The sequence below is a fragment of the Ectopseudomonas oleovorans genome, from assembly GCF_003052605.1.
GTDB lineage: Bacteria > Pseudomonadota > Gammaproteobacteria > Pseudomonadales > Pseudomonadaceae > Aquipseudomonas > Aquipseudomonas oleovorans_A.
The window spans coordinates 1-56642 of the sequence record NZ_QASO01000030.1; the positions used below are offsets into that span (position 1 = coordinate 1).

At 62.1% G+C, this 56642-nt stretch carries 54 protein-coding genes, 1 tRNA gene and 2 pseudogenes; 26 read left to right on the forward strand and 31 right to left on the reverse strand.

Features of this window, described 5'->3' with window-relative positions:
- On the forward strand, positions 1 to 126 hold a 126-nt coding region (locus tag DBO86_RS04635; protein WP_146173184.1), incomplete at its 5' end, for a transposase domain-containing protein.
- A gap of 59 nt (positions 127 to 185) precedes the next feature.
- Here the strand turns inward: DBO86_RS04635 and DBO86_RS25795 are convergent.
- From DBO86_RS25795 to DBO86_RS04650, 4 genes and pseudogenes are all read right to left on the reverse strand, one after another.
- Positions 186 to 791 (reverse strand): hypothetical protein, encoded by a 606-nt coding sequence (locus DBO86_RS25795; protein WP_146173185.1) that lies wholly within the window; start codon positions 789 to 791, stop codon positions 186 to 188.
- A 93-nt stretch (positions 792 to 884) separates the two neighbouring features.
- Positions 885 to 977: pseudogene (locus DBO86_RS27210) on the reverse strand (DUF6538 domain-containing protein); the annotation flags it as partial.
- 178 nt (positions 978 to 1155) lie between these two features.
- A tRNA-Ser gene (locus DBO86_RS04645) sits at positions 1156 to 1245 on the reverse strand.
- Between the two features lie 93 nt (positions 1246 to 1338).
- A complete protein-coding gene (locus DBO86_RS04650; protein ID WP_003460096.1) occupies positions 1339 to 1557 on the reverse strand; it encodes a hypothetical protein in 219 nt (72 codons plus the stop codon).
- Between the two features lie 187 nt (positions 1558 to 1744).
- Between DBO86_RS04650 and DBO86_RS04655 the strand changes: the two genes are divergently transcribed.
- Positions 1745 to 2434 (forward strand): crotonase/enoyl-CoA hydratase family protein, encoded by a 690-nt coding sequence (locus DBO86_RS04655; protein ID WP_003460095.1) that lies wholly within the window; start codon positions 1745 to 1747, stop codon positions 2432 to 2434.
- A gap of 119 nt (positions 2435 to 2553) precedes the next feature.
- Here DBO86_RS04655 and DBO86_RS04660 read toward each other — a convergent pair whose 3' ends face one another.
- Entirely contained in the window at positions 2554 to 2946 is a 393-nt protein-coding gene (locus DBO86_RS04660; protein WP_003460092.1) for a hypothetical protein, read from the reverse strand.
- 155 nt (positions 2947 to 3101) lie between these two features.
- Here DBO86_RS04660 and DBO86_RS04665 point away from each other — a divergent pair, with 155 nt between their 5' ends.
- The 12 genes from DBO86_RS04665 to cobA all read left to right on the forward strand — a co-directional run bounded on the left by DBO86_RS04665 (position 3102) and on the right by cobA (position 18659).
- A complete protein-coding gene (locus DBO86_RS04665; RefSeq protein WP_003460090.1) occupies positions 3102 to 3416 on the forward strand; it encodes a hypothetical protein in 315 nt (104 codons plus the stop codon).
- A gap of 386 nt (positions 3417 to 3802) precedes the next feature.
- Entirely contained in the window at positions 3803 to 5086 is a 1284-nt protein-coding gene (locus tag DBO86_RS04670) for a CmpA/NrtA family ABC transporter substrate-binding protein (RefSeq protein ID WP_108233098.1), read from the forward strand.
- Between the two features lie 12 nt (positions 5087 to 5098).
- Positions 5099 to 5950, forward strand: a complete 852-nt coding sequence (gene ntrB / locus DBO86_RS04675; protein WP_003460086.1) for a nitrate ABC transporter permease — start codon at positions 5099 to 5101, stop codon at positions 5948 to 5950.
- Positions 5951 to 6135: 185 nt separating this feature from the next.
- Positions 6136 to 6927 (forward strand): ABC transporter ATP-binding protein, encoded by a 792-nt coding sequence (locus DBO86_RS04680; RefSeq protein ID WP_074858265.1) that lies wholly within the window; start codon positions 6136 to 6138, stop codon positions 6925 to 6927.
- A 97-nt stretch (positions 6928 to 7024) separates the two neighbouring features.
- Positions 7025 to 7714 carry a polysaccharide lyase family 7 protein gene (locus DBO86_RS04685; RefSeq protein WP_108233099.1) on the forward strand — a complete coding sequence of 230 codons (690 nt, stop codon included), beginning with the start codon at positions 7025 to 7027 and terminating at the stop codon, positions 7712 to 7714.
- A 38-nt stretch (positions 7715 to 7752) separates the two neighbouring features.
- Positions 7753 to 8196 carry a thioesterase family protein gene (locus DBO86_RS04690; RefSeq protein ID WP_104729778.1) on the forward strand — a complete coding sequence of 148 codons (444 nt, stop codon included), beginning with the start codon at positions 7753 to 7755 and terminating at the stop codon, positions 8194 to 8196.
- Positions 8197 to 8895: 699 nt separating this feature from the next.
- Complete coding sequence (locus DBO86_RS04700; RefSeq protein WP_108233101.1) at positions 8896 to 10107, forward strand: nitrate/nitrite transporter; 1212 nt, start codon at positions 8896 to 8898, stop codon at positions 10105 to 10107.
- A gap of 116 nt (positions 10108 to 10223) precedes the next feature.
- Positions 10224 to 11891, forward strand: a complete 1668-nt coding sequence (locus DBO86_RS04705; RefSeq protein WP_108233102.1) for a bifunctional protein-serine/threonine kinase/phosphatase — start codon at positions 10224 to 10226, stop codon at positions 11889 to 11891.
- A gap of 356 nt (positions 11892 to 12247) precedes the next feature.
- Positions 12248 to 14704 (forward strand): nitrite reductase large subunit NirB, encoded by a 2457-nt coding sequence (gene nirB, locus DBO86_RS04710; protein ID WP_003460075.1) that lies wholly within the window; start codon positions 12248 to 12250, stop codon positions 14702 to 14704.
- Positions 14701 to 15018, forward strand: a complete 318-nt coding sequence (gene nirD, locus DBO86_RS04715) for a nitrite reductase small subunit NirD (RefSeq protein ID WP_003460074.1) — start codon at positions 14701 to 14703, stop codon at positions 15016 to 15018. The genes nirB and nirD overlap by 4 nt, the downstream gene beginning before the upstream one ends.
- A gap of 87 nt (positions 15019 to 15105) precedes the next feature.
- A complete protein-coding gene (locus tag DBO86_RS04720) occupies positions 15106 to 17823 on the forward strand; it encodes a nitrate reductase (RefSeq protein WP_108233103.1) in 2718 nt (905 codons plus the stop codon).
- A 92-nt stretch (positions 17824 to 17915) separates the two neighbouring features.
- Positions 17916 to 18659: a uroporphyrinogen-III C-methyltransferase gene (cobA, locus tag DBO86_RS04725; RefSeq protein ID WP_003460072.1), complete on the forward strand. Its 744-nt coding sequence runs from the start codon at positions 17916 to 17918 to the stop codon at positions 18657 to 18659.
- 154 nt (positions 18660 to 18813) lie between these two features.
- Here the strand turns inward: cobA and DBO86_RS04730 are convergent, their stop codons facing one another.
- The 8 genes from DBO86_RS04730 to ppsA all read right to left on the reverse strand — a co-directional run bounded on the left by DBO86_RS04730 (position 18814) and on the right by ppsA (position 26912).
- Positions 18814 to 19794 carry an OmpA family protein gene (locus DBO86_RS04730; protein WP_108233104.1) on the reverse strand — a complete coding sequence of 327 codons (981 nt, stop codon included), beginning with the start codon at positions 19792 to 19794 and terminating at the stop codon, positions 18814 to 18816.
- A 108-nt stretch (positions 19795 to 19902) separates the two neighbouring features.
- Positions 19903 to 20493: an RNA polymerase sigma factor SigX gene (gene sigX, locus DBO86_RS04735; protein WP_104728919.1), complete on the reverse strand. Its 591-nt coding sequence runs from the start codon at positions 20491 to 20493 to the stop codon at positions 19903 to 19905.
- Between the two features lie 82 nt (positions 20494 to 20575).
- Positions 20576 to 21400 carry a mechanosensitive ion channel family protein gene (locus DBO86_RS04740; RefSeq protein ID WP_104728917.1) on the reverse strand — a complete coding sequence of 275 codons (825 nt, stop codon included), beginning with the start codon at positions 21398 to 21400 and terminating at the stop codon, positions 20576 to 20578.
- A gap of 1 nt (position 21401) precedes the next feature.
- Positions 21402 to 21647, reverse strand: coding sequence for a hypothetical protein (locus DBO86_RS04745; protein WP_017676816.1), 246 nt, complete (start codon positions 21645 to 21647; stop codon positions 21402 to 21404).
- A gap of 55 nt (positions 21648 to 21702) precedes the next feature.
- Positions 21703 to 22689, reverse strand: a complete 987-nt coding sequence (locus DBO86_RS04750) for a zinc transporter ZntB (protein ID WP_108233105.1) — start codon at positions 22687 to 22689, stop codon at positions 21703 to 21705.
- Positions 22690 to 22693: 4 nt separating this feature from the next.
- Positions 22694 to 23182, reverse strand: a complete 489-nt coding sequence (gene rraA / locus DBO86_RS04755) for a ribonuclease E activity regulator RraA (protein WP_104728913.1) — start codon at positions 23180 to 23182, stop codon at positions 22694 to 22696.
- A 197-nt stretch (positions 23183 to 23379) separates the two neighbouring features.
- Complete coding sequence (locus DBO86_RS04760; protein WP_108233106.1) at positions 23380 to 24369, reverse strand: alpha/beta fold hydrolase; 990 nt, start codon at positions 24367 to 24369, stop codon at positions 23380 to 23382.
- A gap of 170 nt (positions 24370 to 24539) precedes the next feature.
- Positions 24540 to 26912 carry a phosphoenolpyruvate synthase gene (gene ppsA, locus DBO86_RS04765; RefSeq protein ID WP_108233107.1) on the reverse strand — a complete coding sequence of 791 codons (2373 nt, stop codon included), beginning with the start codon at positions 26910 to 26912 and terminating at the stop codon, positions 24540 to 24542.
- Between the two features lie 181 nt (positions 26913 to 27093).
- Here ppsA and ppsR point away from each other — a divergent pair, with 181 nt between their 5' ends.
- Positions 27094 to 27912: a posphoenolpyruvate synthetase regulatory kinase/phosphorylase PpsR gene (gene ppsR, locus DBO86_RS04775; protein WP_003460051.1), complete on the forward strand. Its 819-nt coding sequence runs from the start codon at positions 27094 to 27096 to the stop codon at positions 27910 to 27912.
- Between the two features lie 66 nt (positions 27913 to 27978).
- On the opposite strand, the gene prpF is transcribed toward ppsR, so the two are convergent.
- The 5 genes from prpF to DBO86_RS04800 form a co-directional block, all read right to left on the reverse strand.
- Entirely contained in the window at positions 27979 to 29166 is a 1188-nt protein-coding gene (gene prpF, locus DBO86_RS04780) for a 2-methylaconitate cis-trans isomerase PrpF (RefSeq protein ID WP_108233108.1), read from the reverse strand.
- Positions 29167 to 29366: 200 nt separating this feature from the next.
- Positions 29367 to 31976 carry a Fe/S-dependent 2-methylisocitrate dehydratase AcnD gene (acnD, locus tag DBO86_RS04785; protein ID WP_167399095.1) on the reverse strand — a complete coding sequence of 870 codons (2610 nt, stop codon included), beginning with the start codon at positions 31974 to 31976 and terminating at the stop codon, positions 29367 to 29369.
- Positions 31977 to 31990: 14 nt separating this feature from the next.
- Positions 31991 to 33148, reverse strand: coding sequence for a bifunctional 2-methylcitrate synthase/citrate synthase (gene prpC, locus DBO86_RS04790; RefSeq protein ID WP_108233110.1), 1158 nt, complete (start codon positions 33146 to 33148; stop codon positions 31991 to 31993).
- A gap of 137 nt (positions 33149 to 33285) precedes the next feature.
- Positions 33286 to 34173 carry a methylisocitrate lyase gene (gene prpB / locus DBO86_RS04795; RefSeq protein WP_003460043.1) on the reverse strand — a complete coding sequence of 296 codons (888 nt, stop codon included), beginning with the start codon at positions 34171 to 34173 and terminating at the stop codon, positions 33286 to 33288.
- The gene (locus tag DBO86_RS04800) at positions 34170 to 34907 is read right to left on the reverse strand and encodes a GntR family transcriptional regulator (RefSeq protein ID WP_003460041.1); all 738 of its coding nucleotides are present in this window, start codon (positions 34905 to 34907) and stop codon (positions 34170 to 34172) included. The genes prpB and DBO86_RS04800 overlap by 4 nt, the downstream gene beginning before the upstream one ends.
- Positions 34908 to 35212: 305 nt before the next feature.
- Between DBO86_RS04800 and rloA the strand changes: the two genes are divergently transcribed.
- The 3 genes from rloA to DBO86_RS04815 are packed head-to-tail and all read left to right on the forward strand — an operon-like array spanning position 35213 to position 38272.
- A complete protein-coding gene (gene rloA, locus DBO86_RS04805; RefSeq protein WP_039964566.1) occupies positions 35213 to 35749 on the forward strand; it encodes a retropepsin-like aspartic peptidase RloA in 537 nt (178 codons plus the stop codon).
- A gap of 5 nt (positions 35750 to 35754) precedes the next feature.
- The gene (gene rloB, locus DBO86_RS04810) at positions 35755 to 37281 is read left to right on the forward strand and encodes an osmotic stress tolerance membrane protein RloB (RefSeq protein ID WP_074858220.1); all 1527 of its coding nucleotides are present in this window, start codon (positions 35755 to 35757) and stop codon (positions 37279 to 37281) included.
- A 4-nt stretch (positions 37282 to 37285) separates the two neighbouring features.
- The gene (locus DBO86_RS04815) at positions 37286 to 38272 is read left to right on the forward strand and encodes an alpha-L-glutamate ligase-like protein (RefSeq protein ID WP_003460034.1); all 987 of its coding nucleotides are present in this window, start codon (positions 37286 to 37288) and stop codon (positions 38270 to 38272) included.
- An 83-nt stretch (positions 38273 to 38355) separates the two neighbouring features.
- Here DBO86_RS04815 and DBO86_RS04820 read toward each other — a convergent pair.
- A pseudogene (locus tag DBO86_RS04820) lies at positions 38356 to 38754 on the reverse strand (LuxR C-terminal-related transcriptional regulator); the annotation flags it as partial.
- 533 nt (positions 38755 to 39287) lie between these two features.
- Here DBO86_RS04820 and pabB point away from each other — a divergent pair.
- Complete coding sequence (pabB, locus tag DBO86_RS04825) at positions 39288 to 40631, forward strand: aminodeoxychorismate synthase component I (RefSeq protein WP_039964565.1); 1344 nt, start codon at positions 39288 to 39290, stop codon at positions 40629 to 40631.
- A 61-nt stretch (positions 40632 to 40692) separates the two neighbouring features.
- Here the strand turns inward: pabB and thrH are convergent, their stop codons facing one another.
- Positions 40693 to 41310, reverse strand: coding sequence for a bifunctional phosphoserine phosphatase/homoserine phosphotransferase ThrH (thrH, locus tag DBO86_RS04830; protein ID WP_003460030.1), 618 nt, complete (start codon positions 41308 to 41310; stop codon positions 40693 to 40695).
- Between the two features lie 170 nt (positions 41311 to 41480).
- Here thrH and DBO86_RS04835 point away from each other — a divergent pair, with 170 nt between their 5' ends.
- Positions 41481 to 42101 carry a phosphoadenosine phosphosulfate reductase domain-containing protein gene (locus DBO86_RS04835; protein WP_108233111.1) on the forward strand — a complete coding sequence of 207 codons (621 nt, stop codon included), beginning with the start codon at positions 41481 to 41483 and terminating at the stop codon, positions 42099 to 42101.
- 64 nt (positions 42102 to 42165) lie between these two features.
- Here the strand turns inward: DBO86_RS04835 and cysB are convergent, their stop codons facing one another.
- The 5 genes from cysB to DBO86_RS04860 form a co-directional block, all read right to left on the reverse strand.
- Positions 42166 to 43140 (reverse strand): HTH-type transcriptional regulator CysB, encoded by a 975-nt coding sequence (cysB, locus tag DBO86_RS04840; RefSeq protein WP_108233112.1) that lies wholly within the window; start codon positions 43138 to 43140, stop codon positions 42166 to 42168.
- A gap of 101 nt (positions 43141 to 43241) precedes the next feature.
- On the reverse strand, positions 43242 to 43742 hold the full coding sequence (locus DBO86_RS04845) for a universal stress protein (RefSeq protein WP_108233113.1): 501 nt from the start codon (positions 43740 to 43742) through the stop codon (positions 43242 to 43244).
- Positions 43743 to 43861: 119 nt separating this feature from the next.
- Complete coding sequence (locus tag DBO86_RS04850; protein WP_108233114.1) at positions 43862 to 44767, reverse strand: 5'-nucleotidase; 906 nt, start codon at positions 44765 to 44767, stop codon at positions 43862 to 43864.
- 2 nt (positions 44768 to 44769) lie between these two features.
- The gene (locus DBO86_RS04855) at positions 44770 to 45726 is read right to left on the reverse strand and encodes a putative 2-dehydropantoate 2-reductase (protein WP_108233115.1); all 957 of its coding nucleotides are present in this window, start codon (positions 45724 to 45726) and stop codon (positions 44770 to 44772) included.
- Entirely contained in the window at positions 45726 to 46112 is a 387-nt protein-coding gene (locus DBO86_RS04860; protein ID WP_108233116.1) for a YbbN family protein, read from the reverse strand. Before DBO86_RS04860 ends, DBO86_RS04855 begins: the two co-directional genes overlap by 1 nt.
- Between DBO86_RS04860 and DBO86_RS04865 the strand changes: the two genes are divergently transcribed.
- Complete coding sequence (locus DBO86_RS04865) at positions 46111 to 46524, forward strand: PilZ domain-containing protein (RefSeq protein WP_108233117.1); 414 nt, start codon at positions 46111 to 46113, stop codon at positions 46522 to 46524. The two genes, DBO86_RS04860 and DBO86_RS04865, sit on opposite strands and share 2 nt — an antisense overlap.
- 195 nt (positions 46525 to 46719) lie before the next feature.
- Positions 46720 to 47796 carry a 3-deoxy-7-phosphoheptulonate synthase gene (locus DBO86_RS04870; RefSeq protein ID WP_039964564.1) on the forward strand — a complete coding sequence of 359 codons (1077 nt, stop codon included), beginning with the start codon at positions 46720 to 46722 and terminating at the stop codon, positions 47794 to 47796.
- A 97-nt stretch (positions 47797 to 47893) separates the two neighbouring features.
- Here DBO86_RS04870 and DBO86_RS04875 read toward each other — a convergent pair whose 3' ends face one another.
- On the reverse strand, positions 47894 to 48166 hold the full coding sequence (locus DBO86_RS04875; protein ID WP_003460019.1) for a GNAT family N-acetyltransferase: 273 nt from the start codon (positions 48164 to 48166) through the stop codon (positions 47894 to 47896).
- Positions 48167 to 48304: 138 nt separating this feature from the next.
- Positions 48305 to 49678 (reverse strand): GntP family permease, encoded by a 1374-nt coding sequence (locus DBO86_RS04880; protein ID WP_108233118.1) that lies wholly within the window; start codon positions 49676 to 49678, stop codon positions 48305 to 48307.
- A gap of 258 nt (positions 49679 to 49936) precedes the next feature.
- On the opposite strand from DBO86_RS04880, the gene oprI reads away from it, so the two are divergent.
- Positions 49937 to 50188, forward strand: coding sequence for an outer membrane lipoprotei OprI (oprI, locus tag DBO86_RS04885; RefSeq protein ID WP_003239826.1), 252 nt, complete (start codon positions 49937 to 49939; stop codon positions 50186 to 50188).
- A 124-nt stretch (positions 50189 to 50312) separates the two neighbouring features.
- On the opposite strand, the gene DBO86_RS04890 is transcribed toward oprI, so the two are convergent.
- The 3 genes from DBO86_RS04890 to DBO86_RS04900 form a co-directional block, all read right to left on the reverse strand.
- Positions 50313 to 51269: a L,D-transpeptidase family protein gene (locus tag DBO86_RS04890; RefSeq protein ID WP_003460016.1), complete on the reverse strand. Its 957-nt coding sequence runs from the start codon at positions 51267 to 51269 to the stop codon at positions 50313 to 50315.
- A 70-nt stretch (positions 51270 to 51339) separates the two neighbouring features.
- On the reverse strand, positions 51340 to 51621 hold the full coding sequence (locus DBO86_RS04895; protein WP_003460014.1) for a hypothetical protein: 282 nt from the start codon (positions 51619 to 51621) through the stop codon (positions 51340 to 51342).
- 90 nt (positions 51622 to 51711) lie between these two features.
- The gene (locus DBO86_RS04900; RefSeq protein WP_108233119.1) at positions 51712 to 52317 is read right to left on the reverse strand and encodes an arylesterase; all 606 of its coding nucleotides are present in this window, start codon (positions 52315 to 52317) and stop codon (positions 51712 to 51714) included.
- An 11-nt stretch (positions 52318 to 52328) separates the two neighbouring features.
- On the opposite strand from DBO86_RS04900, the gene DBO86_RS04905 reads away from it, so the two are divergent.
- Genes DBO86_RS04905 through greB form a run of 3 tightly spaced genes read left to right on the forward strand, consistent with a single transcriptional unit; the run spans position 52329 to position 56068 of the window.
- Positions 52329 to 53012: an ABC transporter ATP-binding protein gene (locus DBO86_RS04905; protein ID WP_108233120.1), complete on the forward strand. Its 684-nt coding sequence runs from the start codon at positions 52329 to 52331 to the stop codon at positions 53010 to 53012.
- Entirely contained in the window at positions 53012 to 55516 is a 2505-nt protein-coding gene (locus DBO86_RS04910; protein WP_108233121.1) for an ABC transporter permease, read from the forward strand. Before DBO86_RS04905 ends, DBO86_RS04910 begins: the two co-directional genes overlap by 1 nt.
- Positions 55517 to 55570: 54 nt before the next feature.
- The gene (gene greB / locus DBO86_RS04915; protein ID WP_003460007.1) at positions 55571 to 56068 is read left to right on the forward strand and encodes a transcription elongation factor GreB; all 498 of its coding nucleotides are present in this window, start codon (positions 55571 to 55573) and stop codon (positions 56066 to 56068) included.
- Positions 56069 to 56163: 95 nt separating this feature from the next.
- Here the strand turns inward: greB and DBO86_RS04920 are convergent, their stop codons facing one another.
- Positions 56164 to 56472: a hypothetical protein gene (locus DBO86_RS04920; RefSeq protein WP_074858191.1), complete on the reverse strand. Its 309-nt coding sequence runs from the start codon at positions 56470 to 56472 to the stop codon at positions 56164 to 56166.
- Positions 56473 to 56642: the final 170 nt, after the last annotated feature.

A 56642-nucleotide genomic window follows, 5' to 3' on the forward strand; every position in this document is an offset into this window, starting at 1 on the left:
AACGGGCAAGAGCCTTACGCCTGGTTGCGCCACATCCTTGAACGCCTGCCGACCGCCAGTAGCATCGAGGATTACGAAGCGCTGCTGCCGTGGAACTGCTCGCCAGCTTCTGCCTCTGCTTCCTGAAAAAACCCGTCCGCCAGGACGGGGTTTATGGAGCGGTTACTCCGCCTCAGCCTTGGCAATCAATTCCGGAGCAGCCAGCCCGCGAATGCCTCGCCCTTTGTCGGCAGCTTGCTCAGTGCCGTCTTGACCTCCTGGCAAAGCGCACGGGTGATCCGGGGTACATGAAGGTCGCCGTATAGCTCAACGAAGCGCGTGACCGTTGCGCCAAACTCGGAGATGGTCTTGTTGGTGCTGCGGGTATCGCCATCGGTCAGGCGCTTGTCATCCGCCCATTTACGGAAGACTTCTGAAAGCCTGGGGCCGCTCAGCTTGTTCTCTGCAACCTTCTGCTCCACCGCGAGTGACTTCTCAACGAACGGAAGCTCCATGGCTTCTCGCCAGTCACCTGCAAAGCGCGCCAGTGCCATCCTGCAGAGGTCACACCAGCGGCTGTAGAACGCATCCACCAGAGACCTGTAGGCGGGCTCAGAGGCATCAGGAACAGGCAAATGGTGCTCAGCCAGCACCGACTTCATGAACCCTTCTACAGCGTTCTGGCGAGCCTTGTAGCTGCTGCTATCGACAACATCACAGGCAAGCTGGACACCGGTGGCGTCATCGCCATCAAGAGGCTGGATCAGAAAATCGGTGAGATCCTCCGGCTTGCCTTCCCATGACTCAAGCACAGCTTGCGCCCACCTATCGGCGAGCTTGGGGGCATCAGAGGCTAGAACTCGTGGACGGCCAGCGAGTTGCTCTCTGGCTGGGAAGAAGATGTCCTCACAACGGATCAGCTCCGATGCGAAACGAGGACGGGCAGTGGCGAAGTCTCGGGTTCTGAGTGAGACCTTCCATTCGCGCTTACCGATGATCTGTCAGATGTCTTCGGGGACTTCACGGCAGAGGTAAAAAATCCCCGAACGAGGATGCTTCCACGGCTTGGTCATGACGTGCATCTGTACCACCCTTCTGTACCTATGGGATCAGAAAGGCGTCTAGCTGAAACAAAAAACCCCTGATTCTCTAAGAAAATCAAGGGCTTATTGAAAGTGGCGGTGAAGAAGAGATTCGAACTCTTGATACGGTTTCCCGTATACACACTTTCCAGGCGTGCTCCTTCAACCACTCGGACACTTCACCGGATCTCGACGTTTTAGCGTTTACCCCGTCGAGGCGCGATAATGTAGTCGAATGTTTTCCCGATGGCAAATTTTTTTTAAAGGATTCATGCGCTTAAGAGCGAAGCGGGTTTTCCTCGCGCTTCTCGCAGGGCTGCTCGTCGAAGCGAATGTGGCCGAACAGCAGAAAACCCAGGGACATGAGCAGACCCAAGCCGAATAGCAGCAGCACGCCGGATGGGCTGCGCAGGTAGAGGGTTTCGCTGAGCACGACCGATGCCAGCAGCAGGCCGGTCACAGTGACCATATAAAGGATGGAGTAGAGAGTGTTCATGGGGCAGCTCCTTCGGTTCGCTGCTCACCTTAAAGGCCTGGCTTTGCGTTCGACCAATTGCCATCCGGCATCGCCGCGATAGGCAAAAACACTGACCAGCCAGTCAGCCGCGGCGCTTTACCAGAGCGCTTCGGCTGAGTACCTTCTGCCAACATTCGCCCCCAAGGCTCCAACAAGGAAAACCGCCATGAGCGACCTGATCAGCTATCAACTCGAAGACGGCATCGCCACCCTCACCCTGAGCAATGGTAAGGTCAATGCCATCTCGCCTGACGTGATCGCTGCGTTCAATGCCGCCCTCGACCGCGCCGAGCAGGATCGCGCCATCGTCGTCATCACTGGCCAGCCGGGGATTCTTTCCGGCGGCTATGACCTGAAGGTGATGACATCCGGCCCGCAGAATGCAATCAACCTGGTGGCTGCTGGCTCCACGCTTGCGCGACGCATGCTCGCCCACCCCTACCCGATCATCGTCGCCTGCCCGGGTCATGCCGTGGCCAAGGGTGCTTTCATCCTGCTGTCGGCCGATTACCGTATCGGTGTGGAAGGTCCGTTCAATATCGGCCTGAATGAAGTACAGATCGGCATGACCATGCACCACGTCGGTATCGAGCTGGCCCGTGATCGTCTGCGCAAGTCGGCGTTCCACCGTTCGGTGATCAATGGCGAGATGTTCGACCCGGCTGGCGCGGTAGAGGCCGGCTTCCTGGACAAGGTGGTGCCGGCCGAACAATTGCTGGCTACCACTCAGGCGGTTGCGCAGCAGATGAAGAAGATCAACATGACCGCGCACAAGAACACCAAGCTGAAGGTGCGCAAGGCGCTGCTGGAAACACTCGATGCCGCTATCGAGATGGACAAGCAACACCTGCTGTAAGCATTCGGTAACCCATAAATGAAAAGCGCCGCTTCCGTTGAGGTCGCGGCGCTTTTTCTTTGCGCGTCTCGCCAATTAACCCGCCGGCGAATGTCGGTGCGCGCGGCGCACCCTACGGGTCAGCCGGAATAATCCAGGGCCGTCCAGGCTCGGCTCAGGCCTTGCGCGAGCACGCAGCCGGGCTTGCTCAGTTGCTCGTTGAAGGCGGCCGGCAACAGCGTGGTTTCCCCCTCTGCTGCGCCATGGCGTTCGGTCAGCCACTGCAACTTGCCGCAGTTGGGCGTTTCAATCACGTAACTGGCGGCAATGTTGGAGTGATGGCTGGGCAGTCGAATCACGTCGAGCACTATGCCCGTCTCCTCGACGCGCTGGCCATCGGAGACCAGCACGGCCCAGGCCTGTTCGCCCTCGATCACCAGATAGGCACCGTTGGCCTGTGGCCGATCAATCTGCGGTTGCGCGCAGCCGCTCAGCAGGGCCAATAGCACAATCGTCATCAGCATCTGTTGCATTGCCAATACCCCCCTCGCAAGGCGCCCACCTTCAGGTGGTGGACGGGTTGTTGTCGCCTAAGTGAGGCCAATATCACTCAATACTGTTTATTTGTACAGTATTTTTCGATTAGGCTATATCGCAGGTAAATGATCGATTGCACAGGAGCGCCATCATGCTGGACGTACTGCAGCTAAAACACCGAGTGAACCGCATGCCGCTGGAGCGGGTACACGAGATGGTCGAGGATCTGCAGCTCGAGGGCATCGTCACCGAGAGCCGCACCCCTTTCAATCGTCAGCACTTCAACACCTGCTTCGCCGAGATCGAGGCGCTGCTGCAGCGCGCCGGCTACCATCGGCAACTGGATGTGGTCGGCTATCAGGGGCTGGCCTATGCGCTGTTCGATCCAGCTCGCTGGGAAGCCGTCGAAGTGCTGCGCTGGCTGCGCGACTTCGTCGAGGAGGCGCGCGTTCAACCGGCATCCTGAGCCTACGATACGAACCAAAAAGGCTCAGCGGCGCCCACTCATGCACGGCATTGGCTCAGAAGCATGTGGGGTGAGCCAAGCCTGCGCTCGCTCCACACACTTCAAAATCCTCTCAGAATTCAGCTGCAACTTATTGATCCTAAACAGCTAGCCTCTGGAAAGCCGGCATCCGGCCCCTACCTGCCAGGTGCCACATGCCGCTACTCGGCCGCTGTGCACGAAAGCTGGCAAGCCCCTTGCTAAGTCCCTGTCAACCATCCTGCGTAGCACGCCAACGGCGGCGGGCCGAGGATCACGGACAACGGCGTCCGTCAGGTCACCTTCCTCTCATCGAGGCGGCCTGGCGTACGCCGTTTTTGTTTATGCGCCTGACAAGGATTAGACTCATGACCGATCGTGATTCGAACAAGCCCCTGGCCACCAGCCGCCGCAATTTCCTCAAGCAATCCATCGCTCTGGCCGGCGCCGTAAGCGGCATCGCCGCACTCGGCCTGTCGGCGCCAGCTTCGCTACGCAGCGCAGCCTGGGCGGCCGGCTCCGATGCGCCGGAGAAAGCCGCGCTGAACGTCGGCTTCATCCCCCTGACTGACTGCGCTTCAGTAGTGGTCGCCGCCACCCAGGGTTTTGGCGAGAAATACGGCCTGACCATCAACCCGAGCAAGGAGGCCTCCTGGGCCGGCGTGCGCGACAAGCTCAACACCGGCGAACTGGATGCTGCCCATGTGCTCTACGGCATGATGTACGGCGCCCAGCTCGGCCTGGCCGGGCCGCAGCGGGACATGGCAGTGCTGATGGGGCTGAACCAGAATGGCCAGGCCATCACCCTCTCCAAGCAACTGCGTGAGGCCGGTGTGACCAACGGCGCGCAACTGGCCGAACACGTGAAAAAAGGCGGTAATCCGCTGACCTTCGCCCAAACATTCCCCACCGGTACCCACGCCATGTGGCTGTATTACTGGCTGGCCAGTGTCGGCATCAACCCCATGAGCGATGTGAAGACCATCGTCGTGCCGCCGCCGCAGATGGTCGCCAATATGCGCGTCGGCAATATGGACGGTTTCTGCGTCGGCGAGCCCTGGGGCGCGCGGGCGATCTTCGATAAGATCGGCTTCACCGCCACCACCACCCAGCAGATCTGGCCGGACCACCCGGAGAAGGTGCTCGGCACCACCCGCGCCTTTATCGAGCAGTATCCCAACGCAGCGCGCGCACTGATCATGGCGATTCTCGATGCCAGCCGCTTTATCGAGGCCAGCGAGGAGAACCGCAAGAGCACCGCCAAACTGATTTCCGGCAAGGCCTACGTCAACGCGCCGGTGCAGGTGATCGAGCCGCGCTTTCTCGCCCAGTACGAGGACGGCCTCGGCAACAGCTGGAAGGACGAACACGCCATGGCCTTCTGCAAGGACGGCAGCGTCAACTTTCCCTATCACTCCGACGGCATGTGGTTCCTCACCCAGTTCAAGCGCTGGGGCCTGCTCAAGGAGGCGCCGGATTACGCCGCCGTGGCCGCCCAGGTCAACCAGACCGTGCTCTACGCCGAGGCGGCCGGCGCCCTCAAGCTGGCCGTGCCGAGCAGCCCGCTGCGCAGCAGCACATTGATCGACGGTGTGGTCTGGGACGGCAGCAATCCAGCCGCCTACGCCGACTCCTTTACCATCAAAGCCTGATCGGAGGTCGATATGAATGCGCCCCTGAAAACGCCTCTGCCGGACAGCGTCAAACCGCGCTTTTCGCCCACGGCCCTGCTACCGAGTGTCGAAACCCTGGGCAACCTGTGCAAGACCAGCATCGCGCCGCTCCTCGGCATTCTCGCCTTTATCGGCTTCTGGTCGTTGCTGGCGCAGTACAGCGAGGGCCTGCCCGGCCCCTTGAGCACCTGGCAAGCCGCGCTGGTGCTGTTCGCTGATCCTTTCTACGACAACGGCCCCAACGACATGGGGATTGGCTGGAACATCCTCAACTCGCTCGGCCGCGTCGGCGTCGGCTTCGGCCTGGCGGCGCTGGTGGGCATTCCCCTGGGGTTCGCCATCGGCCGCTTCGCCTTCCTCGCCGGCATGCTCGCGCCGATCATCAGCTTGCTGCGCCCGGTCTCGCCGCTGGCCTGGCTGCCTATTGGCCTGCTGGTGTTCGAGGCGGCCGGCCCGGCGTCGATCTGGGTGATCTTCATCAGCTCGATCTGGCCGATCATCCTCAACACCGCCGCCGGCGTGGCCAGCGTGCCGCAGGACTACCTGAACGTGGCCCGCGTGCTGAAGCTGTCGGAGTTCAAGGTGCTGACGCGCATCCTGTTTCCCGCCGTGCTGCCGCACCTGATGACCGGCATCCGCCTGGCCATCGGCGTGGCCTGGCTGGTGATCGTCGCCGCGGAGATGCTCACCGGCGGCATCGGCCTGGGCTTCTGGGTGTGGGACGAATGGAACAACCTCAACGTCGAGCACATTCTCATCGCCATCATCATCGTCGGCCTGGTTGGCCTGGCGCTGGAGCAGATGCTGCTGTTGATCGCCAAACGCTTTGACTACGCAAGCTGAAGAGGCGCGTTCGGCCAACTCGTAGCCCAATGAGATGCAATCAGGGAACGCGATCTCCGTTTCCCCGAATTGCATTGGGCTACGCGAGCTTGCAAATCAGTTTAACAGTAGACGCCAAGTATTTGTTTTAAATGAAAGTGTCTCTGATTAAATCCGGGGCACGGCGCCAGAACGGGAGAACTCCGATGGACAAATTCGTGGAGCTGACCGCTGTCAGCAAGCACTTCGACACCAAGAAAGGCCGCTTCCAGGCACTGGCAGACGTCAACCTGAGCATCGCCCGCGGCGAGTTCGTCGCGCTGATCGGCCACTCCGGCTGTGGCAAGTCGACGGTGCTCAACCTGATCGCCGGCCTGCTCGATGCCAACGAGGGCGGCCTGATCTGCAACGGTCGCGAAATCGACGGCCCCGGCCCGGAGCGCGCCGTGGTGTTCCAGAACCACAGCCTGCTGCCGTGGATGACCTGCTTCGGCAATGTGCACCTGGCAGTGGAACGCGTGTTCGGCGAACACGAGAACAAGGAGCAGCTCAAGGCTCGTACCGAACAGGCGCTGAACATGGTTGGCCTGGCGCACGCCATGCACAAGCATCCCAACGAAATTTCCGGGGGCATGAAGCAGCGGGTCGGCATCGCCCGCGCCTTGGCCATGGAGCCCAAGGTGCTGTTGATGGACGAGCCGTTCGGTGCCCTCGACGCCCTGACCCGCGCGCACCTGCAGGACGAGCTGCTGCGTATCGTCGGCGAAACCCAGAGCACGGTGGTGATGGTCACCCATGACGTGGACGAGGCCGTATTGCTGTCCGATCGCATCGTGATGATGACCAACGGCCCGGCCGCCACTGTCGGTGAAATCCTCACCGTCGAGTTGCCTCGTCCGCGTGATCGACTGGCTCTCGCCAACGACCCGCAGTACCACGCCTATCGCACCTCCGTGCTCGAGTTCCTCTACCAGCGTCAGCAGCGGCCTGCCGCCTGAGTACCGGCAACCGCTCTGGCTCAAGGGCTGGAGCGGTTGAACCTCTGGCTCATCGCAGGGACGAACGAATGTCCTCAACTGACAAGCAGAGAATCCCGTGCTCGACCTCAGCACCTGGAATCTGTCGATTCCCACCGAACCGACGCCCATCACCATCACCACCCAGCGCCTGAACAACGGCTACGAGAGCCGTTACTTTCGCCGCAATGCCGACGGCAGCGTGACCTTCTGGGTACCGGTCACCGGTTCGACCACGCCCGATGCCCGCTATCCGCGTAGCGAACTGCGCGAAACCCAGCACGACGGCACACTCGATAACTGGCTGCATGCCAGTTCGGACAGCTATCTCAGTGCCGTGCTGCAGGTCGACCAGGTGCCCAGCCGCAACAAGGTGGTGATCGGTCAGATCCACAGCACTGACGCGTCAGGCAGCCAGAACGACCCGTTGCTCAAGCTGCAATATCACTATCGACGAGGTGTTGGCCGGGTGGAGGCACTGCTGCGCGCCCGCCCAGGCGACAGCGAGGTGCAGAACATCCTGCTGGCCGAGAACATCCAGCTTGGCGAGCGCTTCGGCTACGACCTGCGGGTTACGCCCAGCGGACGCATCGGTATCAGCGTGGCCAGCGCGGATGGCGACGACGGCTCGCTCTACCGCCAGTTGAGCATCAGTTGGAGCAAGCAATACCTGTATTTCAAGGCCGGCGCCTACATTCAGGACAATTACGGGCCAGACACCGAAGGCGGCCGCGTCACCTTCCATCACCTCAACAGCCTGCATCGCTGAGGTTACAATCGCCGCCCCCCCTCGACCAAGGCTCGACCATGGCACGCCTGACCCTCGATTTTCCCGAAGACCAGTACTGCTACAGCACTCACCTGACCGTACGCGTCACCGACATCAACGGCGCCAACCACTTGGGCAACGACTCGATGATCTCGATGATTTCCGAGGCGCGTGCGCGTTTCCTCTTCGAGTTCGGCATTCGCGAAACCGACGGCAAAGGCACCAGTATCATTGTCACCGACCTGGCCACCACTTACCGCGCAGAGGCTCATGCACGCGACCAGTTACTGTTCGAGGTCGGGGTGATGGACTTCAACCGCTATGGCGGCGATATCACCTTCCGCATCACCCGTCCGGCCGATGGTGCGCTGGTGGCCATGGCCAAGTCCGGCTTCGTGTTCTTCGATTATCTGCAGTCGAAGGTGGTGCCGATGCCGGAATCCTTCAGCGCCAAGTTCCCCAAGGTCAATCGGCTCGACTGACTCAGCGATACCAATGCTTCAGGGCTACGGGCGAACAGGCGTCTGCAAACTTGCACAGTTATTGCTGCTAATAACGTGACACATTGTCATTCGTCTGCTACGCCTAGGTCAGAACAGAAAAAAGGGGGGATCGAGGATGACCGACACCTACCGCCGTGCCCGTCAGGCGGGGCTGCTCAGCAATCTGCTGGCACTCGCCCTGCTGACCGCGCCGCTACCCACTCACGCAACCAGCGTTGCCCAACTTTCCAGCGTCCAGTCTCAAGCCACTCTCAGTACGCAGCGATCGCCCCATTCGGGGGCATAGACGGCGCAAACGCCTCGTTTTACGGCAGTACTGCGCGTATTGAAGGTGCGTAGCGCCTGATCCCAGGGCCTCTGCTCGGTTGGCTCGGCTCTTGCTTATTCCCTCGCACCAGGTAGCCAACGGCGGCCACCTCCCTCACGACAAAGACGTCGCCTCACCTCGCCTTCATGGCCTGTGGTGAAGCGGCGTTTTTTTTCGTGTTCGCCCCAGTGACCGGGGCCGGCGCAGGCATCGCGATCCGAGCCTGCACCGCAATCGCGCAAACCTGCTGTGGCTTCGGCCGCAGGGCTCTGCACCACAAGTGCACGGCCTTCCCGGCAGACGCGGCCGCCGTGTCCACGACCACGGTTCGCCGCGCCTGGCCGGGCTCCTTCTCGCTGATGAGGTGATCGATGAATACAAGTTTCTGGAAAGCCGGCCACGCCCCCACCCTGTTTGCTGCCTTCCTCTATTTCGACCTGAGCTTCATGGTCTGGTACCTGCTCGGCCCACTGGCGGTGCAGATCGCTACCGACCTCGACCTCAACGCCCAGCAACGCGGCCTGATGGTGGCCACGCCGATTCTCGCCGGCGCCGTGCTGCGTCTGCTGATGGGCTTTCTCGCCGACCGCCTGTCGCCAAAGACCGCCGGCCTGCTCGGCCAGGTGGTGGTGATAGTCGCGCTGTTTTGCGCCTGGCAGATCGGCATCGGCAGCTACGAGCAGGCGCTGCTGCTCGGCCTGTTCCTCGGCTTCGCCGGCGCGGCGTTCGCCGTGGCCCTGCCGCTGGCCTCGCAGTGGTACCCGCCGGAGCACCAGGGCAAGGCCATGGGCATCGCCGGCGCCGGTAACTCCGGCACCGTGCTGGCGGCGTTGTTCGCCCCCGGCCTGGCCGCGCTGTCCGGCTGGCAGAACGTGTTCGGCTGGGCGCTGATCCCGCTGCTGGCGACCCTGGTGATCTTCGCCCTGGTGGCCAAGAATGCGCCGGAACGACCCAAGCCCAAGGCCTTCGGCGACTACCTCAAGGCCCTCGGCGATCGCGACAGCTGGTGGTTCATGTTCTTCTACAGCGTCACCTTCGGCGGCTTCATCGGCCTGGCCAGCGCCCTGCCCGGCTACTTCAGCGACCAGTACGGGCTGAACCCGGTGACCGCCGGCTACTACACCGCCGCCTGCGTCTGCGCCGGCAGCCTGCTGCGCCCGCTGGGCGGCGCTCTGGCCGACCGCATCGGCGGCATTCGCACGCTGCTGATGATGTACACCATCGCCTCGCTGTGCATTGCCGTGGTGGGTTTCAACCTGCCCAGCGCGACCGCTGCCCTGGCCTTTTTCGTCGCCGCCATGCTCGGCCTTGGTGCTGGCAATGGCGCGGTGTTCCAGCTGGTACCGCAGCGTTTTCGCAGGGAAATCGGCGTGATGACCGGGTTGATCGGCATGGCCGGCGGCATCGGTGGTTTCTTCCTCGCTGCAGGCCTGGGCACCATCAAGCAGCACACCGGTGACTACCAGCTGGGCCTCTGGCTGTTCGCCAGCCTCGGCGTGCTGGCCTGGGTCGGCCTGCATGGGGTCAAGCAGCGCTGGCGCACCACCTGGGGTAGCGCCGCGGTGACCGCCGCACGGGTGTGAGCGAGCCCTCAACGACCGGCCACACTGCGTAGGGTGCGCCGCGTGCACCAGCGATTTGCGTCGAGCCTGGTACGCACGGCGCACCCTACGGTCCAAAGATCTACGGAAACCGCATCATGGCCCTGCAACTGAGCATCGGCGAAACCAGCGCCATCGGCCCGCGCAGCGAGAACCAGGACGCGCTGCGTGTGGTTACCCCGGCGCCGGCCCTGGCCGCCAGCAAGGGCTACCTGCTCGGTCTGGCCGATGGCGTCAGCCAGTGCGCCGACGGCGGCCTGGCCGCACGCGCGACCCTGCAGGCGCTGGCACTGGATTACTACTCCACCCCGGAAACCTGGCCGGTGCAGCACAGTCTGGACCGCCTGCTCATTGCGCATAACCGCTGGCTACAGGCCAACGGCGGCGGCCAGCCGCTGCTGACCACTCTCACCGCCCTGGTGCTGCGCGGGCGGCGCTACACCCTGGCGCACATCGGCGACAGCCGCGCCTACCTGTGGCGCAACGGCCAGTTGCTGCGCCTGACCGAGGACCATGTGTGGGAACAGCCGGGCATGCAGCACGTGCTCAAGCGCGCCATGGGTCTGGATCAACACCTGGCGGTGGACTACCGCGACGGCGAGCTGCAGGCCGGCGACCGTTTCCTGCTGGTCAGCGACGGCGTCTGGGCGTGCCTTAACGACAAGCGCATCGGCGAGTTGCTGCAACGAGACGATGACGCCGAAGCGATCTGCCAGGCACTGGTCGACGAGGCGCATCACGCCGGCAGCCAGGACAACGCCAGCGCCCTGCTGGTGCACGTCGAGCAGCTCCCAGAAGCCGCGCTGGCCGACACCCTGGCCCAGCTCGAACATTGGCCTCTGCCGCCGCGCCTGCGTGAAGGCCAGGAGTTCGAAGGCTTGCAGGTCGAAGGCCTGCTCGGCGAATCGCGCCAGTCGCTGATCTACCGGGTGCGCGACGCGGACCACCAGCCCTGGCTGCTCAAGACCCTGCCGCCCAGCCGCGCCGGCGAGGAGCAGGCCGGCCCGGCGCTGCTGCAGGAGGAATGGTTCCTGCGCCGCGTCGCCGGTCGTCACTTTCCCGAGCTGCATGCCCTACCGCAGCGCCAGCATCTGTATTACGTGCAGCGCGAATATGCCGGCCAGACCCTGGCCGCGCGCCTGCAGCAGCATGGCCCACTGAGCCTGGCCGACTGGCAGGACCTGGCGCCGCGCCTGATCAAGGCACTCGGCCTGTTGCACAGGCGCAATATCATCCACCGCGACATCAAGCCCGAGAATCTGCTGCTCGGCGACGACGGCGAACTGCGCGTGCTCGACTTCGGCCTGGCCTACTGCCCGGGCCTGACCCGCGACGAGGCCCACAGCCTGCCCGGCACGCCCAGCTATATTGCCCCCGAAGCCTTTGCCGGCAGCCCGCCCAGTGCGCAGCAGGACCTCTACGCCGCGGGCGTGACGCTCTATCACCTGCTTACCGGACACTATCCATATGGCGAAGTCGAAGCCTTCCAGCACCCGCGCTTCGGCCAACCGACACCGGCCAGCCGCTACCGCCCGGACTTGCCTGCCTGGCTCGATGAGGTCTTGAACCGCGCGGTAGCCGCCGCCCCAGCGCAGCGCTTCGAGACCGCCGAGGAGTGGCTGCTGGCACTGGAAAGTGGCGAGCGCCAGTCCCTGAACAACCACCCACGACCGCTGCTGGAGCGCGAGCCACTGCTGGTGTGGCGCAGCGTGGCGCTGGTGTCGCTGCTGCTCAACCTGCTGCTGGCGTTCCTCCTGCTCAAATAGCCCATCCCGCACTAAAGCAGCGCAAAGCGCCTCTCAACGGTGCACAAACCCACTCACCAGCTTCACCCAAGTGACTGAAAAGCCTGAAAAACCGTGATTTGATCGAGTTGGCACAAGGGCTGCATTCACAACTACCACAAACCACATAAAGTGCGACCTTCAACGACGAAGGCTGCACTTCCCGATAGAACGGGACCTGGACAAAGGCGTCCTCGCTAGGTGACTAGCGGGACGCCTTTTTTGTTTTTTATGGCCTGCCATCCCTGGCGGCCACTCTTCGAGCCGTCGCGGAGCGACGTTAAAAATTGCTCCCGACAATTTTTTCGACCGTGATTTTTCTTCAGGAGATGGCCGGCATGCAAAAACTCAAGCTGGTGATGATCGGCAACGGCATGGCGGGTGTACGCACCCTCGAGGAGCTGCTCAAGCTCGCCCCCGATCTCTACGACATCACCGTGTTCGGCGCCGAGCCGCACCCCAACTACAACCGCATCCTGCTCTCGCCGGTGCTGGCTGGCGAACAGACCTTCGAGGAGATCGTGCTCAACGATCTCAACTGGTACGCGGAAAACGACATCAAGCTGCTGCTGGGGCGCAAGGTGGTCAAGATCGACCGCAAGAAGCGCCTGGTGATCGCCGACGATGGCAGCGAGGCCGAGTACGACCGCCTGCTTATCGCCACCGGCTCCAACCCCTTCATCCTGCCGATTCCGGGCAAGGACCTGCAGGGCGTGATCGGCTATCGCGACATTGCCGACACCCAGATGATGATGGACACCGCCAAGACTCATAAGCACGCGGTGGTCATCGGCGGCGGCCTGCTCGGCCTGGAAGCGGCCAACGGCCTCAAGCTGCGCGGCATGGACGTCACCGTGGTGCATATCGGCGACTGGCTACTGGAGCGCCAGCTCGATAGCACCGCAGGCCGTTTGCTGCAGAAATCCCTGGAAGACCGCGGCCTGAAGTTCCTCCTGCCCAAGCACACCGCTGAACTGCTGGACAACGGCGAAGGCCGCGTCTGCGCGGTGAAATTCAAGGACGGCGAAGTGATTCCCGCCGACCTGGTGGTGATGGCCGCCGGCATCCGCCCCAACAGCGAACTGGCCGAGAGCGCCGGCATCGCCTGCAACCGCGGCATCCTGGTCAACGACACCATGCAGACCTATGACCCGCGCATCTATGCCATCGGCGAGTGCGCCAGTCACCGCGGCATCGCCTATGGTCTGGTGGCGCCGCTGTTCGAGCAGGCCAAGGTCTGCGCCAATCACCTGGCCCAGCTCGGTTTCTCCCGCTATCAGGGCTCGGTGACCTCGACCAAACTCAAGGTCACCGGTATCGACCTGTTCTCCGCCGGCGAATTTATGGGCGGCGAGGGAACGGAAACGATAACGCTGTCGGACCCCATCGGCGGCGTGTACAAGAAGCTGGTGATCAAGGACGACGTGCTGGTCGGCGCCTGCCTGTACGGCGACACCGCCGACGGCGGCTGGTACTTCCGCCAGATCCGTGAGAATCACAACGTCAGCGAGATCCGCGACCACCTGATGTTTGGTGAAGGTGCCATCGGCGACGTCGGCCATCAGGGCGCCGACAAGACCGCCAACATGCCCGACAGCATGGAAATCTGCGGCTGCAACGGCGTGTGCAAGGGCACCATCGTCAAGGCCATCCAGGAAAATGGCCTGTTCTCGGTCGACGAGGTCAAGAAGCACACCAAGGCCGCCAGTTCCTGCGGCTCCTGCGCCGGCCTGGTCGAGCAGATCCTGATCAGCACCGTCGGCGGCGCCGCCGACGTCAAGCCCAAGAGCGAGAAGGCCATCTGCGGCTGCAGCGACCTCAACCACGGGCAGATTCGCAAGGCCATCCGCGAGCAGCACCTGACGTCGATGGCGCAGACCATGGCCTTTCTCAACTGGAGCACGCCCAACGGCTGCGCCACCTGCCGCCCGGCGCTCAACTACTACCTGATCTCCACCTGGCCGGGCGAGGCCAAGGACGACCCGCAGTCGCGCCTGATCAACGAACGCGCCCACGCCAATATCCAGAAGGACGGGACGTATTCCGTTGTTCCGCGTATGTGGGGCGGCGTGACCAATCCCTCCGAGCTGCGCCGCATCGCCGATGTGGCCGACAAGTACAACGTGCCCATGGTCAAGGTCACCGGCGGCCAACGCATCGACCTCCTGGGCATCAAGAAAGACGACCTGCCAGCGGTGTGGAAGGATCTGGACATGCCTTCCGGCCACGCCTACGGCAAGTCCATCCGCACGGTGAAGACCTGCGTCGGCAGCGAGTTCTGCCGCTTCGGCACGCAGAACTCCACTCAGCTGGGCATCGACCTGGAGCACGACCTGTTCAACATGTGGTCGCCGCACAAGGTCAAGCTGGCGGTCTCCGGGTGCCCGCGCAACTGCTCCGAGGCCGGCATCAAGGACGTCGGCATCATCGGTGTGGATTCCGGTTTCGAGATGTATATCGGCGGCAACGGCGGGATCAAGACCGAGGTGGCCGAGTTCTTCGTCAAGGTCAAGACCGCCGAGGAAGTGCGCGAGTACAACGCCGCCTTCCTCCAGCTGTACCGCGAGGAGGCCTTCTACCTCGAGCGCACCGTGCACTACCTGCAGCGCGTCGGCATGGAGCACATCAAGAAGGCGGTGCTGGAAGACGAAGCCAATCGCAAGGCCCTGGCCGCACGCCTGCACTACGCCCTGTCGTTCGAGCAGGACCCGTGGAAGGAACGCATCGAGACGCCGCAACTGAAGAAAGAGTTCGACACCATCAAGGTCGTGCAAATCGAGGAGGCCACCGTATGAACTGGCTGGATATCTGCGCCCTGGAAGAGATCAACGTACTCGGCTCGCGCATCATCGCCGGGCCGAAAGGCGATATCGCCATCTTCCGCACCAGTAACGATGAAGTATTCGCCCTCGACGACCGCTGCCCGCACAAGGGCGGGCCGCTGTCCCAGGGGCTGATCTACGGCAAGCGCGTGGCCTGCCCGCTGCATAACTGGCAGATCGAGCTGGAGTCCGGCGAGGCCGTGGCGCCGGACGTGGGCTGCGCCCATCGGCACCATGCCAAGGTGGAGAGCGGCCGCGTGTTGCTGGCATTCGCGCAACGCAACTAGCCAGCCCTGTGGGAGGCGCTTCAGCGGCGACGGTCGCGGCTGAAGCCCCTCCCACCAGAACTTCCCCGCGCCTCAGGAGCTCCGAACATGGCCAGCCCCACTCAAGTCACCGCCTCCACCTGCTGCTACTGCGGCGTGGGCTGCGGCGTGCTGATCGAGCACGACGGCGAGAAGATCCTCGGCGTCGCCGGCGACCCCAGCCACCCGGCCAACTTCGGCAAGCTTTGCAGCAAAGGCTCGACCCTGCACCTGACCGGCGACCTCGACGCCCGTGCCCTCTACCCCGAGTTGCGCCTGGGCAAGGGCCTGGCACGTTCACGCACGGACTGGGACAGCGCCCTGGACCACGCCGCGGCGGTGTTCGCCGAGACCATCCGCGAGCACGGCCCGGACAGCGTGGCCTTCTATATCTCCGGCCAGTTGCTGACCGAGGACTACTACGCCTTCAACAAGTTGGCCCGTGCCCTGGTCGGCACTCATAACATCGACTCCAACTCGCGCCTGTGCATGTCCAGCGCGGTGGTCGGCTACAAGCGCAGCCTCGGCGCCGACGCCCCGCCCTGCAGTTACGAAGACATCGAGCGAAGCGACTGCCTGCTGATCGCCGGCTCCAACATGGCCTACGCCCACCCGGTGCTGTTCCGCCGCCTGGAAGAAGCCAAGGCTCGCCGCCCCGAGATGCAGATCATCGTCATTGATCCGCGGCGCACCGACACCTGCGAGCTGGCCGACCTGCACCTGGCGATCCTACCCGGCACCGACGTGGCGCTGTTTCACGGCATCCTGCATATCCTGCTGTGGGAAGGCTGGATCGACCGCCGCTATATCGACGCCCATACCGAAGGCTTCGAGGCGCTGAAGAACCTGGTGCGCGACTACAGCCCGGCGGCCACCGCCGACATCTGCGGCATCAGCCTGGACAGCCTGCAGCGCTGCGCCGAGCTGATCGGCCGTGCGCCCTCCTTCCTCTCGCTGTGGTGCATGGGGCTCAACCAGTCCTCGTCTGGCAGCGCGAAGAACAGCGCGCTGATCAACCTGCACCTGGCCACCGGGCAAATCGGCAAGCCCGGCGCCGGCCCCTTCTCGCTGACCGGCCAGCCCAATGCCATGGGCGGCCGCGAAACCGGCAGCCTGAGCAACCTGCTGCCTGGCCACCGCGAGGCTGGCAATGCCGAACACCGCGCCGAAGTCGCTACCTACTGGGGCGTCGACGCCCTGCCGGAGACGCCCGGGCTGTCCGCCATCGAGCTGTTCGATGCGGTGCACGACGGCCGTATCAAGGCGTTGTGGATCGCCTGCACCAACCCGGCCCAATCGCTGCCGAACCAGAACAAGGTGCACGAGGCTCTGGCCGCCTGTCCCTTCGTCGTGGTGCAGGAAGCCTTTTGCACCACCGAGACCTGCCGTTACGCCGATCTGCTGCTGCCCGCCGCCAGTTGGGGCGAGAAGGAAGGCACGGTGACCAACTCCGAGCGCCGCGTCAGCCACGTACGCCGCGCCGTGCCAGCGCCCGCAGAGGCGCGGCCCGATTGGTCGATCACCTGCGACTTTGCCCGTCGCCTGGAAACGCTGCTGCGCCCCGGCCTGCCCAGCCTGTTCGATTTCGCCGACAGCGAAGCGCTGTTCGAGGAATACAAGCACCTGACCGCCCAGCGCGACCTTGACCTCTCGGGGCTGAGCTACGCGCTGCTGGATAACCTAGGTCCGCAACAGTGGCCGTTTGCACCTGGCGCGCGCCAGGGCACCGCGCGGCTCTATGCCGACGGCCGCTTCCCCACCACCAGTGGGCGCGCGCAGTTCCATGCCGACCCGTATCGCGCGCCGAAGGAAAAACGCGAGGCGCGCTATTCGCTCACCCTCAACACCGGCCGCCTGCGCGACCAGTGGCACGGCATGAGCCGCACCGGCACCGCCGCACGCCTGTTCGGCCATGTCGAGGCCGCCGTGCTCGGCCTGCATCCGGATGAGCTGCGTCGCCGCCGCCTGCAGGACGGCGATCTGATCAAGCTGCGCAGCCGTCGCGGCAGTCTGATCCTGCCGGTACAAACCGACGAATCGGTGCGCCCCGGTCAGGCCTGGCTGCCGATGCACTGGGGCGACCGCTTCCTCAAGGGTTTGGGCACCAACGTTCTGACCCAGCCGGCTTTCGATCCGTTATCCAAACAACCGGAGCTCAAGCATGCTGGTGTTGAGGTGGACAAGGTCGAGCTGCCCTGGCAACTGTTCGCCCTGGTCGAAGGCGAGGTGCAGAGCCGCTTCGAGGCCCTGCGCCCGCTGTTCGAGGACTTCGCCTACGCCAGCCTCACCCCCACCGGTCGCGAGCGCCCCGCTCTGCTGATCCGCGCCGCCAGCGCCGTGGCGCCGCAGCCCGAGCTGCTGGCGCAGATCGACCGCCTACTGCGCCTGAACCAGGGCCCAGTGCTGGCCTACGACGACCCGCGCCGCGCGGTGGGCAAGCGCGTTCGCATCGAGGACGGTCGCATCGTCAGCATCCGCCTGGCCGGCGAAACCGCTGCCAGCGAATGGCTCAGAAGCCTGTGGCTGGATGGCCAGGCCGACGCCGATCTGCGCCGCTGGCTGCTGGCCCCCCTCTCCGTGCCGCCGGGCAACGCCAGCGCCAACACACGCGGCAAGACCCTGTGCAACTGCCTGAACGTCAGCGAAGGCGCGGTGTGCGCCGGCATCGAGCGTGGCCTGGATCTCGATGGCCTCAAACAAACGCTCAAGTGCGGCACCAGCTGCGGCTCCTGCGTACCCGAAATCAAACGCCTGTTGGCGCAACAGTCCACTGCAGTGAACGCATGAATTGATCGCAGAGCGTCCCCGAATCCGTTCCCGCGCCGGAGCGTGGGAACCAGCGGCAAACGCCGGCACGTGACACGAGAGAGGTGGTGAACATGAGCGCAAAAGTCTGGCTGGTAGGTGCTGGCCCTGGTGATCCCGAGCTGCTGACGCTCAAGGCGGTCAAGGCGCTGAATCAGGCCGAGATCGTGATGATCGACGATCTGGTCAACCCGGCCGTACTGGAGCACTGCCCCGGCGCGCGTATCGTCTCGGTGGGCAAGCGCGGCGGTTGTCGCTCCACCCCGCAGGCCTTCATCCATCGCCTGATGCTGCGCTATGCACGCCAGGGCAAGTGCGTGGTGCGCCTCAAAGGCGGTGATCCGTGCATCTTCGGCCGCGGCAGCGAGGAAGCCGAGTGGCTCGGCGAGCACGGCATCGAAGTGGAGATGGTCAACGGCATCACCGCCGGGCTGGCCGGTGCCACCAACTGCGGCATTCCTCTGACCCTGCGCGGTGTGGCCCGTGGCGTGACCCTGGTCACCGCCCACACCCAGGACGACAGCAGCCTGAACTGGGCGGCACTGGCCCAGAGCGGCACCACATTGGTGGTCTATATGGGCGTCGCCAAGCTGGCGGACATCCAGATCGGGTTGCTCGCCGGCGGTATGCGCGGCGAAATGCCGGTAGCGATGATCGAGAACGCCTCGTTACCCGAGCAACGCGAATGCCGCAGCAGCCTCGCGGCCATGCAGCATGACGCGGCAGCATTCGCCCTGAAGAGCCCGGCTATTCTGGTGATCGGCGAAGTCGTCCGCGCCAGCAGCTCGCTCAGCATGCCCCAGCGTCTGCATGCCTGAGCGCTACGCAGTCATTGCCTGCGATTCGCTGCGAGGCGCAGCTCCAACACCTGGGTAAATCGACGCGGTGTGGCTGGCATTGCCCATTGCGGGCTTTTATCCCAGAAAAAAGAAACCCGGCCGAAGCCGGGTTTCTCTTACAGCACCAGAAGCATTACTGCTGGATCTGGGCTTCCACTTCAGCTTCAACGCGACGGTTGATAGCGCGACCGGCGTCGGTGGCGTTGTCAGCTACCGGGCGGGTTTCGCCGTAGCCAACAGCGTTGACGCGGTTGCCATCTACACCGTACTGGTTGACCAGTACGTTACGCACGGCGTTGGCGCGACGCTCGGACAAACCCTGGTTGTAAGCGTCAGAACCGACGGAGTCAGTGTGACCTTCAACGGTGGTGGTGGTCTGCGGGTACTGGTTCATGAAGTCAGCCAGGTTCTTGATGTCGCCGTAGCTTTCTTCTTTGACGAGGTCTTTGTCGAAGTCGAACTTGACGTCCAGCTCAACACGAACGGTTTCCAGAGCCGGCTCCGGAGCAGGCTCAGGCATCGGCTCGGGTGCAGCAGCTACGACCGGAGCCGGAGCAGGCTTGCTGCCACCACCGAAGTTCAGACCAACACCCACGCCAGCTTGCCACTCGGTGTCGCTCTGGTCGATGTTGTACAGAGCGTCAACGCCAGCACGGGCGTAGAACATTTCGGTGAAGTAGTACTTGGCACCAGCTCCAGCGATAGCCAGGGTGGAGTGGTTACGACCACCGCTGTTGGCGTCGCCGATGCTCTGATGGCCGAAACCGGCAGAGACGTACGGACGCAGACCAACACCCGGCTGACCGAAGTGGTAGATGGCCTTCAGGTCGGTCAGGTTGCCCTTGATGTTCTTGCTGCCTTGCGAACCTTCACCACGCAGGTCATGGTACTCGCCATAGGACAGCGCCAGCTCGACGTCGTCGGTCAGGTAGTAGCCGATGCTGCCACCGAACAGGTTGCCTTCGTCGTGAGCGAAATCGCGCTGAACGTCGGTGAAGTAGCGATTGACGAAGCCCTCCACCTCGACAGCGCCTTGGCCTTGCGCCAGCGCGCCGAAGGAGGTTGCGGCAACGAGAGAGCCAATGACTACGCCCAAGGTGTTTTTTACTTTCATCCGTTAAATCCCCATCTTGGTGGTTAATAAGTCGCCGTTAACTTCAGGCGGCAACTTGGCGGCGATTTTAGCAGGTTTCGCCACTCCCTTAGTGGTCGGCAAGCTGAACTAAGTTTCGGAAGTTTCCGAAAATTTGTCCCGCAACCGATCCAAAGCGCGCTTGTAGCGCATCTTCGTTGCGCTCAAGCCCATGTGCATGATGTCGGCAATCTCTTGAAACTCGAGCTCTGCGACAAAACGTAGCACCAGAATCTCGCGATCGATCGGGTTGACATGAACCAACCAGCGATCCAAACCGCCTCGCTCCTCGACTTTGGGTGTCTTGTCGTCGGAAGCTTCTTCGAGCGGATCCAAACTCAAGGCGTCAATCAATCGACGCTTGCGCCGCTCTTTTCGATACTGAGTAATGCATTCGTTGTAGGTGATGCTATAGAGCCAAGTCTTGAACTTGGACTTACCCTCAAAGTTCTTCAGGCCATAGAGAACCTTGAGCATCACCTCCTGACAGACATCGTCAGCATCCCTTTCGTTCCCTAAATAACGCGCACACACGTTAAATAATGTGCGCTGGTAGCGTCTCATCAGCTCTTCATAAGCACGAGTGATATGAAACAGCTCGTCGTGGGCGCGTGCCACCAGCTCTTCATCGGTGAGCTCGCGGGGGTCGTAGCGCGTTGGCAGGGCTTGAGCTTTGTTCAAAACGAGTCGGGCCGACAGTCAGGACGAAAAGTGCCCGACAGGTCACGCCTGTCGGGCAGCTGCATAAAATAACAGATTGGCGTCAGCGACTGTTCACGCGTTGCTCGAGCATCACTCGATTGGCCACCGATACCAGCTCACCGGTATCAGTCAACAGGGTGGTTTTCACTGTGCCGATCTCTTCGATCTGGCCTTCGACCTCACCCACCTGCACATGTTGCCCGACCTGATACAGCTCGCGCACATAAATGCCAGCGAGAATCTGGCTGGCGATATCGCGGCTACCCAGGCCCAATGCCAGCGCGACCGCCAGGCCAACGGAGATCAGTACGATGGCGATGACGTTGTTGAGCAGGTCGGTCTTGATTTCCAGCTGACCGATGGCCACCGAGATGCTGATGATGATCACCAGGCCCTGTGCCACACGTCCCAAGCCGTTGGCATACTCCAGGCCGACGCCTTCGGCGGCGCCACGCACTAGGCTGCTGACCAGTTGCGCCAGGAGCACGCCAGCCAGCAGCACCAGCGCCGCGCCGAACACCTTGGGCAGATACAGCGCCAGCACGTCAAGGGTCGCGGAAACACGTTGCAGACCGAGCGATTCAGCGGCAGACACCAGGAAGATCAGCAGCACGAACCAGTAAACGATCTTGCCGATCAGGGTCGATACCGACGCATGAATGCCGACGCGCGCCAGCAGCTTGGTCAGGCCGGTACCGGTCATCAAACGGTCCAGGCCAACCTTGCCAAGCAGCTTGGACAGCAGCGTGTCGAGCAACTTGGCCACGACGAAGCCAAGCAATACCAGTACCAGCGCCACGAACAGATTGGGGATGAAGCCAGCAACCTTGGCCCACAATGCGGTCATCGCGGAGATCAGGCTTTGGGTCCAGGGATCGAGTTCCATTTCAGTCAGCCTTATCAGCAGAAGCAGAGGATTGGGTACGGCGCGAAACCGGCGCGACATGCGCCGAACCGTTGTTCAGGGCGATCATCAGGGCCTGCGCCCAGTGGCCTACCAGGCTGAACAGGTCACCAGCGCCGACCTGGCGGTTGGCGGTCTTGAGAACCCGGTGCAGGCAAGCATCGTCGTCATGGCTGGACGACGAGGACTTGAGCAAATCGCGTAGAGACTCTTCAAATGGATCGTGCATGCGCACCTCACGGGATGTCACGGCTAGACGCAGTAGCCGGCGGATGAGTCACACATCACAGCCAACGCCAACGTCGAAAAAGCAGCAGTTGACCCAGCGCCAGAAGGATCATCAGGCCACAGGCGATAAAGAAGCCGATCGGGCTTTCGGAGCCTGGAATCCCGCCGACATTGATGCCCAGCAGCCCCGTGAGAAAAGTCAGCGGCAGGAACATGCCGGCGATCACGGTAAAACGGTACATGATGCGGTTCATCCGCTCTGCAAGGCGCTGATTCTCAGCTTCCAGTACCAGGCCGACGCGCTCGCGAATCAGCTCCAGCTCTTCCAGATAGCGGGTCAGGCGATTGTTAAGCTCGTTCCAGTAGTCACCGTCGTCCTCGACGAACCAGGGCTGTCGATTACGCACCAGCTGCGCGTAGAGATCGCGCTGCGGCGCGAGAAACCGACGCAAACTGGCCGCACGCCGACGCACCTGCAACACCAGGCCGTGATCGGGACGATAGCGCTCGTCAGCGTCCAGACGATCCTCTTCGACATCGAGCTGCTCGCTCAACTCGGCGATCAGATCATCGACGCGACTGGTGAGGTGACGGGCGAGCTCCAGGAGCAGCTCGGACGACGTCTTCGGCCCCTTGCCCGCGAGCAGATCAGCAATCAATGCATCGGTTGCGTGCAGTGGACGCTGACGCAGGGAGATCACCCGCCGGGCATCAGCGAAGATACGTACCGAAACCATGTCTTCCGGTTCTGCGCCTGGATTACGGTTGACCCCGCGCAAGAACAACAGCAGCTCATCATCGGGCAGGGGCAATAGACGCGGCCGGGTATTTTCCTCGAGCAGCAGGTTGCAGCTGAATTCATCCAGCCCGCTGTGCTCACGTAACCAGCGCTGTGACTGCTCCTGGCCGCGATCCCAGTGCAGCCACAGGCTTTCCTGCTCGCCTAACTGCAGGCCATCCAGTTCATGGCGAGTGATGCTGTGTGCACCGCCCCGACCATCGAGCACGAAGGCATGCAGCAACGCCGAATCCTGATCCTGCATCGGCTTATTCCGGCATGCTCAGGGCTTGCGGGGAAACGATGATGCCGTTGTTGTCGGCGTACAGATAATCGCCCGGTTTGAAGGTCACGCCGCCAAAGCTGACGGGCACATTCAGATCGCCGATGCCGCGCTTGTCGGTTTTCATCGGATGACTGGCCAGCGCCTGCACGCCCAGAACGGTCTGTGCGATGACATCCACATCACGAATGCAGCCATATACGACGATGCCTTCCCAGCCGTTCTTGGCGGCCTTCTCGGCCAGCATGTCACCGAGCAGCGCACGTCGCAGGGAACCGCCGCCATCCACGACCAGGACCTTGCCCTGACCAGGCAGATCGACCTGCTCCTTCACCAGCGAGTTGTCTTCATGGCACTTGATGGTGACGATCTGACCGCCGAAAGAATCGCGGCCGCCGTAGTTGGCGAACATCGGCTCGACGACCTGAACCAGTTCCGGATAGGCATCGCACAGATCAGGGGTGATGTAGTGCATGGCAGAACTCCTCTCGACGTAGGGTGGGGCAGGCAGTCATCTGCATGGCCTGCTGAAAGCGGGGCAATTCACGTTGCACAACGGCCAAGTGCTCGAGCAAAGCGAACAGCGAAACGGCAGCAGCCCGGGAAATGACCAGGCAGGCGCTGCGCGTCACATCTTACCGTTAAGCACCCGCCGAAGAAACGCTTGGCCCTTCAAAGCCCCTCACTGGGCAACGGCTCGGCAAAACCATCAGGCAATTGCAGATGCTGCAGCCAATACTCGACCAGTGACCACACCTCACGTTGCGCGTCCTTGCTGACCAGCATTTCGATGTGGCCAAAGTCACTGGAGAAGCCGTTCTCCTTGCCCAGCAGTAAGAACTGCGACGGCGCCGCACTGCACTGTTCCAGCAGCTTGCGACATGCCCAGGCTGGATCCTGCTGATCGGCCGCAGCTCCTACCGCCAGAATCGGCACGCGCACCTGAGTCAGCCCCGCCCACCAATCCTGATCGGCATCACCGAAACGCCCGAACAGCTTGAGCCAACGCAGGGTTTCCAGTGCCAGCCCGATGGGTTCGTCTTCCGGGCCGCGCTTCAGGCGCCGCCCGGACAAGTAGGGAAAGCTGCGCAGCAGCAGGCGCGCCCCCCACTCCAACGGCGGTAATTTGAGCGGCCAGTAGATGCGGCTGACCTGGCTGCCGAACAGTGCTGCCGAACGCGCGCGTGAGGTTTGCAGGTAGCTGCCGCCCAGCGCCGCCGCCAGAACTACGCCACCAAGCGAGTGCCCCAGCCAATGTGGCGCCTGCCCGGTCTGTTCAAAAATGAAATCGGCAATCGCCGGCAGGTCGTAACGCACGTACTGCGCCACGTTGTTGTCGCGGTAGCCTTCGTTGCGTGGCGACAGGCCGTGGCCGCGCATTTCGGCGATCCACACATCGAATCCCGCGCGCGCCAGGTAAGGCCCCAGGCCAATGCCCTTGGGCGAATACCAGAAGCGCCGATTGGAAAAGCTGCCGTGCAGCAATACCACGGGCACGCCGCGCTCGCCTTCCGCCCCTGCGCGACCGAGCCGGGTCAAGGCCAGCTCGACGCTGGAATCCGGGCTGTTGTTGGGCTTGAGAAGATAGACGTCTTCACTGAGATCGCCACGCAGCTCGGCACTCATCAGGGAAACGGGAAAAAGCTCACTACTGCTTTGCATGAATCAGATGACCGCACCGGCAAGACGCCATAAAAGAATAACGACACGCATAAAAAAACCGCCGGGAGCGATATCGCATATCGCTGGCGACGGCTTGGGATGAGTGGTAAAACGCGCTGGACACCAAAAAGGGCGGGATCAACCCGCCCTTTCTGGATTGATCACAGACCTCAGGCTGGCTGAGCCTCAGCCAGGAAGAACCAGGTGTCGAGTACCGAGTCCGGGTTCAGCGACACGCTCTCGATACCCTGCTCCATCAGCCACTTGGCCAGATCCGGATGGTCCGAAGGGCCCTGGCCGCAGATGCCGATGTACTTGCCGGCCTTGTTACAGGCAGCGATGGCATTGGCCAGCAGCTTCTTCACCGCAGGGTTACGCTCATCGAACAGGTGGGCAACGATGCCGGAGTCACGGTCCAGGCCCAGAGTCAGCTGGGTCAGGTCGTTGGAGCCGATAGAGAAGCCATCGAAGAACTCGAGGAACTCCTCGGCCAGAATGGCGTTGGACGGCAGCTCGCACATCATGATGACCTTCAGGCCGTCCTGACCACGGGCCAGGCCATTGCTGGCCAGCAGCTCGACCACTTGCGAGGCCTCACCCAGGGTACGCACAAACGGCACCATGATCTCGACGTTGGTCAGGCCCATCTCGCCCCGCACCTTCTTCAGCGCACGGCATTCCAGCTCGAAGCAGTCACGGAACGACTCGCTGATGTAACGCGAAGCACCGCGGAAGCCCAGCATCGGGTTCTCTTCTTCCGGCTCGTACAGCTTGCCGCCGATCAAGTTGGCATATTCGTTGGACTTGAAGTCCGACAGGCGCACGATGACCTTCTTCGGCCAGAAGGCGGCGGCCAGGGTGCTGATACCCTCAACCAGCTTCTCGACGTAGAAGTTGACCGGATCACCGTAGCCGGCGATGCGTTTCTCGACGCTGTCCTTGATCTCCGGCGGCAGGCTGGAGAAGTTCAGCAGCGCCTTCGGGTGCACGCCGATCATGCGGTTGATGATGAACTCCAGACGAGCCAGGCCAACACCTTCGTTCGGCAGTTGAGCGAAATCGAAAGCGCGATCCGGGTTACCGACGTTCATCATGATCTTGAACGGCAGATCCGGCATGGCATCGACCGAGTTCTTGCGGATGTCGAAGCCCAGTTCGCCTTCGAAGATGAAGCCGGTATCGCCTTCAGCGCAGGATACGGTCACACCCTGACCGTCCTTGAGTACGCTGGTGGCGTTGCCGCAACCGACCACGGCCGGAATGCCCAGCTCACGGGCGATGATTGCTGCGTGGCAGGTGCGGCCGCCGCGGTTGGTGACGATGGCGCTGGCGCGTTTCATCACCGGCTCCCAGTCCGGGTCGGTCATGTCGGAAACCAGCACATCGCCCGGCTGCACCTTGTCCATCTCGGATACGTCGTGGATCACGCGCACCTTGCCGGCGCCGATGCGCTGGCCGATGGCACGGCCTTCGACCAGCACGGTGCCCTTCTCTTTGAGCAGGTAGCGCTCCATCACGGTGGCGCTGGAGCGACTCTTAACAGTTTCCGGACGGGCCTGCACGATGTACAGCTTGCCGTCGTCACCGTCCTTGGCCCACTCGATATCCATTGGGCGACCATAGTGTTTCTCGATGATCAGTGCCTGCTTGGCCAGCTCGCTGACCTCGGCGTCGCTGATGCAGAAACGCGCGCGCTCGGCGCGGTCGACTTCTACGGTCTTCACCGAGCGACCAGCCTTGGCTTCGTCGCCGTAGACCATCTTGATCGCCTTGCTGCCCAAGTTGCGACGCAGAATGGCCGGGCGCCCCGCTTCCAGGGTCGGCTTGTGCACGTAGAACTCGTCGGGGTTCACTGCGCCCTGCACGACGGTCTCACCGAGGCCATAGGCGCCGGTGATGAACACCACGTCACGGAAGCCCGATTCGGTGTCCAGGGTGAACATCACACCGGCGGTGCCGGTTTCCGAACGCACCATACGCTGCACGCCAGCGGACAGGGCGACCAGCTTGTGGTCGAAGCCCTGGTGCACGCGATAGGCGATGGCGCGGTCGTTGAACAGCGAGGCGAAGACTTCCTTGGCGGCGCGGATCACGTTGTCCACGCCACGGATGTTGAGGAAGGTTTCTTGTTGGCCGGCGAAGGATGCATCCGGCAGGTCTTCGGCGGTGGCCGAGGAACGCACGGCCACGGCCATGTTGTCGTTGCCGGCGCTCATGGTGGCGAAGGCTTCACGAATCTGCTTGTCCAGCTCGGCGGGGAACTCGGCGTCCATCACCCATTGGCGAATCTGCGCGCCGGTCTTGGCCAGGGCGTTGACGTCATCGACATCGAGCGTGTCGAGCGCTGCGTGGATCTGCGCATTCAGGCCGCTCTGCTCGAGAAAGTCGCGGTAGGCCTGAGCCGTAGTGGCGAAACCGCCGGGCACCGAGACACCGGCGCCGGCCAGGTTGCTGATCATCTCGCCGAGGGATGCGTTCTTGCCCCCCACATGCTCAACATCGTGATTGCCGAGCTTATCGAGGGAAACTACGTACTCTACCAAGGTGATCTCTCCACTAACTGTATTGGAAAAGCTCAGCGGGCTGCGCAATGTCGAACGACCGAGGTCGCGCGATTGTGGCCTTGCCCTTGAATAAGTAACAATGCCAGAACCCGTGGGCCCCGGCGAAAAACGCGGCCTATCATAGCCAAGAATCGAACTCAGCTTAAGGCCTTTGGCGCAAATGAAACGAACCGCTTTCTTCATCTCCGACGGCACCGGCATCACCGCCGAAACCCTGGGTCAGAGTCTGCTCGCGCAGTTCGAGAACATTCAGTTCACCAAACTAACGCGCCCTTATATCGACAGCGCCGATAAAGCGCGCGCCATGGTACAACAAATCGATGCCGCCGCTGAAAGGGACGGTGTGCGTCCGATCATCTTCGACACCATCGTCAATCGCGATATTCGAGCCATTCTCGATACCGCCAATGGTTTCATGATCGATATCTTCTCGACCTTTCTCTCGCCGCTGGAACAGGAGTTGAGCTCGCACTCTTCCTACTCCGTCGGCAAGTCGCACTCCATCGGTCAGCACTCCAACTATATGGAGCGTATCGAGGCGGTGAACTTCGCCCTCGACAATGACGACGGCGCCCGCACCCACTATTACGACAAGGCCGATCTGATCCTGGTCGGCGTATCACGCTGCGGCAAGACGCCCACCTGCCTGTATATGGCCATGCAATATGGCATTCGCGCAGCCAACTACCCGCTGACCGAAGACGACATGGAGCGCCTGCAACTTCCGGAGTCGCTGAAAAAATACCGCGACAAGCTGTTCGGCCTGACCATCGATCCGGATCGCCTTACCGCCATCCGCCATGAACGCAAGCCCAACAGCCGCTACGCCAGCTTCGCCCAATGTGAGTTCGAGGTGCGTGAAGTGGAAAGTCTGTTCCGTCGCGAAAATATCGCCTTCATCAACTCCACGCATTTCTCGGTCGAGGAGATTTCGGCCAAGATCCTGGTGGAAAAAGGTGTTGAACGACGCCTTAAATAACCACCATAAGCTCATGTTTCAAAAGAGAAAAGGCTCGATACTTCGAGCCTTTTCTAGTTTCAGCGGTTAGAAGCTGCCACCCGGCACACGCACCCAGCCCTCCATGAGGATGCGCGCACTGCGGCTCATCACTGCCTTGGTCACTGCCCACTGACCATCGACCAGACGAGCCTGTGCACCAACACGCAAGGTGCCGGACGGATGGCCAAAACGCACCGCCTCGCGCTCGCCGCCGCCAGCGGCCAGGTTGACCAACGTACCTGGTATCGCCGCCGCCGTGCCGATGGCCACCGCACAAGTGCCCATCATCGCGTGGTGCAGTTTGCCCATCGACAGCGCGCGCACCAGCAGATCGACATCGCCAGCTTTTACATCCTTGCCGCTGGATGTGCGGTAATCCTTGGGCGGACTGACGAAGGCGATCTTCGGGGTGTGCTGACGTGTCGCAGCCTCCTCGGCCGTCTTGATCAGCCCCATGCGCAGCGCACCAGCGATGCGGATCTGCTCGAAGCGCGCCAGTTGCGCCGGATCGCCATTGATGGCCTCGCGCAGCTCGGTACCCTGGTAGCCGATGTCCTCAGCATTGACGAACACCGTCGGGATGCCGGCAGTGATCATGGTCGCCTTGAAGATGCCAATGCCCGGCACCTCGAGGTCATCGACCAGATTGCCGGTGGGGAACATCGAACCGCCCTCCTCACCATCGTCGGACGGGTCGAGGAACTCCAGCACGATCTCCGCCGCCGGGAAGGTCACCCCGTCCAGTTCGAAGTCACCGGTTTCCTGCACCTGGCCACCCGTGACCGGTACATGGGCGATGATGGTTTTCTGGATATTGGCCTGCCAGATACGCACTACGCAGGTGCCGTTGTCGGGAATCCGTGCGGGGTCGACCAGACCGGCATGGATGGCGAAGGCACCGGCCGCGGTGGACAGGTTGCCGCAGTTGCCGCTCCAGTCGACAAAGGCCTTGTCGATGGAGACCTGACCGTAGAGGTAGTCGACATCGTGATCGGGCTGGCTGCTTTTCGACAGAATCACGCATTTGGAGGTGCTCGACGTGGCGCCGCCCATGCCGTCGATCTGCGCCGAGTACGGATCGGGGCTGCCGATCACGCGCATGAACAGCCTGTCGCGCGCCTCGCCCGGCACCTGGCAACGCTCAGGCAGATCCTGCAGGCGAAAGAACACGCCCTTGCTGGTGCCGCCACGCATGTAGGTGGCGGGGATTTTCACTTGCGGCAGATAAGCCATGAGTGCAGTCCTGAAGTAGCCCGGATGCAATCCGGGAATGACGGTGCTCGCTTTTCGCCGGATTGCATCCGGGCCTCGCGCTACCGGCTTTTCGTAGGAGCGAGCTCTGCTCGCGAATAGCCTCGCAACGAAGCTTGGTTCGCGAGCAGAGCTCGCTCCTACAGAAGTTGTACCGGCCCGCTCGCGGGCCGGTCGTTACATCAAGCCACCGCACCTTCGAGGAAGTCCTTGGCGAAGCGCTGCAGCACGCCGCCGGCCTTGTACACGCTGACATCCGCCGCGGTATCCAGTCGGCAGGTCACCGGCACCCGAACCACTTCACCGTTACGGCGATTGACCACCAGGGTCAGGTCGCAGCGCGGCGAGATATCGCCCTCGATGTCATAGGTTTCGGTGCCGTCCAGCCCCAGGGTCAGGCGCGTGGTGCCCGGTTTGAACTCTACCGGCAGCACGCCCATGCCCACCAGGTTGGTGCGGTGGATGCGCTCGAAGCCTTCGGCGACGATCACTTCCACGCCCGCCAAACGTACGCCCTTGGCCGCCCAATCCCGCGACGAGCCCTGGCCGTAGTCGGCACCAGCGACGATGATCAGGTTCTGCTTGCGGTTCATGTAGGTCTCGATGGCTTCCCACATGCGCATCACCTGGCCTTCCGGCTCGACGCGGGCCAGCGAGCCCTTCTTCACCTGGCCGTCGACCACAGCCATCTCGTTGACCAGTTGCGGGTTGGCGAAGGTGGCGCGCTGTGCGGTCAGGTGGTCGCCACGGTGGGTGGCGTAGGAGTTGAAGTCCTCCTCCGGCAGGCCCATTTTCGCCAGGTACTCACCGGCGGCCGAGTCCGCCAGGATGGCGTTGGACGGCGACAGGTGGTCGGTGGTGATGTTGTCCGGCAGGATCGCCAGCGGACGCATGCCCTTGAGCGTGCGCTCGCCGGCCAGCGCACCCTCCCAGTAAGGCGGGCGGCGGATGTAGGTGGACATCGGCCGCCAGTCGTACAGCGGGCTGTCGGCTTCCTTCACCGTCCCGAGGTCGAACATCGGGATATAGATCTGCTTGAACTGCTCGGGCTTGACGCTCGCCGCGACTATGGCGTCGATCTCCTCGTCGCTCGGCCACAGGTCCTTCAACGTGATGGGGTTGCCCTGGGCATCGGTGCCCAGCGCGTCCTGCTCGATATCGAAGCGCACGGTACCGGCAATGGCATAGGCCACAACCAGCGGTGGCGAAGCGAGGAAGGCCTGCTTGGCATAGGGATGGATGCGCCCGTCGAAGTTGCGGTTGCCTGAGAGCACAGCGGTGGCGTACAGGTCGCGGTCGATGATTTCTTTCTGAATCTTCGGATCGAGCGCGCCGGACATGCCGTTACAGGTGGTGCAGGCGTAGGCGACGATGCCGAAACCGAGCTTCTCCAGTTCCGGCAGCAGGCCAGCCTCTTGCAGATACAGCTTGGCGACTTTCGAACCTGGAGCGAATGACGTCTTCACCCAGGGCTTGCGCACCAGGCCCAGCGCGTTGGCCTTCTTCGCCACCAGACCAGCAGCGATGACGTTGCGCGGGTTGGAGGTGTTGGTGCAGCTGGTGATGGCGGCGATGATCACCGCGCCATCGGGCATCAGCCCCTGGGCTTCTTCACCCTTGCCAGCTTGCAGCTTGGCTTCGTCAGCGATGCCACGCTCGGCCAGCGCCGAGGTCGGCAGGCGGCGATGCGGGTTGCTTGGCCCAGCCATGTTGCGCACCACACTGCCCAGATCGAAGCGCAACACACGCTCGTACTCGGCGGTTTTCAGCGCGTCGCTCCACAGACCCAGGGTCTTGGCGTAGTTTTCTACCAGCGCCACCTGTTCCGGCTCGCGACCGGTGAGCTTGAGGTAGTCGATGGTCTGGCCGTCGATGTAGAACATCGAGGCGGTGGCGCCGTATTCCGGGCACATGTTGGAGATGGTCGCGCGATCACCGATGGACAGGCTGTCCGCCCCTTCACCGAAGAACTCGACCCAGGCCCCCACCACCCTTTCCTTGCGCAGGAACTCGGTGATAGCCAGGACGATATCGGTGGCGGTGATGCCGGGCTGGCGCTTACCAGTCAGCTCGACGCCGACGATATCGGGCAAGCGCATCATCGACGGGTGGCCGAGCATCACCGTCTCGGCCTCCAGGCCGCCGACGCCAATGGCGATCACGCCCAGGGCATCCACGTGCGGAGTGTGCGAGTCGGTGCCGACGCAGGTATCGGGGAAGGCAATGCCGCCGCGTGCCTGGATCACCGGGCTCATTTTCTCCAGGTTGATCTGGTGCATGATGCCGTTGCCGGCCGGGATCACGTCGACGTTCTTGAACGCGGTCTTGGTCCAGTCGATGAAATGGAAGCGATCCTCGTTGCGGCGATCCTCGATGGCGCGGTTCTTCTCGAAGGCATCCGGATCGAAGCCCGGCGCCTCGACGGCCAGCGAATGGTCGACGATCAACTGGGTCGGCACCACCGGGTTGACCTTGGACGGGTCACCACCTTTTTCTGCGATGGCATCGCGCAGGCCGGCCAGATCCACCAGCGCGGTCTGACCGAGAATGTCATGACAGACCACCCGCGCCGGATACCAGGGAAAGTCCAGGTCGCGCTTGCGGTAGACCAGCTGTTCCAGCGAGGCCGTCAGATCCTGCGGCTCGCAGCGACGCACCAGTTGCTCGGCGAGTACGCGCGAGGTGTAGGGCAGCTTGTCCCAGGCACCGGCCTGGATCGCCTCGACCGCCTCACGTGCGTCGAAGTAATCCAGTGCGGTGCCGGTCAGGCGCTTGCGGTATTGGCTATTCACGGTGTCGTTCATGGTTATTTACGATCCTTGAGCGGTACGAACTTCAGGTCTTCGGGGCCTGTGTAGTTGGCGCTCGGGCGGATGATTTTGCCGTCGATACGCTGCTCGATGACGTGCGCCGACCAGCCGGCAGTGCGGGCGATGACGAACAGCGGGGTGAACATGGCGGTGGGCACGCCCATCATGTGGTAGCTCACGGCGCTGAACCAGTCGAGGTTGGGGAACATCTTCTTGATGTCCCACATGATGGTTTCCAGACGCTCGGCGATGTCGAACATCTTGGTGTTGCCCTGCTCCACGGACAGCTCGCGGGCCACTTCCTTGATCACCTTGTTGCGCGGGTCGCTCACGGTGTAGACCGGATGACCGAAGCCGATCACCACTTCCTTACGCCCTACTCGCTCGCGGATATCGGCCTCAGCCTCGTCCGGGCTGTCGTAGCGCTTCTGCACCTCGAAGGCCACTTCGTTGGCGCCGCCGTGTTTCGGCCCGCGCAACGCGCCAATAGCGCCAGCGATGCAGGAGAACAGGTCGGAACCGGTGCCGGCGATCACCCGCGAGGTGAAGGTCGAGGCGTTGAACTCGTGCTCGGCATACAGATTCAGCGAGGTGTGCATGGCGCGCACCCAGGACTCGCGTGGCTTCTCGCCGTGCAACAGATGGAGGAAGTGGCCGCCGATGGAGTCGTCGTCGGTTTCCACCTCGATGCGCTTGCCGTTGTGGCTGTAGTGGTACCAGTACAGCAGCGCCGAGCCCAGGCTGGCCATCAGCTTGTCGGCGATATCACGGGCGCCAGGGTGGTTGTGATCGTCCTTTTCCGGCGCCAGGCAGCCGAGTACGGAGACTGCGGTACGCATCACGTCCATCGGGTGCGCCGAAGGCGGCAGTTGCTCAAGTGCCGCCTTCACCCCGGCCGGCAGGCCGCGCAGAGCCTTGAGCTTAGCCTTGTAGCCGGCCAGTTCGGCGACGTTGGGCAGCTTGCCGTGCACCAGCAGGTGAGCGATCTCCTCGAACTCGCAGCGATTGGCAAAATCGAGCACGTCATAGCCACGGTAATGCAGGTCGTTACCGGTGCGGCCAACGGTGCACAGCGCGGTATTGCCGGCGGCTGTGCCGCTGAGGGCAACGGATTTCTTCGGCTTGAAGCCTGGCGTGGTTTCGGTGGCACTCATGGTTATCTCCTCGACTCTTTTTGTTCTGCTGTGCTCTGCGTAGGGTGCCGGGCGGTGATCCGCCTCAGCCCACCGGCAGTGCTGACACGGTGGGCTGAAGCGAATCGTCGCCCGGCCCACCCTACGACCTTGCTGGTTTACTTCTTGCCGGCGGCGAACAGCGCGTCGAGCTTCTGCTCGAAGGCGTGGTAGCCGATGCGGTCGTAGAGTTCGGCGCGGGTCTGCATCAGCTCGATCACATCCTTCTGGTGGCCGTTCTGGCGGATCGAGGTGTAGACACTTTCGGCCGCCTTGTTCGCCGCGCGGAAGGCCGACAGCGGGTAGAGCTGGATGGCCACGCCGACCGACGCCAGTTCATCGCGGGTGAACAGCGGCGTGGCGCCGAATTCGGTGATGTTGGCCAGTACCGGCACATTCAGCGCGTCAACAAAGCGCTTGTAGGTCGGCAGGTCATAAGCGGCCTCGGCGAAGATGCCATCAGCACCTGCCTCGACGTAGGCCTGGCAGCGCTCGATGGCGGCATCCACGCCCTCGGCCTGGATGGCGTCGGTGCGGGCGATGAGGAAGAAGTCCGGGTCAGTCTTGGCATCGGCGGCGGCCCTGACACGGTCGACCATTTCCTCGCAGGAGACGATCTCCTTGCCCGGACGGTGACCGCAGCGCTTGGCACCCACCTGATCCTCGATATGCGCAGCGGCAGCACCGGCCTTGATCAGGTTCTTGATGGTGCGTTCGATATTGAAGGCACTGGGGCCAAAGCCGGTGTCAATATCCACCAGCAGCGGCAGGTCACAGACATCGGTGATGCGGCGCACGTCTGTGAGCACGTCATCCAGGGTGTTGATGCCCAGATCCGGCAAGCCGAGCGAGCCGGCGGCGACACCGCCACCGGACAGGTAAATAGCGCGAAAGCCCGCGCGCTTGGCCAGCAGTGCATGGTTGGCGTTGATCGCACCGATAACCTGCAGTGGCTGCTCCTCGGCGAGGGCCTGGCGGAAACGCTGGCCGGCGGAAAGCTGGGTCATGAATCACCTCGAGTCTTGGATGAAGGGGTGAGCGCTTCCTGTCCACATTGGGAAACGTAGTGGCGCTCGATATTGCGCTTGGAGGCGCCGATGTGGCGGCGCATCAGCAATTCGGCCAGTTCACCGTCACGAGCTTCGATGGCGTCGAGAATGCGGTGGTGCTCGGCGAAGGCCTGGTGCGGCCGATTGGGTGTGGTGGAGAACTGCAGTCGGTACATGCGCACCAACTGGTACAGCTCGTCGCACAGCAGCTTGGCCAGGGTGCGATTGCCGCTGCCCTGGATGATCCGGTAGTGGAAGTCGAAGTCGCCTTCCTGCTGGTAGTAGCCGACACCAGCCTTGAACGCGGCATCCTGCTCGTGCAGCTCCAGCACCTGGCGTAGCTCATCGATCTCCTGCTGGGTCATGCGCTCGGCCGCCAGGCGGCAGGCCATGCCTTCGAGCGACTCGCGAATCTCGTACAGCTCGACCAACTCGGCATGACTGAGCGACACCACCCGCGCCCCCACATGTGGCACGCGCACCAGCAGCTTCTGCCCTTCCAGGCGATGAATGGCCTCGCGTAGAGGGCCACGACTGATGCCATAGGTGCGCGCCAGCTCGGGCTCAGAGATCTTGCTACCCGGGGCGATCTCGCCTTTGACGATAGCGGCCTGGATCAGACGGAAGACGTGCTCGGAAAGCGTCTCCGAATCCACCTGCGGCGCTGCTGACGCATCTGATTGAAGCAGCATGATTGTCAACACCAATAGATATTCAGGGCGATATAACTACACCATAAAGCCAAAAATGTCAAAGCAGACCAAAGCATTGTCGACAATACGTCCAGCTCGCCCGATCAGGCAAACCGCCACCTTACTTGCAGAAAGCTACATAAGCGTCTGTCGGCACGTAAAATCCCCATGTTAGAATCCAACTGTTCCTGCCTGGCCATCTCCTTTTGCCATGCCTGCTAGACTTCACGGCAGAAAGTTGTATGGCAGGATGCCTGCGAGTTGCTGCCCCCATCCCGCCACTGGCAATACCCTCTCAAGGACACATGAGACTGAAACCCTTCTCTTTGCTGATCTGCCTGCTGACCTTGTCCTGCCCTGCTCTGGCCATGGGCAAGTCGATCTATGGTCTGAATGAATATATTCACGTAGAAGAACTGGACCTGCAGGTAGCCGCCAAACTCGACACTGGCGCCAAAACCGCGTCCTTGAGTGCCCGCGATATCAAACGCTTCAAGCGTGACGGAGAAACCTGGGTGCGTTTCGTGCTGGCCATCGACAATGCCCAAGAGCGCACCATCGAGCGTCCGCTGGCGCGAATCAGCAAGATCAAACGCCGTGCTGGCGATTTCGACCCCGATGAAGGCAAGACCTATACGGCACGCCCGGTAATCGACCTTGAATTGTGCATGGGCAAGACCCTGCGCATGATCGAAGTGAACTTGACCGACCGAAGCGCATTCCAATACCCGCTTCTGATCGGCTCCGAAGCGCTCAAGCACTTCGAGGCCATAGTCGATCCAAGCCTTAAATATGCAGCCGGCAAACCCGACTGCACCAATGACGCAACCCCTGGCGAGTAATTCCCATGCGCTCTCTGAACCTGCATCTGAAAGTCCTGATCACCCTCCTGGTGGCCCTGGGCGTTCTGATTACGGCATACCAAATCTTCATTCTCGGCATTCCGGTGACCGAGGATGAGACCGACGATCTGTGGAACATCGACGCCAAGGTCGAATTCCAGGCCAACCCGCGTGAGCCGGTGAAGCTGCAGATGTTCGTCCCGCCGCTGAACCAGGACTACGTCAGCCTCAACGAGAGCTTCATCTCCAACAATTACGGCGTCAGCGTCAACCGTGTCGACGGCAACCGCCGCGTCACCTGGTCGGCACGTCGTGCCAATGGCAAGCAGACCCTCTATTACCGACTGGTTCTGACCAAGCGTTACAGCGGCGAGCAGGCGCCTGCAAAAGGCCCGATCTTCCGCGACAGCATCCCGGTCGAAGGCCCCGAGAAGATCGCGGCCGAAGCCCTGCTGGCGCCGATCCGCCAGCACTCGGCGGATGTCGAAACCTTCATCAGCGAAACCATCAAGCGCGTCAACAACGTCAATGACGACAACGTCAAGTTGCTGCTCGGCGGCGACGCCTCCATCGCCAACAAGGCCAAGGCCGTCGACTTGCTGTTGTCCATCGCCCATGTGCCGATGGAGCGTGTGCACACCATTCGCCTGCAGGCCGAAGTGGCGCAGTCGCCGGAGCTTTGGCTGCGCAGCTTCAACGGTCAGAAGTGGCTGTATTTCAACCCGAAAACCGGTGAACAGGGCCTGCCGGAAGACCGCCTGATCTGGTGGATCGGCGACGGTGATCTGGTCAGCCTCGAAGGCGGCCGTCAGGCGCAAGTCAGCTTCAGTCTGAACAACAGCGAGATGAACGCCATCCGCCTAGCCAAACTGACCGATGAGAACACCGACGCCAGCTTCCTCGAATACTCGCTGTACGGCCTGCCGCTGCAGACCCAGCAGACCTTCATGGTCATGGTGATGATCCCGATTGGCGTGCTGGTCATCCTGATCCTGCGCAACCTCGGTGGCTTGCAGACGCTGGGCACCTTTACCCCGGTGCTGATCGCTCTGGCCTTCCGCGAAACCCAGCTGGGCTTCGGTATCTTTTTGTTTACCGTGATCACTGCACTCGGCCTGTCACTACGCTCGTACCTCGAACACCTGAAGCTACAGATGTTGCCGCGCCTGTCGGTGGTCTTGACCTTCGTCGTGGTGCTGATCGCCGCCATCAGCCTGTTCAGCCACAAGCTGGGCCTAGAGCGTGGTCTGTCGGTGGCGCTGTTCCCGATGGTGATTCTGACCATGACCATCGAACGCCTGTCGATCACCTGGGAAGAGCGCGGCGGCAGCCATGCCTTCAAGGTCGCCATCGGCACCCTGTTCGCCGCCACCATCGCCCACCTGCTGATGAGCGTGCCCCAACTGGTGTACTTCGTGTTCACCTTCCCGGCGATCCTGCTGATTCTGGTGGCTTTCATGCTGGCGATGGGCCGTTACCGCGGCTACCGCCTGACCGAACTGTTCCGTTTCAAAGCCTTCCTCAAGGACTAAGACCATGTTCGGCCTAATCAAAACGTGGAAGGCCCTTGAAGCCAAAGGCATCATGGGCATCAACCGACGCAATGCGGATTACGTGCTGAAGTACAACAAACGGCACCTGTACCCGATCGTCGACGACAAGATCATCACCAAGGAGCGGGCCATTGAGGCCGGCATCGATGTGCCGGAGCTGTACGGCATCATCGACACCGAAAAAGGCATCGACAAACTCGACGAGATCATCGCCGGGCGCACCGATTTCGTCATCAAGCCGGCGCAGGGCGCCGGCGGTGACGGCATCATGGTCATCGCCGACCGCTTCGAGGACCGATTCAAGACGGTGTCCGGCAAGATCGTCAGCCACGAGGAACTGGAGCAGCAGATTTCCAACATCCTCTCCGGTCTGTACTCGCTCGGCGGTCACCGCGACCGTGCGCTGATCGAATATCGCGTGACCCCGGACACCATCTTCAAGAGCATCAGCTACGAAGGCGTGCCGGACATCCGCATCATCGTGCTCATGGGCTACCCGGTGATGGCCATGCTGCGTCTGCCGACCCGCCAGTCCAACGGCAAGGCCAACCTGCACCAGGGCGCCATCGGCGTCGGCGTCGACCTGGCCACCGGCGTGACCCTGCGCGGCACCTGGCTGAACAACAAGATCAGCAAGCACCCGGACACCACCAATGCGGTGGACGGCGTGCAACTGCCGAACTGGGACGGTTTCATGAAGCTCGCTGCCGGCTGCTACGAGTTGTGTGGCCTGGGTTACATAGGCGTGGACATGGTGCTGGACCAGGACAAGGGCCCGCTGATTCTCGAGCTCAATGCCCGCCCCGGCCTGAATATCCAGATCGCCAATGACTGTGGCCTGACCCACCGCGCCCATGCCGTGGAAGCCCGCCTGGAAGAACTGAAAGCCAAGGGTATTCAGGAAGACGCAGAAGAGCGCGTGCGTTTCTCCCAGGAGCTGTTTGGTCACGTCGCCAGCAAGGAAATCTGACCAGCGAACGTCGTAAGGTGCTGCCGCACCTTACGACCCGCTCAATGCACCCTCGCCAGCTCGCCCCCCCTCACCCCACCGTCTCATGCCTCGCTCAGCAGCCCCAGGCTCTTGCCCTTGAGTACGACTTGCGTACGGCTGCGTACGCCCAGCCTGGAAAACAGGTTATGCAGGTGCCATTTGACGGTACCCAGGGCCAGCGCCAATTGCTGGCCGATCTCATCATTGGACATGCCCTTGGCGGCCAGACAGACCACCTCACGCTCGCGCTCGGTCAGCCCCTCCTCCAGCACGGCAATGGCATGCGGCGATTCCTGGCAGGGCCAGGCGCTCAACAGACTACGGATGAATGCCTGCAGCGCCGGCTGGTGCTCGACGGATTCCAACAGCTGCAGTAACTGGCGTATGGCTTCGCCTTCCTCGATGAACAGGCTGCGCGCCTCTTCCCACTCGGCGCCGATCAGGCATTTCACCAGCAGACTTTCCATCACGGCCTCGACCGGCACCCGCATGGTATTGCGCAGGTAGCCCAGGGCGTAATCACCCAGACCGGGCAGTGAACGCCCAATACTTCGATCAGTTGCTGGAAGAAACGTACCGGCTCATCATCAGCATCGCCCAGCGATAGCTACGCAACAGCGCTGCCGGCCTGACGACGCTGCTCGACCTGCATCGCCAACGCGGTGGTCCAAAACCAGCAGGCGCGCAAAACAACACGAGGCGGGCGTGGGGGGGGTAGGCCGAAAGCGCGGCTTCCACCTGGGGCCTTTTCAGATAGTCCACGGATGCCTGGGCGGCGACAGTTTTGAACGCAGCAGGCTTCCAGCGGCAGGGCCGATCACTACATCCATGGCCTGGATTCCTTCATTCACTGTTGTTTTGGTACGGCAGTTCAACACCCTGGCACGACTCCATACTAATCAGCCGAGCGTACCGGAGCAAACCTGGCCGAAGCCCTAGGATGAATATTAGCGGCGGACTACAATCGCTCTTTCAACCCATTCGACTGCCACGCATGCCCAGCTGCTCTCTGCACCCTATTGCTTACCGCACCGACCCCAGCGACTACTTCCAGCGCATTCGCCAGGCCCCCGGCGCCGTACTGCTGGATGCCGGACGACCGAATGCCACGCGTGGACGCTATGACCTTATGAGCGCCTGGCCATTGGCAGAACTGGCGCCCACGCCCGACGAATCGGCCAACGGCTTTCTGCAACGTCTGCGAGGCGCATTGCAGAGCCTCGGCCCCGCCGAGGCTCCAGCACAGCAGGAGCTGCCATTCGTCGGTGGTTTGATCGGCTACCTGTCTTATGACTTCGGCCGCCGCCTGGAAGTGCTGCCCGAACAGAGCGTCGATGATCTCGATCTCGAGGATGCCCGTTTCGGTCTCTACGCCTGGGCACTGATCAGCGATCACCAGTTGGGTACCAGCACCCTGCTGTTTCACCCGGCGCTGCCGGAGGCAGAGCGCCGGCGCCTGCGGATGCTGTTCGAAGCAGCGCATGACGAGGAACTCGCGCCCTTCCGACTGACTCAGCCGTTCCAGGCCGCTATCGACGAGCACCGTTATCGCCAGGCGATCGAGCGCATCCAGGGCTACATCCTCGCTGGCGATTGCTATCAGGTGAATTTCGCCCAGCGCTTCCAGGCGCCCTGCACGGGTGATCCCTGGGCGGCATACCTCGCACTGCGCCAGGCCTGCCCCACGCCTTTCTCGGGTTTTCAGAGCCTGGGCGATGGCGACGCCATTCTCAGCCTGTCGCCCGAACGCTTTCTCAAGGTCAGCAGCGGTCAGGTGGAAACCCGTCCGATCAAGGGCACTCGGCGCCGCGGCGATGACACCGACGATGATCAAGCGCAGGCGCAGGAGCTGTTGGCGAGCAGCAAAGACCGCGCCGAGAACCTGATGATCGTCGATCTGCTGCGCAACGATCTGGGCCGCAGCTGCCGCATCGGTTCGGTGAAAGTACCGGAGCTGTTCGCCCTGGAGAGCTATCCCAACGTGCATCATCTGGTCAGTTGCGTCACCGCCGAGCTGGCGCCCGGCAAGGATGCGCTGGACCTGATCGCCTGCAGTTTCCCTGGTGGCTCCATCACCGGCGCACCGAAGATCCGCGCCATGCAGATCATCGATGAGCTGGAGCCGACACGGCGCGGGCTCTATTGCGGCTCCTTGCTGTATCTCGACGTACGCGGTGAGATGGACAGCTCCATCGCCATTCGCAGCCTGCTGGTCAAGGACGGCAAGGTCAGTTGCTGGGGCGGCGGCGGTATAGTCGCCGACTCCAACTGGCAGGCCGAATACCAGGAATCCATCACCAAGGTGAAGGTATTGCTGGAGACGCTGGAGGGGCTTTAGAAACGTAGTGCGGGTGCAACCCGCCAGATTGCGATGGCGGGTTACACCCGCACTACGTCAGCTACAGGCTCAGCTTGCGGTTCGATGCCTTGAGGAATTCCTGCTTCAGATCCTCGTAGGTATGCACGGCCGGGAATTGCGGAAACTCGCGAATCACGTTTTCCGGCGCATGGAACAGGATGCCGGCATGGGCTTCGCTGAGCATGGTGGTGTCGTTGTACGAGTCACCGGCCGCGATAACGCGGTAGTACAGACTCTTAAAGGCGATGACCGACTGACGCTTGGGATCCTTCTGGCGCAGCTGGTAGCTGACCACACGATCGTTCTCGTCGGTGATCAGGCGGTGGCACAGGAGAGTCGGGAAACCGAGCTGACGCATCAGCGGCTGGGAGAACTCGTAGAAGGTGTCGGAGAGAATCACCACCTGAAAACGTTCACGCAGCCAGTCGACGAACTCCACTGCGCCATCGAGCGGCTTCAGGGTAGCGATCACGTCCTGAATGTCCTTCAACTTCAGGCCGTGCTCATCGAGAATGCGCAGGCGTTGCTGCATCAGCACGTCATAATCGGGGATGTCGCGGGTGGTCGCCTTGAGCGACTCGATACCGGTTTTTTCCGCAAAGGCGATCCAGATTTCCGGGACCAGTACGCCTTCCAGGTCGAGACACGCGATTTCCACAGGCCACTCCTCGGTTGAGCCAAAAGCCGGCACTCTAGCCGCTGAGCCTGGTGGGCGCAATGCGACGGCTTATAACCATACTGAAGCTCTACCATCCAGCTAGTTATTTAGCTGCATAACCGGCCTTTGCTACCATCGCACCTTCACGCACACGATCTGGAATCCTCACCATGGAACTCGACCTGGACGCGCTCAACGCCGAACTCGGCAACCAGCCTGAAAAGCTGGTGCAGTGGGCCATAGGGCTGGGCAAACCCGCCATCTGCACCACCAACTTCCGCCCTTTCGAAGCGGTGATCCTGCACATGGTCAGCCAGGTCAAACCGGATATCCCGGTGGTCTGGATGGACAGCGGCTACAACACCGAAGCCACCTATCGCTTCGCCGACGAGGTAACCCGCAAGCTGGGCCTCAACCTGATCATCTACCTGCCCAAGCGTTCACGCGCGCACCGCGAGGCCATCGACGGCCCGGTGCCTGGCCTGGATGATCCGCGCCACGCCGCGTTCACCGAGGAAGTGAAGCTCGAGCCCTTCGCCCGCGCCCTGCGCGAGACCGCACCCAGCGTCTGGTTCACCGCCCTGCGTGCCACCGACACCGCCGTGCGCGCGCAGATGGCCCCTATCAGCATCAACCCGGACGGCCTGATCAAGGTCGCCCCGCTGCTGCACTGGACCTCCAAGGATCTGTATCAGTACCTGGTCGCCCACGACCTGCCGAACGAATTCGATTACTTCGACCCGACCAAGGGTGAAGACAATCGCGAGTGCGGCCTGCACCTCAGTCATTGATTGACGCTGGCTAGAACGAAACATGGCGCCCTTGGGCGCCATGTTTCGTTTCAGTTGTTTTGTTTCAGTGCATCGGTAACTCGACACCTGCGAACAGCTCTTCGAGTTCGGACTTGTTGTGGCACTGCACTGCCTTGGCCAGCATCTCGCGGGTCAGGTGCGGGGCGAAACGCTCGATGAAGTCACACATGAAGCCACGCAGGAAGGTGCCGCGACGAAAACCGATCTTGGTCACGCTGGGCTCGAACAGGTCATCGGCATCGAGCATCACCAGATCCGGATCGAGCTTGGCGTCGACCGCCATCTTGGCCACGATGCCAACGCCCAGGTTCAGGCGTACGTAGGTCTTGATCACGTCGGCGTCGGCGGCGGTGAACACCACCTTGGGCGTCAGACCGCGATGACTGAAGGCTTCGTCCAGTTTCGAACGCCCGGTGAAACCGAATACGTAAGTGACGATGGGGTGCTCGGCCAGAGCCTCGAGGGTCAGCTTCGGCAGCTTGGTCAGTGGGTGCCCCTGCGGCACCACCACGCAGCGGTTCCAGCGGTAGCAAGGCATCATGATCAGGTCGTTGAACATCTCCAGGCCTTCGGTGGCGATGGCGAAATCCACACTACCGTCGGCCGCCATCTCGGCGATCTGCGTCGGCGTGCCCTGATGCATGTGCAAGGCAACATCCGGGTACTGCTTGATGAAAGCGCTGATCACCGGCGGCAGCGCGTAGCGTGCCTGGGTGTGAGTGGTGGCGATGGATAGCGTACCCTTCTTCTCATTGGAGAATTCCTGAGCGATCTGCTTGATGCTTTCAACCTTGCGCAGGATCTCGCCGGCCGTGGTGATGATGCGTTCACCCGCCGGAGTTACGCGGGTCAGATGCTTGCCGCTGCGGGCGAAGACTTCCACGCCCAGCTCATCCTCGAGCAAGCGAATCTGCTTGCTGATCCCTGGCTGCGAGGTGTAGAGGCTCTGAGCCGTAGCCGATACATTGAGGTCGTGGTGCGCAACTTCCCAGATGTAGCGCAATTGCTGAAGCTTCATAGATTTCCCTCAGAGCAGTAAGGCGGGCCAAGAGCTGCCAACGCCATATATAACCATATTATTGGTCTAATCTTTATATCCGCACATTTTATTATTTAAACTTACAATTCTCCCCGCCCCCGATGCTGCAGCATGGGCACCAGATACACCGGCACTTCTGATAGCTGCACGATCCGTGCGGACGTACGCCCCAGCGGTACGGTCAGATCCGTGCCGTGGCTGTGACTGCCTACGACCAGTAGATCTACCCCAAGTTTCTGGGCCTCATCGAGAATCACCGCAGGCGGGTCGCCCTGCAGTACGCGCACGGCTCGAATCAGTTGCAGATCCTGCTGGCCCTCCCCCAACTCGTCATGGAACCCTTCGAACACACGCTGCTCGATACTGCTCATGACAGTGCCAAGCCCATTACGGCGCAACTCGCCGAGGGTGCATTCGTCCAGGTAGGTCTGCAGGACGGACTCGGCAAACAACCCCATAGGCTCCACGGCATGCACCACGTACAGTTCGGCCTTGAAGCTGCGGCTCAGCGCCAGGGCATGCTGCAGCACATAGGAAGCATAAAGCCCCAGATCGGTGGCATAGAGTATCGAGCGGATCACGCGGCCTCCTTGACTGCTGGCGCAGGCCCTTATTGAGCTTAGCAGCGCATCAGGCAATGCAAGATCGGCAGCGTTATTTAGGACGAATGGCTATATGCAGGCGCCTGCGTGCCCTGGGGTCAGGGCAGCAGCTCGTTACTCACGCCATGCGGAACATGACCTGTGGCCACCACCTGACGCGCGCTCTCGCAATGCCCGGTCTGGTCATCGAAGAACACATCGGCGGCAAAGGCTTCGAGAACGGCTGACTTGTCCAGACCACCGAGGAAGAAGGACTCATCCAGGCGAATGTTCCACTCACGCAGGGTGCGAATCACTCGCTCGTGCGCAGGCGCCGAACGCGCGGTCACCAGCGCGGTGCGAATCGGGCATTCGGCTTCGGGAAACTCCTGCTGCAGTGCATGCAACGCGGCGAGAAACGGCTTGAAAGGCCCTCCAGGCAGGGCCTGTCGAGCGGATTCACGCTCATGATCCTGAAACGCGTTCAGGCCACCACTCTGGTAGACGCGCTCGGAGTCGTCGGAAAACAGCACGGCATCGCCATCGAAGGCGATGCGCAACTCGTTGCTAGTGGCCCGACGGGCGCCACCTGACAGCAAGGTAGCCGCACCGAAACCGGCCTTCAGTGCGTTGCGCACATCATCGGCATGGGTAGACAGAAACAGATGGCAGCCGAAAGCCGCCAAATACGGATCAGGGCTACGACCGCCGACGAAGGCGGCGCGGGAAATGCCGAGACCGTAGTGCTGGATCGAGTTGAACGCACGCAGCCCGGTATCGGCGCTGTTACGCGACACCAGAATGACTTCCACGCGCTGCTCACTGAGTCGCGCGTTCAAGCCAAGCAGCTTCTCCACCAGCGGGAAGGCGTCGCCCGGCATCAGCACTTCGTCCTCATGCTCGATCTGGTAGCGGCGATAGGCCTCCACGCCCTCGCTTTCATAAATCTGGTGACTTTCACTCAGATCGAACAGCGCTCGCGAGGATATCGCCAGCACCAGCTTGTCCCCCAGCCCCTTGCCCATGCTTAGGCCTCCTGGCGAGCCTGAATGAACCGCAGCGCCTGATACAACGCACGCACCCTGGGCATTGCCAAACCCACGGTTTGCGCAGCCGCCAGAGGTGCCTCGTAGATGGCATGCAACTCAGCCGGTCGCCCCTGGGCAAAGTCGTGGTACATGCTCGGCAGGTAATCGGGCATGCGCTGCGTGGCGGCCAGCAACTTGTCTGCGTAGCTGTCCGGCATGCTGTAACCGAGTGCCTGCGCGGCTTGCACCACTTCCAGCATCATATCGGCAATCAGCGCGCGACTGTCGGCATTGCCCATCAGGCGCCGCGTATCGGCATCGAGCAGTACCGACAGGCCGTTGTAAGGGATATTCCACACCAGCTTCTGCCAGCGCGTCTGCGCCAGATCACGCATTGCCGCCGAATCCAGGCCGGTGCTGCGCAGCAGGCTGGCGCCCTCCTCGGCCAGCGCCAGACGCGCATCGTCGTCATCCAGCGGCCCGGAGTGATAGGCCAGGTTGATCGCACCCAAGGCTTGATGCTCCATCACCCCGGGGGCACTGCGATGAACGCAGATGTAGCAGAGCCCACCGAGCAGATGCAGATCGTCACGCAACAACGGACGCAGCTCATCCTCCACCGCCAGGCCATTCTGCAACAGCACCACCTTGGCACCCGGCGCGGCCGCTTTGGCAATCAGTGGTGCCAGCTCGGCATTGGCCGTGGTCTTGGCACCGACCAGCAACCAGTCGCACGGAGGCATCTCGTCAACATACTGGTAGGCCTGTACCGGCGCCAGATTCAGTGCGCCATGCACCGCGCTGTTCAACTGCAGGCCGCGCTCGACCACCGCGCTGTACTCGCTGCGCAGCAGAAAGTGCACATCATGGCCGGCACGAGTCAGCAACATGCCGTAGAAACCGCCGATGGCGCCGGTACCGATGATACCGATGCGTGGCACGCGGGATTGGGACATCAGGGAAGCTCCTCAGCCGGACGAAGCAACGCCTCGTGCATGGCGGTTAACAGATCGCAATGGGTAAGGCGCGCAGACAGTGCGCCAAAGAAATGACCGTCCTTGACCATAAACAATGCTGGCAAATGGAAAACTTCGTAGCGCGTCACCAGCCCGGCGTTATGCCCGGCGTCGATCCAGCACAGGCGTTCGAGCGGTAGCAGCATGGCGGGCAACGCCTGGCGTGCCCAGCGACAGCTGGCACAGCCCGTGCTTGTAAACACTACCAGCGAGGCACCGGGAAGATCGAGCAGGCAGCGGTCGGCATCCAGATCGGTCAGTTCCAATTGCGTCGCTATACTGAAGTCACTGATATCAGTTTGCCTGCATTCGAGGTCGGTGTTCATGCGTAAATTTCTGCGTCATCCAAGTGACATGCCGGTGGAGTTGGTGTTGCGCAGACAGTCCTGCATCCCCCGGCAACGGCTGAACAATATCAGCCTGGGCGGGGTCGCATGCAAGTCATCACGGGGCTTTCGTCGCGGCACCTCGGTCGAGCTGCGCATCCCGCTGCTGGGCGATCAGGCGTGCTATCCCGGCGTGGTAGCCTGGTGCCGACGCCAGGAGAGCGACTATCTGGTGGGCATCGCCTTCATCGATGAGGACACCCTGTTCCGCGCCCGCATGGTCGAACAGGTCTGCCAGATCCAGCATTACCGGCAACAGCTCGAACACGAGTCTGGCCAGCCAGTCGCCATCGAGCAATTCGCGCAGGACTGGATCGCCAGGCATGCCGCCACCTTTCCCGACCTGGCCTGAAGCCACTGTGGTACAGGCAGACAATCATCCGATACTGCCCATCTATCGGGCCTATTGAACTTAACGCCCATTGTCGCGCAGCCGCGTACGCGCTAAGGTTCGGCTCCCCCCTGCACCAACTAGCTGTGCACCGCCATAGGGGATCGCTGGCGGCCGGCACCCGTGACCTGACGACCTGACCTGATGAATAGCACGATGGCTGATTTACCGATCGACGACCTTAACGTCGCTTCCAACGAAACCCTGATCACCCCCGATCAGCTCAAACGCGAAATCCCTCTGACCGATGCCGCGCTGAAGACCGTCGCCCATGGTCGTCAGGTGGTACGCGACATCCTCGACGGCAAGGATCATCGCCTGTTCGTGGTCGTCGGCCCTTGCTCCATCCACGACATCAAGGCCGCTCATGAGTACGCCGAGCGCCTCAAGGTGCTGGCTGCCGAGCTGTCCGACAGCCTGTTCCTGGTCATGCGCGTGTACTTCGAGAAGCCGCGCACCACGGTCGGCTGGAAAGGCCTGATCAACGACCCCTATCTGGATGACTCGTTCAAGATCCAGGACGGCCTGCACATCGGCCGCAAGCTGCTGCGCGACCTGGCGGAAATGGGCCTGCCCACCGCCACCGAAGCGCTCGATCCGATTTCCCCGCAGTACCTGCAGGACCTGATCAGCTGGTCGGCCATCGGCGCACGCACCACCGAGTCCCAGACCCACCGCGAAATGGCCTCTGGCCTGTCCTCGGCAGTCGGCTTCAAGAATGGTACTGACGGAGGTCTGACCGTGGCGATCAATGCACTGCAGTCGGTTTCCAGCCCACACCGCTTCCTCGGCATCAACCAGGAAGGCGGCGTGTCCATCGTCACCACCAAGGGCAACGCCTACGGTCACGTGGTACTGCGCGGCGGCAACGGTAAACCCAACTACGATTCGGTCAGTGTGGCCATTTGTGAGCAGGAACTGACCAAAGCCGGCATCCGCCCAAACATCATGGTCGACTGCAGCCACGCCAACTCCAATAAGGACCCGGCCCTGCAGCCGCTGGTGCTGGAGAACGTGGCCAACCAGATCCTCGAGGGCAACAACTCCATCGTCGGCCTGATGGTCGAGAGCCACCTGGGCTGGGGCAATCAGTCGATTCCGAAGAACCTGTGCGACCTCAAGTACGGCGTATCCATCACCGATGCCTGCATCGACTGGGATACCACCGAGAAAAGTCTGCGCAGCATGCACGCCAAGCTCAAGGATGTGCTGCCCAAGCGCCCTCGCGGCTAAGCGGTAGCGCAGCAAAACAAACGCCGGGCATTGCCCGGCGTTTTCATATCTGCGCTCAACGTAGGGTGGGCTTCAGCCCACCCCTGCCGAGCCGACTCTACTGGTGCCGCGAACGGCGTTCCATGTAGCGCTCAACATACGAACAGGAGGGAATCACCGTATAGCCCTTGCCTTCGGCATACTGCAGGGCATGCTCGGTGAGCGCGGCGGCAATACCGCGCCCGCGCAGGGTATTGGGGACGAAGGTGCGATAGATATCCAGCGTCTGCTTGCCCAGATCCATATAGGCCAGATAGGCGCGATCACCATCGACGGTCGTCACAAACTGATGACTCGTCTGGTCGTGATGGATGGAAAGCCCTTCGCTCATCTTCTCTCCTCAAGCCGCAAACCGTTAGCGGCGCACCTATTTTTACCTCATACCCGCATGTCGACGAAAGCGTAAATTTACATTTCAGCGCATTCCCTTCAAGACCCGGCCTTGCGGGCACAGACTCCCCGTGCAGGTTCAGAGGCTCAGAAGTGCAATGCACAGCAATACGGCAACCACTGGAATCAACACGGTGATGACGAAGATGTCCTTGTAGGCCTGCCTGTGCGTCAAACCCATGATCATCAGCATGGCGATCACCGCACCGCAGTGCGGCAGCGAGTCCAATCCACCCGCAGCAATATTGGCGATACGGTGCAACACCTCAGGCTCGATGCCCATTTCCAGGTAGCTGGGCGCCAGCGTCTGCATGAAAATCTGCAGGCCACCGGAAGACGAACCGACGATCCCGGAAACCACACTGACCGAAGCGAACACCGACAGCAGCGGCGGCAGATCCACCGCCAATATCCATTGGGCGAACTGGGCAAAACCCGCAGTCTGCGTCACCACACCGCCAAAACCGATCACCGCAGCCGTATTGAGCAGCGGCATGATCGCATCATCGGCCCCCTGCCCAAGCAGACTGACCGTGTTACGGCGCAGGCTCGGGAACAGCATCACGGCCCCCCCTGTGGCAATCACCAGGGCCAGGCTGGGCCAGAGAATCGGCTGCGCCTGACTGAAGGCCAGCAAGCCTCCCAGCGCGCTCTCGCCAGGCGCAGCCATACCTGACAAGGCGAGCAGGCGCGGCAGCAGAATGATCCCCAGCACCACGATGATCGGCACCAGCGCCATCCCCCAGTGCGGCCCGCTACCGGGCGTACCGGCCAACTGCTGCATGCGCTCATCCTGAGCATTGGGCTCGAAGCCCTCGCCACTCTCACGCGCCAGACGCCACTCGCGCTGCAAATAGGCCATCCCCAGAACGATCATCACCAGTGATGCGAACAAACCGATCCAGGCACCGGCGAACAGATCGGTCCCCAGCGCACTGGCGGCGATCACGTTATGAATCGAAGGTGAGCCAGGCAACGCCGTCATGGTGAAGGTGCCAGAGCCCAGCGCAGTGGCGGCACAGAATAGCCGCTTGGGCAGATTGGCCTCGCGCATCAGGGTGATACCCAGCGGATACATGGTGAAGATCACCACGAACACCACCACCCCGCCATAGGTCAGCACGGCACATACCAGCATTGCCACCCAGAGCGTGCGTTGCGTGCCCAGCCCACGGGTGATGGCCTGAGCGATACTGCTGGCGGCCTGGCTGGCAGCCATGACCTTGCCGAAGATCGCACCGCAGAGAAACAGCACGAAGAACTTGCCGGCGAAGGTAAAGGCGCCCAACGGACCAAAAGGAAAATGCTCGAGTAGCGCTCCCGGTACCGCTACACCATTGCTCAACGCCACCAGAATGGAACAAAGCAATGCCGCGATGAATATATTCACCCCACGCAACGCCATGAAGATAAGTAACGCCAAACCGAGCAACAGCCCCAAATTCCCAAGCATCTGCGTTCCCTCTTTTTGTTTTAGTTGCAAAGCTGGGGCATTTATAACAGCTGGTAAAAGCGTTGCACTGTTGCGATTGCGTAACTGAGTGTTTTTTAGCCAACACCCCTGGGCGGCACCCTGCGCGCAGAAAAAAAACTGCAACTCTTGCCTTAGCTCCGTTTACTTACTAAAAGTAATAGGTAGTATGTACGCCGGCTAATTTCCCACAGTAGGGAAATTGCTTTTTATGGAAAACTCCACCTAAAGGGGAACACGATGAACAACGTTCTGAAATTCTCTGCTCTGGCTCTGGCCGCAGTTCTGGCTACCGGTTGCAGCAGCATGTCCAAAGAAACCGAAGCTCGTCTGACTGCTACCGAAGACGCAGCTGCCCGCGCTCAAGCCCGTGCCGACGAAGCCTACCGCAAGGCTGATGAAGCTCTGGCCGCCGCTCAGAAAGCTCAGCAGACCGCTGACGAAGCCAACGAGCGCGCTCTGCGCATGCTGGAAAAAGCAAGCCGCAAGTAATTTGCGACTCGTTTTTAGAAAGCCGCCCAGGCAACTGGTGCGGCTTTTTTATTGGGCGGCGCTGACCAGGCAATAAAAAACCCGCCAACACGAATGCAGGCGGGTTGTAGACTACGGTATCGAATCAGAACGGGTTATCACTGCTCGCAACGACCTGCTCGGTCTGCGCGGCAATCGGTACTGGCATACCGTCTTCGGCAGCCACCACCTCGCGTACCATGTCCCAGTCAAGACGCAGACCGCTGAGCTCGTCGCGCTTGAGCAGGGCGTTGATCACGGCCGTGTGCTTGTCGACAACCGACGGAACACCTTCATCATCGAGCGGTGCATGCGCTTCCAGGTAGACCTTGTCGCCACTCACGCCGAACTTGTAGGGCTCATTGATGATGCGCACCGGCGTTCCCACTGGCACCATGTCCGCCAGTTCCAGCACGTTATGGTTGAACATGCGGAAGCAGCCATGGCTGACGCGCATGCCAATGCCGAACTTCTTGTTCGAACCGTGGATCAGGTAGCCCGGGAAGGACAACGTCATCTTGTACGGCCCCAACGGGTTGTCCGGGCCAGGCGGCACCACGGTGGGCAGAATGTCGCCCTCGGCAGCGTGCTCTTCGCGAATCGACTTGGGCGGATACCAGGCCGGGTTCGGCGTCTTGACGGTCACACGCCCGGTTCCCAATGGCGAGCCCCAGCCTTCACGGCCGATACCCAACGGAAAGGTGTGCACCACATTCTGCCCTTTCGGGAAGTAATACAGACGGTACTCGGCCAGGTTGATCACGATACCTTCCCGCGGGCCAGGTGGCAGCACATAGCGGGTCGGCAGGATGATCTCGGTTCCCTCACCCGGCAGCCAGGGATCGACACCGGGGTTGGCGGCGACCATTTCCAGGTAGCCAAGATCGTTAGCCGTTCCCAGATCGGCGAACGTATCCTCGTACTTGGCCTTGATCACCTGTACCTGGCCCACCACATCCTCGCCTGGCGGCGGCAATGGCAGTTCGAGAGCCTGCACCGTGGCACTGCAGCACAGTGCGAGCAACGTCAGGCAGCGGTTGACCGCAGAGAAGCGCGACAACATCCGGGATGTCCCCTGTGAATGGAAAGATATGGCGGCGATTGTACACCGCGTTTATAACAGCGGGCAGGCCTCAGCCGTCCGCCCAGTTCGAGCACAGACCCTGCCGCTGCGCCTCGAGCGTCGCCAAACAGGCGGCACAGAGTCGACTATCGCGCAGCCAGGGCTTTTCCAGTGCCTGCCAGCGTGGCCGGGCCGGTAACAAACCGCCACACAATGTCCGATCAGCATGGCCGCCCAGACGCAACTGGCGAGCCACAAGATGAACACGCACCTCACGACAGGCGAACAGATCCAGCTGCTCATCCGGCTCGATCAATTGATAGGCATATAGGGACCAGGCGAGACGCGGCATCTGGGGCTCCGTGACAGGCCGGCCACATTAGCCGAAAGGCTCGAGGCGGAAAAGCCTTGCTCGTTGCAGTGTGCTGCACTCAAAACCGACTCAGAGCATGGGTTTGAGCGTCGGCCAGACATTATCCAGCAGTATTTCCTGCGCTGCCTCGGTCGGATGAATGCCGTCAGCCTGCATCATGCCCGGTACACCGCCCACCCCCTCAAGAAAGAACGGCACCAGAGGAACCTGCTTCTGCTCCGCCAGATCAGTGAAAACCTGGGCGAAAGCCGTAGTGTAACGCCCGCCATAATTGGGGGGCAGCTTCATCCCCAGAAGCAGCACCTTGGCTCCTGCCTGCTGCGACTGCTCGACCATCGACGCAAGATTCTGTTGCAATTGCGCAAGGGGCTGTCCACGCAGCCCGTCATTGCCACCCAACTCGATGATGACCAGCTCCGGCTTGTGCTCGACAAGTAGCGCAGACAGCCGTGCGGCACCACCTGCACTGGTGTCGCCACTGATCGAGGCATTGACCACCTGATGCTCGAAACCCTCTTGCACCAGGCGTTTTTCCAGCAAAGCGACCCAACCTTGCCGGCTATCCAGGCCAAAAGCGGCGCTGATACTATCGCCGACCACAAGCAGGGTGCCTGCAACCGCTCCCTGAGCCCAAAGCATCAGGGTCAAGGCACCACTGAGCCACCATGCACGCATTTGGAATCTCCATGACTTCGAGCATTCTCGCTGCGCGGAACCTTAGCAAAGTGGTCAACAGCGCGGAAGGCGCACTGACCATCCTTCATGATCTCGACCTGGAACTGAACAAAGGCGACAGCCTGGCCATTGTCGGCGCCTCAGGGTCTGGTAAATCCACCCTGCTTGGCCTGCTCGCCGGCCTGGATTTGCCCAGCGGCGGCGCTGTATTGCTGGCCGGCAACAACCTCAGCGAACTCGATGAAGACCAGCGTGCACGCCTGCGTGCCGAGCATGTCGGCTTCGTCTTCCAGTCGTTCCAACTGCTCGACAGCCTCACTGCGCTGGAAAACGTCATGCTGCCGCTGGAGCTGGAAGGTCAGGCCGATGCCCGTCAGCGCGCCCGCGCCCTGCTCGAACGGGTTGGCCTCGGTCAGCGTCTGACGCACTACCCACGCCAGCTGTCCGGTGGCGAACAACAGCGTGTGGCCATTGCCCGCGCCTTCGCCGCCGAGCCGGATGTCTTGTTCGCCGACGAACCCACCGGCAACCTCGACAGCCATACCGGCGAGCGCATCACCGAACTGCTCTTTCAGCTCAACCAGGAGCGCGGTACCACGCTGGTACTGGTCACTCATGACGAGCGCCTGGCGCACCGTTGCCAGCGCCTGATCCGTCTGGAAGCTGGGCACCTGATCGATCGCGTGGAGCCCTGATGAAACGCGTGCCCCTGTCTCGCCTGTTTTCGCTCGCTGCCCGCCAACTGCTGCGCGATGCCCGTGCCGGCGAGTTGCGGGTACTGTTCTTCGCCTTGCTGGTGGCCGTGGCCTCCAGCAGCGCCATCGGCTATTTCAGCGCACGCCTGAATGACGCCATGCTGCTGCGCGCCAGTGAATTTCTCGCTGCAGACCTGCGCCTGAGCGGTAGCACGCCCGCCAGCCAGGAGCAGATCGATGCAGGACTCAAGCTGGGGCTCGACCATGCTCAGGCCGTGGAATTTTCCAGCGTGGTCGCGGCACAGGGCGGCATTCAGTTGGCCAGCGTCAAGGCAGCCAGCAACTCTTATCCGCTGCGCGGAGAGCTGCGCAGTGCAACCGAACCCTATGCCCCGGAAGAAGCCGGCCCCGGCCCACGGCCGGGCGAAGTCTGGGCCGAAGCACGGCTGATGGCCGCGCTGAACCTGAACATCGGTGATGAACTGGAAATAGGCGCCAGGACCCTGCGCCTTAGCCGCGTCTTGACCTATGACCCGGACACCGCTGGCGATTTCTACAGCCTGACGCCACGGGTACTGATGCACCTGGACGACCTAGCCGCGACCGAGGTGGTACAACCCGGCAGCCGCGTACGATTTCGTGAACTCTGGCGCGGCGACGCCAATGCCCTGGCGGCCTACCGTCAGGCAGTCGAAGCCGGCCTGCAGCCCAACCAGCGCCTGGATGACGCGCGCGACGGCAATCGCCAGGTCGGCGGCGCCCTCGGTCGCGCCGAACGTTATTTGAACCTGGCCAGCCTGGCCGCCGTATTGCTCGCCGGTGTCGCTGTGGCCCTGTCAGCGGCACGCTTCGCTGCCCGGCGCTTCGATGCCAGTGCCCTGCTGCGCTGCCTCGGCTTGTCGCGGCGTGAAGCGCTGGCCCTGTTCGGCCTGCAACTGGCACTGCTCGGGCTAGTCGCCTGCGTGATTGGCGCCCTGCTCGGCTGGGCTGGGCAGCACGTTCTTTTCTACCTGTTGCGCGGGCTGATCCCAGATGATCTGCCGCCTGCCGACCTGTGGCCCGCATTGGCCGGGATGGCCACCGGTCTAGTGGCGCTGGCCGGCTTTGCTCTACCGCCGCTGGCCGCGCTGGGCCGCGTACCGCCATTACGCGTCTTGCGCCGCGATATGCTTCCGGTACCGGCCAGCTCCTGGCTGGTCTATGGTGCAGCGCTGATCGCACTGGGTCTGATCATGTGGCGCCTGAGCCTGGATCTGCGCCTGACGCTGGCGCTGCTGGGTGGCGGGCTGCTCGCCGCATTGCTGCTCGGTGGTTTGCTGTTGCTCGGCCTGCAGAGCCTGCGCCGCCTGCTGCAGCGTGCCGCCCTACCCTGGCGCCTGGGCCTGGGGCAACTGCTGCGCCATCCGCTGGCTGCTGCCGGGCAGTCGCTGGCTTTTGGCCTGATCCTGCTGGCCATGGCGCTGATCGCCCTGCTGCGTGGCGAGCTGCTCGACACCTGGCAGGACCAGTTGCCGGAGGACGCGCCCAACCACTTCGCCCTCAATGTGCTACCGGCCGAGCGCGATGCCTTTGCCGCACGCCTAGCTGAATTGTCAGCGCATCCGGCGCCGCTGTATCCGGTGGTGCCGGGCCGGCTGATCATGATCAACGATGAGCCGGTACGCCAACTGGTGAGCAAGGAAAGCCGCGGTGAACGCGCCACGCAACGTGATCTCAGCCTGACCTGGGCCGAGGAGTTGCCAGCGGACAATCTGATTACCGCCGGCAGTTGGTGGGGCGCCGCACCAGCCGCTGACCTGCCTGGTGTCTCCGTCGAAGCAGAACTGGCCGAAAGCCTGCAACTGAAGCTCGGTGACCGCCTGCGCTTCAACGTCGGTGGCATCGAACGCGAAGCGCAGGTCACCAGCCTGCGCCAGGTGGACTGGGACAGCTTCCAGCCCAACTTTTTCATGATCTTCGAGCCACAAACCCTGCAGGATCTGCCTGCCACCTACCTGACCAGCTTCTACCTGCCCCCCGGCAAGGACGCGGAACTGGTCAGCCTCAGCCGCGCCTTCCCCAGTGTCACCCTGCTGCAGGTCGACGCACTACTGGCGCAGCTGCGCAGCATCCTCGCCCAGGTCACTCTGGCCATCGAATACGTGCTGTTGTTCGTGCTCGCCGCCGGCATCACCGTTCTGTTGGCCGGGCTGCAAGCCACGCTGGACGAGCGCATTCGCCAGGGCGCGCTGCTGCGTGCACTGGGCGCCGAACGCAAGCTGCTGATCAGCGCCCGTCGCGCCGAATTTGGCCTGCTCGGCGCAGCCGCCGGCCTGCTCGCCGCACTGGGCTGCGAACTGGTGAGCTTCCTGCTCTACCGCTATGCCTTCGACATGAACTGGCAGCCTCATCCCTGGCTGCTGGTGCTGCCGCTGATCGGCGCATTGCTGGTCGGCCTGGCTGGCGTACTCGGTACCCGCCGTGCACTGAATGCCAGTCCATTGAGCGTATTGCGCGAAGGCTGAGTTTGACGGAAGGGGTTTGCTAGACTGGCGCCCCTTTCATCGTTCAGAGCCACCATGAGCCGCTATCGCCCTCCTCGCCCTGCCGGTACTCCCCTGATCACGCCTGAAGGCGAAGCGCGCCTGCGTGCCGAGCTTCACGAGTTGTGGCATGTGCGCAGGCCACAGGTGACGCAATCGGTCAGCGAAGCGGCGGCCCAAGGCGATCGCTCGGAGAACGCCGAATACACCTACGGCAAGAAGATGCTGCGCGAGATCGACAGTCGCGTGCGCTTTCTCACCAAGCGTCTGGAAAAGCTCAAGGTCGTCAGCGACAAGCCGTCCGATCCGAACAAGGTGTACTTCGGTGCCTGGGTCACCATCGAAGACGAAGACGGCGAACAGTCGCGCTACCGCATCGTCGGCCCCGACGAGCTGGACCTGAAACAGGGCCTGATCAGTATCGACTCGCCTCTGGCCCGCGCCCTGGTCGGCAAGGAGCTGGACGCCGAAGTGCGGGTGCACAGCCCCAGTGGTGAGAAGACCTGCTACATCGTCGAGATCGAATATCCGTAGGTGCTGTAGGGGCTCGGCTCGCGAATACTGGCGCTTAAAAAGCTTCGCGAGCAGAGCTCGCTCCTACGCAGATGGCCGGCTTCCCCACAGCCCAACTAGCGCCGGGTGATCAGCCCCTGACGCGCCACCCGCACCAGCTCACCGACGGTTTGTGCCACGTCCTCGGCGCTGGGGGCCTGGATCACCGCCAGGTCGAAGCTGTCCCGCGCAAAACGACTCAGCGACTCGCCGTTCTGCACGAACTGGATGCGAAAGGCACGCGACCCGGCCCAGCGCTTGGGCCAGCCTTCGAGATAGCGCAGCAAGGTGGGCTGGTGGCTGCCGCCCAGCAGCACACGCGAGTTGCGCAGCAGCAGGCCCGAGGTGATGGGCGCCAGACGAATAAAGGGTTGGGGACAGATCATGGTCGAGTCTCCGCCTCGAAAATCCCGCTGGGCAGCGGTGAGAGGCGACACCGAACCAGCGCTTTAGCGGAATTTCAGGCGTTGATGACAACCCCCTGTGGCGCCCCGCAAGTAGCTGTTTAAATCGGCGCAGGGCGCATCCTAGAGAAGCCCACGGCAAACTGTCAAGG

Coding starts and splice junctions, on each gene's coding strand:
- DBO86_RS04650 (WP_003460096.1), bottom strand. CDS start 1,557: ATGAACACTCTCTACTCCATCCTTTATATGGTCACTGTGACCGGCCTG.
- DBO86_RS04655 (WP_003460095.1), top strand. CDS start 1,745: ATGAGCGACCTGATCAGCTATCAACTCGAAGACGGCATCGCCACCCTC.
- DBO86_RS04660 (WP_003460092.1), bottom strand. CDS start 2,946: ATGCAACAGATGCTGATGACGATTGTGCTATTGGCCCTGCTGAGCGGC.
- DBO86_RS04665 (WP_003460090.1), top strand. CDS start 3,102: ATGCTGGACGTACTGCAGCTAAAACACCGAGTGAACCGCATGCCGCTG.
- DBO86_RS04670 (WP_108233098.1), top strand. CDS start 3,803: ATGACCGATCGTGATTCGAACAAGCCCCTGGCCACCAGCCGCCGCAAT.
- ntrB (WP_003460086.1), top strand. CDS start 5,099: ATGAATGCGCCCCTGAAAACGCCTCTGCCGGACAGCGTCAAACCGCGC.
- DBO86_RS04680 (WP_074858265.1), top strand. CDS start 6,136: ATGGACAAATTCGTGGAGCTGACCGCTGTCAGCAAGCACTTCGACACC.
- DBO86_RS04690 (WP_104729778.1), top strand. CDS start 7,753: ATGGCACGCCTGACCCTCGATTTTCCCGAAGACCAGTACTGCTACAGC.
- DBO86_RS04700 (WP_108233101.1), top strand. CDS start 8,896: ATGAATACAAGTTTCTGGAAAGCCGGCCACGCCCCCACCCTGTTTGCT.
- DBO86_RS04705 (WP_108233102.1), top strand. CDS start 10,224: ATGGCCCTGCAACTGAGCATCGGCGAAACCAGCGCCATCGGCCCGCGC.
- nirB (WP_003460075.1), top strand. CDS start 12,248: ATGCAAAAACTCAAGCTGGTGATGATCGGCAACGGCATGGCGGGTGTA.
- nirD (WP_003460074.1), top strand. CDS start 14,701: ATGAACTGGCTGGATATCTGCGCCCTGGAAGAGATCAACGTACTCGGC.
- DBO86_RS04720 (WP_108233103.1), top strand. CDS start 15,106: ATGGCCAGCCCCACTCAAGTCACCGCCTCCACCTGCTGCTACTGCGGC.
- cobA (WP_003460072.1), top strand. CDS start 17,916: ATGAGCGCAAAAGTCTGGCTGGTAGGTGCTGGCCCTGGTGATCCCGAG.
- DBO86_RS04730 (WP_108233104.1), bottom strand. CDS start 19,794: ATGAAAGTAAAAAACACCTTGGGCGTAGTCATTGGCTCTCTCGTTGCC.
- DBO86_RS04740 (WP_104728917.1), bottom strand. CDS start 21,400: ATGGAACTCGATCCCTGGACCCAAAGCCTGATCTCCGCGATGACCGCA.
- DBO86_RS04745 (WP_017676816.1), bottom strand. CDS start 21,647: ATGCACGATCCATTTGAAGAGTCTCTACGCGATTTGCTCAAGTCCTCG.
- DBO86_RS04750 (WP_108233105.1), bottom strand. CDS start 22,689: ATGCAGGATCAGGATTCGGCGTTGCTGCATGCCTTCGTGCTCGATGGT.
- rraA (WP_104728913.1), bottom strand. CDS start 23,182: ATGCACTACATCACCCCTGATCTGTGCGATGCCTATCCGGAACTGGTT.
- DBO86_RS04760 (WP_108233106.1), bottom strand. CDS start 24,369: ATGCAAAGCAGTAGTGAGCTTTTTCCCGTTTCCCTGATGAGTGCCGAG.
- ppsR (WP_003460051.1), top strand. CDS start 27,094: ATGAAACGAACCGCTTTCTTCATCTCCGACGGCACCGGCATCACCGCC.
- prpF (WP_108233108.1), bottom strand. CDS start 29,166: ATGGCTTATCTGCCGCAAGTGAAAATCCCCGCCACCTACATGCGTGGC.
- prpC (WP_108233110.1), bottom strand. CDS start 33,148: ATGAGTGCCACCGAAACCACGCCAGGCTTCAAGCCGAAGAAATCCGTT.
- prpB (WP_003460043.1), bottom strand. CDS start 34,173: ATGACCCAGCTTTCCGCCGGCCAGCGTTTCCGCCAGGCCCTCGCCGAG.
- DBO86_RS04800 (WP_003460041.1), bottom strand. CDS start 34,907: ATGCTGCTTCAATCAGATGCGTCAGCAGCGCCGCAGGTGGATTCGGAG.
- rloA (WP_039964566.1), top strand. CDS start 35,213: ATGAGACTGAAACCCTTCTCTTTGCTGATCTGCCTGCTGACCTTGTCC.
- rloB (WP_074858220.1), top strand. CDS start 35,755: ATGCGCTCTCTGAACCTGCATCTGAAAGTCCTGATCACCCTCCTGGTG.
- DBO86_RS04815 (WP_003460034.1), top strand. CDS start 37,286: ATGTTCGGCCTAATCAAAACGTGGAAGGCCCTTGAAGCCAAAGGCATC.
- pabB (WP_039964565.1), top strand. CDS start 39,288: ATGCCCAGCTGCTCTCTGCACCCTATTGCTTACCGCACCGACCCCAGC.
- DBO86_RS04835 (WP_108233111.1), top strand. CDS start 41,481: ATGGAACTCGACCTGGACGCGCTCAACGCCGAACTCGGCAACCAGCCT.
- cysB (WP_108233112.1), bottom strand. CDS start 43,140: ATGAAGCTTCAGCAATTGCGCTACATCTGGGAAGTTGCGCACCACGAC.
- DBO86_RS04850 (WP_108233114.1), bottom strand. CDS start 44,767: ATGGGCAAGGGGCTGGGGGACAAGCTGGTGCTGGCGATATCCTCGCGA.
- DBO86_RS04855 (WP_108233115.1), bottom strand. CDS start 45,726: ATGTCCCAATCCCGCGTGCCACGCATCGGTATCATCGGTACCGGCGCC.
- DBO86_RS04865 (WP_108233117.1), top strand. CDS start 46,111: ATGCGTAAATTTCTGCGTCATCCAAGTGACATGCCGGTGGAGTTGGTG.
- DBO86_RS04860 (WP_108233116.1), bottom strand. CDS start 46,112: ATGAACACCGACCTCGAATGCAGGCAAACTGATATCAGTGACTTCAGT.
- DBO86_RS04870 (WP_039964564.1), top strand. CDS start 46,720: ATGGCTGATTTACCGATCGACGACCTTAACGTCGCTTCCAACGAAACC.
- DBO86_RS04875 (WP_003460019.1), bottom strand. CDS start 48,166: ATGAGCGAAGGGCTTTCCATCCATCACGACCAGACGAGTCATCAGTTT.
- DBO86_RS04880 (WP_108233118.1), bottom strand. CDS start 49,678: ATGCTTGGGAATTTGGGGCTGTTGCTCGGTTTGGCGTTACTTATCTTC.
- oprI (WP_003239826.1), top strand. CDS start 49,937: ATGAACAACGTTCTGAAATTCTCTGCTCTGGCTCTGGCCGCAGTTCTG.
- DBO86_RS04890 (WP_003460016.1), bottom strand. CDS start 51,269: ATGTTGTCGCGCTTCTCTGCGGTCAACCGCTGCCTGACGTTGCTCGCA.
- DBO86_RS04895 (WP_003460014.1), bottom strand. CDS start 51,621: ATGCCGCGTCTCGCCTGGTCCCTATATGCCTATCAATTGATCGAGCCG.
- DBO86_RS04900 (WP_108233119.1), bottom strand. CDS start 52,317: ATGCGTGCATGGTGGCTCAGTGGTGCCTTGACCCTGATGCTTTGGGCT.
- DBO86_RS04905 (WP_108233120.1), top strand. CDS start 52,329: ATGACTTCGAGCATTCTCGCTGCGCGGAACCTTAGCAAAGTGGTCAAC.
- DBO86_RS04910 (WP_108233121.1), top strand. CDS start 53,012: ATGAAACGCGTGCCCCTGTCTCGCCTGTTTTCGCTCGCTGCCCGCCAA.
- greB (WP_003460007.1), top strand. CDS start 55,571: ATGAGCCGCTATCGCCCTCCTCGCCCTGCCGGTACTCCCCTGATCACG.
- DBO86_RS04920 (WP_074858191.1), bottom strand. CDS start 56,472: ATGATCTGTCCCCAACCCTTTATTCGTCTGGCGCCCATCACCTCGGGC.